Origin of the sequence: Gordonia sp. DT30 (assembly GCF_049844915.1) — a bacterium.
In the GTDB taxonomy this organism is placed as follows: domain Bacteria; phylum Actinomycetota; class Actinomycetes; order Mycobacteriales; family Mycobacteriaceae; genus Gordonia.
Map to the genome: position 1 here is coordinate 1 of NZ_JBNCLY010000018.1, position 56460 is coordinate 56460.

Annotated in this window: 53 protein-coding genes, 4 tRNA genes and 1 pseudogene (1 of these 58 only partly in view); 29 read left to right on the forward strand and 29 right to left on the reverse strand. The window is 67.3% G+C overall.

The genetic code is table 11. From position 1 onward, the window contains the following. Positions 1 to 47: 47 nt before the first annotated feature. The 5 genes from ACLQ3C_RS16025 to ACLQ3C_RS16045 all read right to left on the reverse strand — a co-directional run bounded on the left by ACLQ3C_RS16025 (position 48) and on the right by ACLQ3C_RS16045 (position 3682). Positions 48 to 923 carry a hypothetical protein gene (locus tag ACLQ3C_RS16025; protein WP_425706080.1) on the reverse strand — a complete coding sequence of 292 codons (876 nt, stop codon included), beginning with the start codon at positions 921 to 923 and terminating at the stop codon, positions 48 to 50. A gap of 551 nt (positions 924 to 1474) precedes the next feature. After that, positions 1475 to 1837 (reverse strand): hypothetical protein, encoded by a 363-nt coding sequence (locus tag ACLQ3C_RS16030; protein WP_425706081.1) that lies wholly within the window; start codon positions 1835 to 1837, stop codon positions 1475 to 1477. A gap of 88 nt (positions 1838 to 1925) precedes the next feature. Then, positions 1926 to 2588: an MspA family porin gene (locus ACLQ3C_RS16035; protein ID WP_425706082.1), complete on the reverse strand. Its 663-nt coding sequence runs from the start codon at positions 2586 to 2588 to the stop codon at positions 1926 to 1928. A gap of 260 nt (positions 2589 to 2848) precedes the next feature. Further along, positions 2849 to 2936 (reverse strand) — tRNA-Ser (locus ACLQ3C_RS16040). 104 nt (positions 2937 to 3040) lie between these two features. Next, positions 3041 to 3682 (reverse strand): trypsin-like serine protease, encoded by a 642-nt coding sequence (locus tag ACLQ3C_RS16045; protein WP_425706083.1) that lies wholly within the window; start codon positions 3680 to 3682, stop codon positions 3041 to 3043. A gap of 162 nt (positions 3683 to 3844) precedes the next feature. Here ACLQ3C_RS16045 and ACLQ3C_RS16050 point away from each other — a divergent pair, with 162 nt between their 5' ends. After that, positions 3845 to 4699 carry an NmrA/HSCARG family protein gene (locus ACLQ3C_RS16050; RefSeq protein ID WP_425706084.1) on the forward strand — a complete coding sequence of 285 codons (855 nt, stop codon included), beginning with the start codon at positions 3845 to 3847 and terminating at the stop codon, positions 4697 to 4699. 4 nt (positions 4700 to 4703) lie between these two features. On the opposite strand, the gene ACLQ3C_RS16055 is transcribed toward ACLQ3C_RS16050, so the two are convergent. Both ACLQ3C_RS16055 and ACLQ3C_RS16060 read right to left on the reverse strand, forming a co-directional pair. Continuing rightward, positions 4704 to 5780 carry a DNA polymerase domain-containing protein gene (locus ACLQ3C_RS16055; protein ID WP_425706085.1) on the reverse strand — a complete coding sequence of 359 codons (1077 nt, stop codon included), beginning with the start codon at positions 5778 to 5780 and terminating at the stop codon, positions 4704 to 4706. Between the two features lies 1 nt (position 5781). After that, entirely contained in the window at positions 5782 to 6834 is a 1053-nt protein-coding gene (locus ACLQ3C_RS16060) for an ATP-dependent DNA ligase (RefSeq protein ID WP_425706086.1), read from the reverse strand. Positions 6835 to 6869: 35 nt separating this feature from the next. Here ACLQ3C_RS16060 and gluQRS point away from each other — a divergent pair, with 35 nt between their 5' ends. Further along, positions 6870 to 7802 carry a tRNA glutamyl-Q(34) synthetase GluQRS gene (gluQRS, locus tag ACLQ3C_RS16065; protein WP_425706087.1) on the forward strand — a complete coding sequence of 311 codons (933 nt, stop codon included), beginning with the start codon at positions 6870 to 6872 and terminating at the stop codon, positions 7800 to 7802. Between the two features lie 30 nt (positions 7803 to 7832). Here gluQRS and tgt read toward each other — a convergent pair whose 3' ends face one another. Next, complete coding sequence (gene tgt, locus ACLQ3C_RS16070) at positions 7833 to 9125, reverse strand: tRNA guanosine(34) transglycosylase Tgt (protein ID WP_425706088.1); 1293 nt, start codon at positions 9123 to 9125, stop codon at positions 7833 to 7835. Positions 9126 to 9215: 90 nt separating this feature from the next. Here tgt and ACLQ3C_RS16075 point away from each other — a divergent pair, with 90 nt between their 5' ends. Further along, positions 9216 to 9695: a hypothetical protein gene (locus ACLQ3C_RS16075; RefSeq protein ID WP_425706089.1), complete on the forward strand. Its 480-nt coding sequence runs from the start codon at positions 9216 to 9218 to the stop codon at positions 9693 to 9695. A 69-nt stretch (positions 9696 to 9764) separates the two neighbouring features. Continuing rightward, positions 9765 to 10441, forward strand: a pseudogene (locus tag ACLQ3C_RS16080) (MerR family transcriptional regulator). Between the two features lie 34 nt (positions 10442 to 10475). Here the strand turns inward: ACLQ3C_RS16080 and ACLQ3C_RS16085 are convergent. Then, the gene (locus ACLQ3C_RS16085; RefSeq protein ID WP_425706090.1) at positions 10476 to 11792 is read right to left on the reverse strand and encodes a UDP-N-acetylmuramoyl-tripeptide--D-alanyl-D-alanine ligase; all 1317 of its coding nucleotides are present in this window, start codon (positions 11790 to 11792) and stop codon (positions 10476 to 10478) included. A 92-nt stretch (positions 11793 to 11884) separates the two neighbouring features. On the opposite strand from ACLQ3C_RS16085, the gene ACLQ3C_RS16090 reads away from it, so the two are divergent. The 15 genes from ACLQ3C_RS16090 to nuoN all read left to right on the forward strand — a co-directional run bounded on the left by ACLQ3C_RS16090 (position 11885) and on the right by nuoN (position 29555). After that, a complete protein-coding gene (locus ACLQ3C_RS16090) occupies positions 11885 to 12961 on the forward strand; it encodes a D-alanine--D-alanine ligase family protein (protein ID WP_425706091.1) in 1077 nt (358 codons plus the stop codon). A gap of 51 nt (positions 12962 to 13012) precedes the next feature. Then, entirely contained in the window at positions 13013 to 13447 is a 435-nt protein-coding gene (locus ACLQ3C_RS16095) for a hypothetical protein (protein ID WP_425706092.1), read from the forward strand. Positions 13448 to 13635: 188 nt separating this feature from the next. Then, on the forward strand, positions 13636 to 14019 hold the full coding sequence (locus ACLQ3C_RS16100; RefSeq protein WP_425706093.1) for an NADH-quinone oxidoreductase subunit A: 384 nt from the start codon (positions 13636 to 13638) through the stop codon (positions 14017 to 14019). Between the two features lie 135 nt (positions 14020 to 14154). Further along, complete coding sequence (locus tag ACLQ3C_RS16105; RefSeq protein ID WP_425706094.1) at positions 14155 to 14709, forward strand: NuoB/complex I 20 kDa subunit family protein; 555 nt, start codon at positions 14155 to 14157, stop codon at positions 14707 to 14709. Beyond that, a complete protein-coding gene (locus ACLQ3C_RS16110) occupies positions 14706 to 15437 on the forward strand; it encodes an NADH-quinone oxidoreductase subunit C (protein ID WP_425706095.1) in 732 nt (243 codons plus the stop codon). Before ACLQ3C_RS16105 ends, ACLQ3C_RS16110 begins: the two co-directional genes overlap by 4 nt. Further along, entirely contained in the window at positions 15434 to 16756 is a 1323-nt protein-coding gene (nuoD, locus tag ACLQ3C_RS16115) for an NADH dehydrogenase (quinone) subunit D (protein ID WP_425706096.1), read from the forward strand. The genes ACLQ3C_RS16110 and nuoD overlap by 4 nt, the downstream gene beginning before the upstream one ends. Then, positions 16753 to 18873, forward strand: coding sequence for an NADH-quinone oxidoreductase subunit NuoF (nuoF, locus tag ACLQ3C_RS16120; RefSeq protein WP_425706097.1), 2121 nt, complete (start codon positions 16753 to 16755; stop codon positions 18871 to 18873). The genes nuoD and nuoF overlap by 4 nt, the downstream gene beginning before the upstream one ends. After that, the gene (locus tag ACLQ3C_RS16125) at positions 18870 to 21272 is read left to right on the forward strand and encodes an NADH-quinone oxidoreductase subunit G (RefSeq protein WP_425706098.1); all 2403 of its coding nucleotides are present in this window, start codon (positions 18870 to 18872) and stop codon (positions 21270 to 21272) included. The genes nuoF and ACLQ3C_RS16125 overlap by 4 nt, the downstream gene beginning before the upstream one ends. Next, entirely contained in the window at positions 21269 to 22564 is a 1296-nt protein-coding gene (gene nuoH, locus ACLQ3C_RS16130; protein WP_425706099.1) for an NADH-quinone oxidoreductase subunit NuoH, read from the forward strand. The genes ACLQ3C_RS16125 and nuoH overlap by 4 nt, the downstream gene beginning before the upstream one ends. Beyond that, a complete protein-coding gene (nuoI, locus tag ACLQ3C_RS16135; protein ID WP_425706100.1) occupies positions 22557 to 23150 on the forward strand; it encodes an NADH-quinone oxidoreductase subunit NuoI in 594 nt (197 codons plus the stop codon). Before nuoH ends, nuoI begins: the two co-directional genes overlap by 8 nt. Positions 23151 to 23194: 44 nt before the next feature. Beyond that, entirely contained in the window at positions 23195 to 23974 is a 780-nt protein-coding gene (locus tag ACLQ3C_RS16140; protein WP_425706156.1) for an NADH-quinone oxidoreductase subunit J, read from the forward strand. Further along, positions 23971 to 24270, forward strand: a complete 300-nt coding sequence (nuoK, locus tag ACLQ3C_RS16145) for an NADH-quinone oxidoreductase subunit NuoK (protein ID WP_425706101.1) — start codon at positions 23971 to 23973, stop codon at positions 24268 to 24270. Before ACLQ3C_RS16140 ends, nuoK begins: the two co-directional genes overlap by 4 nt. Positions 24271 to 24280: 10 nt before the next feature. Then, complete coding sequence (gene nuoL, locus ACLQ3C_RS16150; RefSeq protein WP_425706102.1) at positions 24281 to 26203, forward strand: NADH-quinone oxidoreductase subunit L; 1923 nt, start codon at positions 24281 to 24283, stop codon at positions 26201 to 26203. Between the two features lie 5 nt (positions 26204 to 26208). After that, positions 26209 to 27819: an NADH-quinone oxidoreductase subunit M gene (locus ACLQ3C_RS16155; protein ID WP_425706103.1), complete on the forward strand. Its 1611-nt coding sequence runs from the start codon at positions 26209 to 26211 to the stop codon at positions 27817 to 27819. Positions 27820 to 27830: 11 nt separating this feature from the next. Then, entirely contained in the window at positions 27831 to 29555 is a 1725-nt protein-coding gene (gene nuoN / locus ACLQ3C_RS16160; protein WP_425706104.1) for an NADH-quinone oxidoreductase subunit NuoN, read from the forward strand. Position 29556: 1 nt separating this feature from the next. Here the strand turns inward: nuoN and ACLQ3C_RS16165 are convergent, their stop codons facing one another. Beyond that, the gene (locus ACLQ3C_RS16165) at positions 29557 to 30384 is read right to left on the reverse strand and encodes a DUF4234 domain-containing protein (protein ID WP_425706105.1); all 828 of its coding nucleotides are present in this window, start codon (positions 30382 to 30384) and stop codon (positions 29557 to 29559) included. A gap of 269 nt (positions 30385 to 30653) precedes the next feature. Here ACLQ3C_RS16165 and ACLQ3C_RS16170 point away from each other — a divergent pair, with 269 nt between their 5' ends. After that, positions 30654 to 31754 (forward strand): Fic family protein, encoded by a 1101-nt coding sequence (locus ACLQ3C_RS16170; RefSeq protein WP_425706106.1) that lies wholly within the window; start codon positions 30654 to 30656, stop codon positions 31752 to 31754. A gap of 100 nt (positions 31755 to 31854) precedes the next feature. On the opposite strand, the gene ACLQ3C_RS16175 is transcribed toward ACLQ3C_RS16170, so the two are convergent. From ACLQ3C_RS16175 to ACLQ3C_RS16195, 5 genes are all read right to left on the reverse strand, one after another. Further along, positions 31855 to 31945, reverse strand: a tRNA-Ser gene (locus ACLQ3C_RS16175). Between the two features lie 65 nt (positions 31946 to 32010). After that, positions 32011 to 32220: a CsbD family protein gene (locus ACLQ3C_RS16180; protein WP_425706107.1), complete on the reverse strand. Its 210-nt coding sequence runs from the start codon at positions 32218 to 32220 to the stop codon at positions 32011 to 32013. Between the two features lie 172 nt (positions 32221 to 32392). Beyond that, positions 32393 to 32659, reverse strand: a complete 267-nt coding sequence (locus ACLQ3C_RS16185) for a hypothetical protein (RefSeq protein WP_425706108.1) — start codon at positions 32657 to 32659, stop codon at positions 32393 to 32395. A gap of 124 nt (positions 32660 to 32783) precedes the next feature. Beyond that, positions 32784 to 33221 (reverse strand): nucleoside deaminase, encoded by a 438-nt coding sequence (locus tag ACLQ3C_RS16190; protein ID WP_425706157.1) that lies wholly within the window; start codon positions 33219 to 33221, stop codon positions 32784 to 32786. Positions 33222 to 33271: 50 nt separating this feature from the next. Further along, positions 33272 to 33814, reverse strand: a complete 543-nt coding sequence (locus ACLQ3C_RS16195; RefSeq protein ID WP_425706109.1) for a tRNA adenosine deaminase-associated protein — start codon at positions 33812 to 33814, stop codon at positions 33272 to 33274. Between the two features lie 91 nt (positions 33815 to 33905). Between ACLQ3C_RS16195 and ACLQ3C_RS16200 the strand changes: the two genes are divergently transcribed. After that, the gene (locus ACLQ3C_RS16200) at positions 33906 to 34859 is read left to right on the forward strand and encodes a prephenate dehydrogenase (protein ID WP_425706110.1); all 954 of its coding nucleotides are present in this window, start codon (positions 33906 to 33908) and stop codon (positions 34857 to 34859) included. Between the two features lie 6 nt (positions 34860 to 34865). Here ACLQ3C_RS16200 and ACLQ3C_RS16205 read toward each other — a convergent pair whose 3' ends face one another. The 3 genes from ACLQ3C_RS16205 to aqpZ form a co-directional block, all read right to left on the reverse strand. Then, complete coding sequence (locus ACLQ3C_RS16205) at positions 34866 to 35480, reverse strand: putative glycolipid-binding domain-containing protein (RefSeq protein WP_425706111.1); 615 nt, start codon at positions 35478 to 35480, stop codon at positions 34866 to 34868. A 61-nt stretch (positions 35481 to 35541) separates the two neighbouring features. Further along, entirely contained in the window at positions 35542 to 36345 is an 804-nt protein-coding gene (locus tag ACLQ3C_RS16210; protein ID WP_425706112.1) for a hypothetical protein, read from the reverse strand. Between the two features lie 148 nt (positions 36346 to 36493). Next, positions 36494 to 37276, reverse strand: a complete 783-nt coding sequence (gene aqpZ / locus ACLQ3C_RS16215) for an aquaporin Z (RefSeq protein WP_425706113.1) — start codon at positions 37274 to 37276, stop codon at positions 36494 to 36496. A gap of 317 nt (positions 37277 to 37593) precedes the next feature. Between aqpZ and ACLQ3C_RS16220 the strand changes: the two genes are divergently transcribed. Next, positions 37594 to 38526, forward strand: a complete 933-nt coding sequence (locus ACLQ3C_RS16220; RefSeq protein ID WP_425706114.1) for an SDR family oxidoreductase — start codon at positions 37594 to 37596, stop codon at positions 38524 to 38526. Positions 38527 to 38530: 4 nt separating this feature from the next. Here ACLQ3C_RS16220 and ACLQ3C_RS16225 read toward each other — a convergent pair whose 3' ends face one another. From ACLQ3C_RS16225 to ACLQ3C_RS16240, 4 genes are all read right to left on the reverse strand, one after another. After that, entirely contained in the window at positions 38531 to 39307 is a 777-nt protein-coding gene (locus ACLQ3C_RS16225) for a hypothetical protein (protein WP_425706115.1), read from the reverse strand. Between the two features lie 8 nt (positions 39308 to 39315). After that, on the reverse strand, positions 39316 to 39795 hold the full coding sequence (locus tag ACLQ3C_RS16230) for an NUDIX hydrolase (RefSeq protein WP_425706116.1): 480 nt from the start codon (positions 39793 to 39795) through the stop codon (positions 39316 to 39318). Between the two features lie 130 nt (positions 39796 to 39925). Next, a tRNA-Arg gene (locus tag ACLQ3C_RS16235) sits at positions 39926 to 39998 on the reverse strand. Between the two features lie 75 nt (positions 39999 to 40073). Further along, positions 40074 to 40162 (reverse strand) — tRNA-Ser (locus ACLQ3C_RS16240). A 153-nt stretch (positions 40163 to 40315) separates the two neighbouring features. Here ACLQ3C_RS16240 and hisC point away from each other — a divergent pair. Beyond that, a complete protein-coding gene (hisC, locus tag ACLQ3C_RS16245) occupies positions 40316 to 41395 on the forward strand; it encodes a histidinol-phosphate transaminase (RefSeq protein ID WP_425706117.1) in 1080 nt (359 codons plus the stop codon). Between the two features lie 15 nt (positions 41396 to 41410). On the opposite strand, the gene ACLQ3C_RS16250 is transcribed toward hisC, so the two are convergent. Next, the gene (locus ACLQ3C_RS16250; RefSeq protein WP_425706158.1) at positions 41411 to 42409 is read right to left on the reverse strand and encodes an alpha/beta hydrolase; all 999 of its coding nucleotides are present in this window, start codon (positions 42407 to 42409) and stop codon (positions 41411 to 41413) included. 229 nt (positions 42410 to 42638) lie between these two features. Between ACLQ3C_RS16250 and ACLQ3C_RS16255 the strand changes: the two genes are divergently transcribed. Then, positions 42639 to 43103 (forward strand): acyl-CoA thioesterase, encoded by a 465-nt coding sequence (locus ACLQ3C_RS16255; RefSeq protein ID WP_425706159.1) that lies wholly within the window; start codon positions 42639 to 42641, stop codon positions 43101 to 43103. 23 nt (positions 43104 to 43126) lie between these two features. On the opposite strand, the gene ACLQ3C_RS16260 is transcribed toward ACLQ3C_RS16255, so the two are convergent. Then, complete coding sequence (locus tag ACLQ3C_RS16260; RefSeq protein WP_425706118.1) at positions 43127 to 44386, reverse strand: hypothetical protein; 1260 nt, start codon at positions 44384 to 44386, stop codon at positions 43127 to 43129. Positions 44387 to 44473: 87 nt separating this feature from the next. Beyond that, positions 44474 to 45640, reverse strand: coding sequence for an acyltransferase family protein (locus ACLQ3C_RS16265; RefSeq protein WP_425706119.1), 1167 nt, complete (start codon positions 45638 to 45640; stop codon positions 44474 to 44476). Between the two features lie 58 nt (positions 45641 to 45698). Between ACLQ3C_RS16265 and ACLQ3C_RS16270 the strand changes: the two genes are divergently transcribed. Continuing rightward, the gene (locus tag ACLQ3C_RS16270) at positions 45699 to 46826 is read left to right on the forward strand and encodes a magnesium transporter CorA family protein (RefSeq protein ID WP_425706120.1); all 1128 of its coding nucleotides are present in this window, start codon (positions 45699 to 45701) and stop codon (positions 46824 to 46826) included. Between the two features lie 26 nt (positions 46827 to 46852). Here the strand turns inward: ACLQ3C_RS16270 and ACLQ3C_RS16275 are convergent, their stop codons facing one another. Both ACLQ3C_RS16275 and ACLQ3C_RS16280 read right to left on the reverse strand, forming a co-directional pair. Then, positions 46853 to 48175, reverse strand: a complete 1323-nt coding sequence (locus ACLQ3C_RS16275; protein ID WP_425706121.1) for an NAD(P)/FAD-dependent oxidoreductase — start codon at positions 48173 to 48175, stop codon at positions 46853 to 46855. A gap of 41 nt (positions 48176 to 48216) precedes the next feature. Continuing rightward, complete coding sequence (locus tag ACLQ3C_RS16280; protein ID WP_425706122.1) at positions 48217 to 48528, reverse strand: hypothetical protein; 312 nt, start codon at positions 48526 to 48528, stop codon at positions 48217 to 48219. 199 nt (positions 48529 to 48727) lie between these two features. On the opposite strand from ACLQ3C_RS16280, the gene ACLQ3C_RS16285 reads away from it, so the two are divergent. Continuing rightward, the gene (locus tag ACLQ3C_RS16285; RefSeq protein WP_425706123.1) at positions 48728 to 49396 is read left to right on the forward strand and encodes an NADPH-dependent F420 reductase; all 669 of its coding nucleotides are present in this window, start codon (positions 48728 to 48730) and stop codon (positions 49394 to 49396) included. Between the two features lie 315 nt (positions 49397 to 49711). On the opposite strand, the gene ACLQ3C_RS16290 is transcribed toward ACLQ3C_RS16285, so the two are convergent. Continuing rightward, positions 49712 to 50806 (reverse strand): alpha/beta hydrolase, encoded by a 1095-nt coding sequence (locus tag ACLQ3C_RS16290; RefSeq protein ID WP_425706160.1) that lies wholly within the window; start codon positions 50804 to 50806, stop codon positions 49712 to 49714. A gap of 164 nt (positions 50807 to 50970) precedes the next feature. Between ACLQ3C_RS16290 and ACLQ3C_RS16295 the strand changes: the two genes are divergently transcribed. Beyond that, positions 50971 to 51846, forward strand: a complete 876-nt coding sequence (locus ACLQ3C_RS16295; RefSeq protein ID WP_425706124.1) for a ribokinase — start codon at positions 50971 to 50973, stop codon at positions 51844 to 51846. Positions 51847 to 51870: 24 nt separating this feature from the next. Here the strand turns inward: ACLQ3C_RS16295 and ACLQ3C_RS16300 are convergent, their stop codons facing one another. Continuing rightward, the gene (locus ACLQ3C_RS16300; RefSeq protein WP_425706125.1) at positions 51871 to 52965 is read right to left on the reverse strand and encodes an NAD(P)/FAD-dependent oxidoreductase; all 1095 of its coding nucleotides are present in this window, start codon (positions 52963 to 52965) and stop codon (positions 51871 to 51873) included. A gap of 110 nt (positions 52966 to 53075) precedes the next feature. Between ACLQ3C_RS16300 and ACLQ3C_RS16305 the strand changes: the two genes are divergently transcribed. Together ACLQ3C_RS16305 and ACLQ3C_RS16310 are read left to right on the forward strand one after the other, a co-directional pair. Further along, complete coding sequence (locus ACLQ3C_RS16305; protein ID WP_425706126.1) at positions 53076 to 53645, forward strand: type 1 glutamine amidotransferase domain-containing protein; 570 nt, start codon at positions 53076 to 53078, stop codon at positions 53643 to 53645. A gap of 168 nt (positions 53646 to 53813) precedes the next feature. Next, a protein-coding gene (locus tag ACLQ3C_RS16310) for a DUF3376 domain-containing protein (RefSeq protein ID WP_425706127.1) crosses the window boundary here: on the forward strand, positions 53814 to 56460 show its 5' portion. 1076 nt of this gene lie beyond the right edge of the window; 2647 of the gene's 3723 nt are visible here — the first part of the coding sequence; it begins with the start codon at positions 53814 to 53816; its stop codon lies off the right edge, out of view.

Below are 56460 nucleotides of genomic sequence, written 5' to 3' on the forward strand. Positions count from 1 at the left end.
TGTGGACCAAGACCGCCGAAGAGATACTCGAATCCCTCGGCAGACTTCTAAAACGAATTAACGGCGCGGGACACTAGGGGGTTGTCACCCTGTCCTTGCCACGGCTTTGACCGATCAGGTGCGTCGTCACCGTTGCCGTCATGATTCTCCGTGAAGTACTGACTGATCCAGTCCTTCACCTTATCGACCTGGTCGGCGAGCCATCCAGGAAGCTTGTCGATCATCAGATCGGGCAGTTGGTCGGGGTGGGTACGTACCCACTCCCAGCCGTATTCGCTGATGATCGTGGCCATGATGGCGGAGAGCAGAAGAGCAAGAATCGCAGCTTCGGCAGCGTCATCGATGAGGAAGAAGACCGGGTCAGCTTCGATGCCGCTGTCGCCGCCAGGAGCTACGTAGTTCGGCATAGTGTACGACGGCTGTTTGTCCTGCGGATCGGGAGTCGGCTCGACATCCGGAGCTGGAGCAGTCTCGGGTGCGGGAGACTGCAGCGTGGACTGCGAGTTGCCGTTGTCTCCACCGTCGCCCACGCCACCACCACCGCTCCATGTCGAGCCGCCCCCGCCATCACCACCGTTGATGGTCGTGTTGCCACCGTTATCACCCGTACCGCTACTCGGTGACAGATCATGATGCTCGTGAGGCGCAACATCGTTTGCGCTCGGATCGTCGGGCCCGTGTTGCGGACGTATTGCTGCCGCCTGGGCATAACCGAAACGGCGCCCCCATTCTCCGCCCCGCGAAGCGGTCGATCCTCCCTTCATCGCCGACCGCACGCCGAGCCCAGCGCGCCGCACCCACGGATTCGCGGCAGCGAATGCCGCCGCACCCGCCACGACCCACGCCGCCAACGGAACTTCCGGGTGCTTCGCCCCCGGTGCCAACGCGCGCGGCGGGTCGCCGGCCTCAGGGGGCGCGATCACGACTCCTGGAACCGTTGTGACAGCCGGGGCAGCAGTGGAAGGCACCACCGGTAGCCGCCCACCGCCGGCGGGCGGAGCCGGTGTCGGCGCGGTCGGCCCATTCCTGGCGTCAGGCGATGTGGCGCCGCCGTTTCCGGTACCGCCACCTGCCGGTGTCCGTGGGGCGGCTTGGCCGGGCACGGTCACGATCGGGGTGCCGTCGCCCTCACCGGGCCCGGGCCCGATATTCGACCCGACCTGCGGCCCACCAGCACCCGCACCGCTGCCGCCAGGCGTGGGTGCCGGCGTATTCGTAGTCGGCTGAAACGTGTTCGTCGGCACCGAAATACACGGCCAATTCGAACCGTACTGGGCGCGCATCTGATCACACAACGCATCCGCGCGCGCCGGAACCGGATCACTCCCCAACGCCGCCACCGTCACCCCACCGCCGATCGCCAACACCGCGGCGACCATCAGCCCGGCACCGAGACGACGACGCGGAAGCCGATGACGGCCACGACGAACCTTCGACCTCACCGACTCTCCGGCGTGCTGTTGAGTGCAGGGGATCATTTGGCTTTGCCCCACATCAGGGCACCGAGGATCGCATCCGCGCCGGCCCAAAACCAGCGCCCGGCAACCGACATCACCACAAAGAACACCAGGAACACCGGAATCACACCCCACCGATCCGACCACGCACCGAGATTCGCCAGGTTCGCTGCGGCGAGCACCAGCAACACGCAGCCGAGCAGGAACAACACCACCGTGAGTACAGGAACGCCACGACCGGCAGCATCGTCGTCGGCGCCCGCTGGCGCACCGTCAGCGGGCGAACGGTCAGCGCCAGATGCGATGGGGCGTTCGGTGGCCGCCGCATCGGTGTCAAGGCGATGCGCACCACCGGGAACAGGCGAAGCAGGAGCACTCATAGCAGATCACAGCCCTTCGCGAGATCGTCACATTAGCGGAAGTCGAGAGATCAAAGTGCACGAGCCGCCCACGTGCGCGGCCGATCTGTCACAAGTAGTGGGGTTCGCCGTACACGTTGATCGTGTTGTCGTTCAACGCAGTCGACACACTCACCGTCACATAGGCGCGCAGCGCGACCGGGCCCAAACAGCCATCGACCTTCACATGCACCCCATCGACAGTGATACCGGCCGTGCCGGTCTGCAGCTTCTTCGACCCGAACGGAATATCGGCGATCGTGCCCGGCCGCAGCGTGGTCGAAACATTCGGGGTGACCGTCGCACCGATCACCACCGCCGGCGGATACGAAATATTCATCTGCGCCGACGGACCACCCGAGACCCCCACCGTCACACCCGAGGTCACATCCGTGTTGCAACCGATCTGGAATCCCGCCGCCACCGTGCCCGCCTGGACCGGCACCGAACCGGTTCCAGCGATCAGGCCCTCGCCCCTCAAGGAGAGGAAACCCTCACGCGTCCACGATGATTGGTTCAACGGTGGCACCGACCGCACCCGCTCCTGCGACTTGACCGCCGACACCACCCAACCATCACCCGTCCGCTTCGTCGTCTGCTTATCAGCAAACGAACCCGGCGCCGCACCAGCCACGCCGGAACCACACACCGCCGCGGTCACCGCAAGTGCCATGCCGGCGCCCACGAGCACTCGGCGTGATGCTGCTGCCCGCCACCGCACGCGCGAACTCATGCCCACTGCCATCCCATTCCCCTCACCATCCGACACCGCGCACCCGGAGATGCGCAATCGTGCATCTCGATATGCAGCAAGCAAAGCACTCAGCGAGAGGTCCGGCAACTTGAACACTCGGGCCACTATCAAGCAGCCGAGGAGCGGCGATGTCATCGCACGAACGCGCCGGACCGAAGGAATCAACACAGGCCAACGCCCCACCAACGAAACGAGCTCGGCACGCACTTGCGTACGCGCCGAGCTCGACTGACACCGTTTGGCGGAGGATGGGGGATTCGAACCCCCGAGGGCGTTAACCCAACCCGCGTTCCAGGCGAGCGCCATAGGCCACTAGGCGAATCCTCCAACGACGGTCGATCATAACCGGGCGCGGGCGTCCAACCCAAACCCGTGCTTCCGACCGCGTCCGCCGACGCCCTGCTTCACGTCGGCGGAATGCCCGACGTCGGTCAACGCAGCCCGGCGGGAAGCAGGGAGACCGGGGCGACGAGCGTGTCGTTGTCGGAGGCTCCCGCCGACAGGATGCCCACGACATTGCCGCCCGCGTCGCGGATGCCGGAACCGCTGTCGCCCTCACGGGAGAAGAGCACTGCGCGCACGCTGACCGTCGAGTTCTGCAGCAGGAACGGGGGCGCAAAGGAGTAGCCGTAGGCGGTCCGCATGGTCGGCTTCGGGTCGGCGATGGTGCCGGCACTGAAGCCACTGGTCACGCCCATTTTGGTGACGCGCTCACCCTTGGTGATGGCCGCACCCCAGGCGACGGTATCGAGTTGGGCACGCGTATGCGGGGCAAGCGAGATCACTGCGATGTCGAGTCCACGGGTGATCTGGTTGGCGGTGATCTTGCCGATGACGTCGCCCTGATCGGTGTACACCACCTGTCCGACGTGACCACAGTGCCCGGCCGTGAGGGCCTTCGACGGCGACACGACGGCACCGAGCGTGCACGACGTCGAGGTCACGATGGTCTCGTCGACGTTGATCGCCATCCCCGAACGGACCGTCGGGACAGCCGCCTGCGCCGTGGCCACCGGAGCGGCCACCAGACCCACCGCGCCGAGCACCAACGCCGCCAGCAGTTTGATACGCATGTCTTCTCGTCTTCCTGTAGTCCAAAGAGTGCAGGTAACCTAACACGCTCTTTGCGATCGTGAATCGTCAGGTGATCACGGCCACTCGGAAGTCGCCGGACAACCCGGAATCGTCGATGCCCGAAACGTAGACTCGGGTCGCCACCGTCGAAGGGAACCACGATGTCCACACCCGCGTCATCTGCGCCGATCGCGGTACTGGGCGCCACCGGCGGTCAGGGCGGCGCTGTCGTCGACGCGCTCCTCGACGTCGACCGGGCAGTGCGCGCGGTGGTGCGGGAACCCGACTCGCCGCGAGCGCAGGCACTGGCCGGACGCGGCGTAGAGCTCGCGGTCGCGGACCTGGTGAGTGGCGACGGACTCACCGAGGCGTTCGCCGGCACCGCCGGAGCGTTCGCGTTGACCACTCCCTTCGAGTCCGGCGTCGACGCCGAACTGGCCCAGGGCGACGCCATCATCGCCGCCGGGCGTGCGGCATCGTTGCCCTATCTGGTGTTCTCCTCGGTGGCGAGCGCCGACCAGGGCACCGGTATCCCCCACTTCGAGTCGAAATATCAGGTCGAGCAACGTCTCGCGGCCACCGACATCCCGCACACCGTGGTCGGCCCGACCTACTTCTACGACAACATCTTCGGGAACACCGACGCGCTCGACGCCGGAGCATTGTTGATCGCGATACCCACCGAGATGCCGTTGCAGCAACTCTCGCGGGCCGACCTCGGTTCCTTCGTCGCCACCCTGTTCGCCGATCCCGCGGCACACGTCGGCGCACGTATCGACATCGCGTCGGACTCGGTCACCCCGGGCCAGATGGCCGCCGTCCTCTCCTCGGTGCGAGGACGGACAGTGCAGGCCGAATCCTATGATCCCGAACGCATTTCGTCACCGGATATGCGTGCGATGTTCACCTATCTCGGTAGCACCGGCTACCGCGTCAACATTCCGCAACTGCACCAGCAGTTCCCGCAGGTGGGCTGGCAGTCCTTCGCGCAGTGGGCCGGACAGGCCTTCGGCTGAACGCTCAGTCGATCCGGTTGCCCTGCTCATCCCAGTGTGCGGCAACCTTTTTGCTGGGCTGCACGCGCGGCGGCTCACCCGGCATCTTCGGATAACTCGGCGGGTAGGGCAGGTCGCCGAGACCGTTCGCGTCGTCGCGCGCCACCATCTCCAGCAGCGGCTGCAGACCGTGCCGGTGATCGGCGATGTCGGCCATCGGATCACCCCGGCGGGCAACGAGATCCGGGACGGTGGCCATTGTGCAGTCGTCCGGGTCGGCGTCGGCGAGCTCCTGCCACGTGAGCGGCGTCGACACCCGTGCGTTCGCGCTGCGCCGCACCGAATACGGTGAGGCCATCGTCCGGTCGCGGGCGTTCTGGTTGAAGTCGATGAAGATGCGTTCTCCGCGGTCCTCTTTCCACCACGACGTGGTCACTGCGTCGGGATCGCGGCGCTCCATCTCGCGGGCGATCGCGATCACCGCTCGGCGCGTCGCGATGAAGTCCCACAACGGCTCGATGGGCACGAAGACATGGATTCCGCGTCCACCGGAGGTCTTGGGAAATCCCGTGTATCCCAGTTCGTCCAACAGCGGTGCGAGGATCTCGACGGCGACGCGGCGGACATCGTCGAAATCGGTGCCGGGCTGCGGGTCGAGGTCGATGCGCAGCTGGTCGGGATGATCGTTGTCCTCGTCGTGGGTGGGCCAGCTGTGAAAGGTGACGGTACCGAGATTGGCGCCCCACACGATGTCGGCGGGCACCGTGGGGCGCAGCGCATCCCCGGTGCGACCGGACGGGAAGGTGATTCGCGTGGACTTGACGTGTTCGGGCCGCTTCTTCGCGATGTGCTTCTGATAGATCTCGTCGCCCTCGATGCCGTCGGGAAACCGTTGCAGAAAGGTCGGCCGGTCGCGCAGCGCCGTCATGATCGGTCCGTCACCGCCGTCGTCGAGCAGCGCCATCGCCCGGTAATAGCCGACCAGATCGCGTTTGCGACCACCGTCGGCACCGAGTTCGGGGAAGTAGATCTTGTCCGGATTGCTCATCCGGACGGCGATGCCGCCGACGTCGAGTTCCTCGGCGGGCGAACGAGATGCCATGTCAGTCTTGTCCTTCCAGGACGTCGCGCAGATCGTAGGTCAACGGCACCTCGAGTTGTTCGTAGCCGCAGCTCTCCGGCTCCCGGTCCGGGCGCCACCGCAGGAATTTCACGGTGTGCCGGAATCGGCCGTTCTCCATCTGGTCGTAGGCCACCTCGGCGACGAGTTCGGGGCGGATCGGAATCCACTCCCCGGATTTCTCCGACCGCCACCGCGTCGGCTCACCGGCCGCGGGCCGCTCCGGATCGAGCCGCATCGGCTCGAACATCTCCTGCAGCTCGATACGCTTGGCGTCGGTGAAAGCTCCTGCGCCACCGACCATCCGGAGATCACCGTCGTAATACAGGCCGAGCAGCATCGATCCGAGGCCGGTACCGCTCTTGTGGACGCGGTACCCGATCACCACGCAATCGGCGGTCCGTTTGTGCTTGATCTTCACCATCTCGCGCTTGTTCTCGATGTAGCGCCCGGCAAGGCGTTTGGCGACGACCCCGTCGAGGCCGGCGCCCTCGAACTCCGCGAACCATTCCTCGGCGAGCGCGGCGTCGGTGGTGACCCGGCTGACGTGGAAGCGGCGGTCACGCCCGCCCGGGCCGATCGCTTCGACGAGCGTCTCACGACGGACACGCAACGGTTCGTCCTTGACCGCGACGGTTCCGAGCGCGAGGGCGTCGAAGCCGATGAAGATCGCCGGGGTGGTCTCGGCGAGCATCGTCACCCGCGAAGCCGCGGGGTGAATGCGTTGAGCGAGGGAGTCCCAGTCGAGGCGCTGGGTCCCGTCGATCGCCGACGGCACCCCGATCTCGCCGTCGAGCACCACCTTGGTGGGCAGCTCCTCGCGGGCGGCGGCCACGATCTCGGGAAAGTAGCGGGCGAGGTCCTTCCCGCCGCGGGACCCGATGAACACCTCCTCGCTGTCCCGAAAGATCAACGCGCGGAAACCGTCCCACTTCGGTTCGTAGGACCATTCCGGCTCGCCGGCCGGCTGGACGGGCACGGCGGTCACCGCCTTGGCCAGCATGGGCGCGACCGGAGGGTTCACGGGGAGATCCACGGCTCCATCGTCGCCCACTTGTAGCCTGTAGGGCAATGACCGACGATCCTGGCGTTTCCGGGGCCACTCCGGCGGGACGATTCGCGCCGTCCCCGTCCGGGCCCCTGCATGTGGGTAATCTGCGCACTGCGGTGCTGGCGTGGCTGTTCGCCCGCACCGGTGGACGCCGATTCCTGCTCCGCATGGAGGATCTGGACCGTACCGCCGTCGGCGCCGACGCCGGCCAGATGGCCGACCTGCACGCCCTGGGCCTCGACTGGGAGCCGCCGGTCCGCTACCAGACCGATCGGCTGCCCCGTTACCGGCAGATCATCGACGGACTGAACGACGCGGGCCGCACCTTCGAATGCTTCTGTACGCGAAGGGAAATCCTCGACGCGCCGAGCGCACCTCACACCCCGCCCGGGGCATACCCGGGCACCTGCCGCACCCTGACCGCACAACAGCGCGCCGAGAAGCGCGCCACCGGACGACCGCCGGCGATCCGGATCCTCGCCGACCGCACCGAATTCACCGTCCATGACGTGCTACACGGTTCCTACACCGGTGCCGTCGACGACTTCGTCATCCAACGCGGCGACGGCACCCCCGCCTACAACCTCGCGGTCGTCGTCGACGACGCCGAGCAGGGAATCGACCAGGTGTGCCGAGGCGACGACCTGCTGACGTCGGCTCCCCGGCAGGCCTACCTCGCCACGTTGCTGGGCCACACCCCGCCCACCTACGCGCACGTCCCCATGGTGCTCAATCCCGAGCATGTCCGGCTGAGCAAACGTGACGGCGCGATCACCCTCGCCGATCTCGCTGCTCTCGGCATCGGCCCCGGCACCGTCCTCGACCACATCGCGGTGTCGCTGCGGCTGGCCGCCCCGGGTGAGCACGTCGACATCGACACGCTTGCATCGAGATTCGACCCTGCCGAGCTGCCGCGCACGCCGTGGATCGTCTCCGACGACGAATGGCCTTGACACGCATGGACGGTCGCAGCCGGCCCACCGTCAGCGATTGCGGCCCGCGTAGTAGCGGCCGAGGAACTCGTCGCGGTAGGCCGGGTAGTCGCCGTTGTCGATCGCGTCCCGCGCACCGTCGACCATGTCGATGATGAAGGCGACGTTGTGCAGGGTGGCCAGGGTGGCGGCCAGCCCTTCTTTCGCCTTGAACAGGTGGTGCAGGTAGGCGCGCGTGTATTGCGATGTGTAGTTGGTGATCTCGGGGTCGATCGGCCCGAAGTCGCGGCGGAAGCGCGAATTGGTGATGTTCACCCGCCCGTCGCGCGTGTACACCGCGCCGTTGCGGGCCACGCGCGTGGGCGAGACACAATCGAAGGTGTCCACACCGTTCTCGATGGCGGTGAAGATGTCGTCGGGTTCGCTGATGCCGAGCAGATGTTTGGGCGTGTCCTCGGGCAGCTCGGAGTTGACCCAGCCGACGATCGTGCCGAGGTTGTCCTTCTCCAGTGCGCCACCGATCCCATAGCCGCCGAAGCCCTTTCCGCCCGACTCTCGGTCGATCCGGGACAGTTCGGTGAGGTCGCGCGCAGCCTTGCGTCGCAGATCCTCGTACTGGGCACCCTGGATGACGCCCCACAACGACTGCTGCGGGCGGTGGCCGCGGTCGAGCGAGAGCCGGTTGTGCTCGGCCAGGCAGCGAATCGCCCACAGCCGGGTCCGCTCCAGCGAATTCTCTTGGTAGCCACGGGTGTTCATCAACGTCGTGAGCTCGTCGAAGGCAAAGATGATGTCAGCCCCGAGTTGATGCTGGATGCGCATCGACACCTCGGGAGAGAAGCGGTGGAACGATCCGTCCAGATGCGACTTGAACGTCACCCCGTCGTCGTCGACATGCGAAAGCCGTTCGCGGCCTTCGGCGATCTTGTGGTCGTCTTGCTCTCCGGTCAGGTCCATCGAGATGACCTTCTTGAATCCGGCGCCGAGCGACATGACCTGGAATCCGCCGCTGTCGGTATAGGTCGGTCCCGGCCAGTTCATGAAGGCGCCGAGCCCACCCGCCTCGTCGATGATCTCCGCGCCCGGTTGCAAATAGAGGTGATAGGCGTTGGCCAGCACTGCCTGCGCGCCGAGGGCCGCCACCGACTCCGGCAACACGGTCTTGACCGTCGCCTTGGTCCCGACCGGAACGAATGCGGGCGTATGGATGTCGCCGTGGGGCGTCGTGATGACGCCGGTGCGGCCCAGCGCACCGGGCGACCGGGCGCCGGGCAACCGGGTGCCGATCCGGAAGGAAGGCCCCAGCTTCCGGGGGTCGGTGGGCGCGGTGTCGTGCGAGGTCACCGATGCATCTTCGCAGGACACCGCGATGGCGCCCAAACCGGACGAGCAGCCCCGGCCTGGACCATCCCCGGGTTCGCTACCGTGAAGACCATGTCACTTCGCTCTCGATCACCTCGCACTCGTCGCCGGATCACGTGGCAGTGGTTCGGCATCGTCGGGATGGCGGCGATCGCGACGGCTTCGCTCGCCGCCTGCGGTGACGAACAGCAGTCCGACGCCGGTGGCACATCCACCCCCGCCGCGTCCGCGCCCGCAACGAGCGTGCCCGTGGTCGCCGGACCGAGCCCGCACTCGGCCACCCACACCACCAGGACGAGCGCCGTATCCTCGGCTGCGGCGACGGCCACCACCTGCGGTAACGTCCCCGGCCCGGACGGCGCCCTGCGAGTACTCGTGCTCGCCGGAAACGTCGACTGCGCGACGGCCCAGAAGGTGGCGACCGAATACAGCCCGAAGATCGCGACGGGCCACGAGCAGCAGGTCTCGGGTTGGACGTGCGGCCCGTCGGAGGCCCGCGGAATCCTGGCCGCATGCCAGTCCGGCAACAAGGCCATCGGTTTGACCCCCTGACCTGAGATCCATCGCGCGTCCGGCATTCGTGCTTGACCCTCACGCGACGTCAGACCCGAAGGTGGCGAGGTGAGCGAAGGACATCCCGATTTTCGGTCCAGAGGCACCCGCGCGGCGTCATCGGGGCCCGGTGAGCTGACCGTCGGCGCAACGGCCCGGCTCGTCGGCGTGAGCGTGCGCACCCTGCACCACTACGACAGCATCGGGCTCGTGGTGCCGTCCGGCCGTACGCGCGCCGGCTACCGCGTCTACGACGACGCCGACGTCGAACGGCTGCACCAGGTCCTCACCTACCGGGAACTGGGATTTCCCCTCGAGCAGATAGCGATCCTGCTCGACGACCCGACGGCCGACGCGCTGGCCCACCTGCTCGGCGACGAGTACGCCGACGAGGCGCAGGAGCGCTGGGGCGACACCGACGCCTGGAAGCAGAGCCGGCAGCGCACCGCGGCATACACGAAGGCGGATTGGCAGCAGATCAAGGAGCAGACCGACGCCTTCGAGGCGGCGCTGGCCGCCGCGATGCGCCGGGGTGTCACCCCGGGTCGGCCGAGGCCAACGAGCTCGCGGAGCAGCATCGCGCCGGGATCGAGAAGTTCTACGACTGCGGCCACGAGATGCAGGTGTGCCTGGGCGACATGTACGTCGCCGATCCACGGTTCACCAAGCACTACGACGACATCGCGCCCGGACTCGCCGCCTACCTGCGCGACGTGATCCGGGCCAACGCCGCCCGGCAGACATAGCCTGCCGGCAGCACTCGGCCGCCCGGCCGGGCGGTCAGCGCAACGCGTCGGCGACCCGTTCGAGCGCCGCGACCCGGCTGCCCTTGACGAGCACGACGTCGCGCTCGCCGATATCGGCGAGGGCGTCGGCAGCGCCCTCGATGCCGACGACGTGGCGCGCCGTCGAGCCGTAGTCGGGCTCGTCCACGGCGATCACCTCGACGCCCAGCGCCTGCGCCTCGAGCGCGATCGCCTGATGCGCAGCGGCGGACTGATCACCCAGTTCGGCCATCGTGCCCAGCACGGCGACGCGCCGACGCGCGTCGAGGGCGACCAGCGACCGCAACGCCGCCGACATCGACGTCGGGTTGGCGTTGTAGGCGTCGTTGAGGATGGTGACGCCGGAGTCGGTGGTGATCAGTTCCATCCGCAGACCCGACAGCGCGGCACCCAGAAACCCCTCGGCCATCGCCTCGACGGGCACGCCCAGCCCACCGGCGGCCGCGGCCGCGGCGAGCGCGTTGGACACCTGGTGCTCCCCACGCGCGCCCAGCGTGATGTCGGTCGACCCCCACGGCGTGTGCAGCCGGAACGATGCACGCAGCGCGGCGTCGACCCGGATGTCGGTGGCCGACACGTCCGCCGACGGCGTCAGCCCGAAGCTCAGGACCTGCGCCGACGTGCGGTCGGCCATGGCGATGACGTGTTTGTGGTCGGCATTGAGGACGGCGATCCCGTCGGCCGGCAACGACTCGACGAGTTCGCCTTTCGCGCGGCCGACGGCCTCGATGTCACCGAACATCTCCAGATGGACGCCCTCGACCCGGGTGATGATGCCCACGGTCGGGTGCGCGATGGAACACAGGTGCGCGATGTGGCCGATGCCGCGCGCGCCCATCTCGAGGACGACGGCCTCGGTGTCATCGCTCGCATCGGCCAGGGTCAGCGGCAGGCCGAGTTCGTTGTTGAACGACTTCTGGCTGGCCGTGGTGACGAAGGTCGTCGCCAGTACACCGGCGAGGAGATCCTTGGTCGAGGTCTTGCCGACCGACCCGGTCACTCCGACGACCCGCTCGGGCAGCCGGCGACGGACCAGCCGGCCGACGTCCGCGAGCGCCGCGGCGGTGTCGTCGCAGGTGATGGCGGTGGCCGCGACCGCCGGACGCGGTTCCTCCGACGTCAGGTAGGCCGTGGCACCCTCGGTGACCGCGGCCGGGATGAAGTCGTGACCGTTGCGGGCGGCGACGATCGGCACGAACAACTGCCCGGCGGTGACCGCACGGGAATCGATGGTCGCCCCGTCGACGGTCACGTCGGTGCCGATCAACTGCCCGCCGACCGCGTCGGCGATCTCACTTGCCTGGATGTGCACGCCATAACGCTAGCCGCGATGTCCGGGACGTCCGCACCGGCGTCGGCGAACTCGGATGAGCGTTCGGGCACGCGCGCCGTATCGTGACACCCATGTCCTCTCCCCTGCTGCGTCTCGTCGTGCTCTACGGCGGCGCATCCGCCGAGCACGACGTCTCCCGGGTCACCGCCGCCCATGTGATCGCCGCCGCCGACCCGGCCAAGTACGAGGTCGTGCCGATCGGCATCGGCAAGAACGGGACGTGGGTCCGCAACGACAAGGTCATCGCCGCACTGGCCGACAAGACGGCGCTGCCCGGCGAACTCGACATCGCCGGTACGACCGTCGATCCGCTCGCCGAATTGCGCCACCACACCGCGAATGCCGTCACCGTCGTCCTGCCGCTGCTGCACGGCCCGCATGGTGAAGACGGCACCATCCAGGGCATGCTGGAACTGTTCGGCCTGCCCTACGTCGGATCCGGCGTGCTCGGCTCGTCGGTCTGCATGGACAAGGGCATGGCCAAGGTGGTGGCCGCGCAGGCCGGAATCCCGCAGTGCCGGTGGCTGGAATTCCGCGATGGGGTCGACGACCCGCAGACCGTCGCATTCCGCGCCATCGAAGAACTCGGGCTGCCGGTGTTCGTCAAACCGGCCAACATGGGCTCGTCGGTCGGTATCACCAAGGCCCACGACGCGGCCGAACTCGACGCCGCGATCAATCTGGCGTTGCGCTACGACGATGTGGTGGTCATCGAGGAGATGGTCGACGGCCGCGAGGTGGAAATCGCCGTTCTCGGCAACGCGCTGCCCGAGACATCGGTGCCCGGCGAGATCATGCCGGGCAGCGAATTCTATGACTACGAGGACAAATACATCACCGGCGCCGCGAAATTGGTGATCCCCGCGCCGCTGTCCGCGGATGCCGTCGCCGAGGTCCGCGAACTGGCCGCCCGCGTCTTCACCGCGATGCGGTGTGTCGGCATGGCGCGCATCGACTTCTTCTACGAGGAACTCGGCCGCGGCTGGCTCCTCAACGAGGTCAACACCATTCCCGGTTTCACGCCCGGTTCGATGTATCCGAAGCTGTGGGACGCCACCGGACTGCCCTATCCCGACCTCATCGACCGGCTGGTCTCCCTGGCGCTCGAATCGCATCGCCGGCGCGCCGGCTTCTCGACCGAGCACTGACACGCCCGCGGACGGCGGGAAGACCAGCCACGTTGACGTAGCATCGACGACGTGACCGGCCTCGATGACGTTTCGCCACAACCACCTTCGGTGTTGCGGGTGTTGGTCTATTCCGATGACGCCGACACCCGCAGGCAGGTCATCGGGGCGCTCGGTACCCGTCTCGACCCGGGACTACCCGAGTTGAGCTTCCTCGAGGTCGCGACCGGCCCGATGGTCTTCACCCAACTCGACGCCGGCAACGTCGACGTCGCGATCCTCGACGGAGAGGCGGCCCCGGAGGGCGGCCTGGGCATCGCCAAGCAGATGAGTGACGAATACGATCCGCGACCGCCCACGCTGGTGCTGATCGCCCGCTCCGACGACCGCTGGCTCGCCGACTGGTCACGTGCCGACGCCACCGCCGCGCTGCCGGTCGATCCGATCGAGTTACCCGCCGCGCTCGGCGACATGCTGCGTGGCAGATCGCCGCAACAACCCGACTGAGAACCGCACGCATCGTGCGGCACCGCGCACCATGAGTCGGCACGGCCGTGCGAGAACTCGGCCAAATCCCTGCACCCAAATCCCTCGACACAGCGCCATCCGCTTGTAAGGTTGTGGTGTATCTCACACCAGACGCTGCGGCAGGTGAGCCACCGACCGGGCAAGCGCACGGAGGGACCGAACCGGCGATGAACGCATACATTCCGATCCTCGTTCTCGGCGTGATCGCGCTCGGCTTCGCGGTGTTCTCGGTGTTCATCGCCTCGGCGGTCGGCCCGCGCCGGGCCAACCGCGCCAAACTGGACGCCTACGAATGCGGGATCGAGCCGATCGGCGGAGGCATCTCTCGCACCGGCGTCAGAGAAACTGTGGTGCAAAGAATTCCGGTCAAGTACTACCTGACCGCCATGCTGTTCATCATCTTCGACATCGAGATCGTGTTCCTGTACCCATGGGCGGTCACCTTCGACGCGCTCGGCTGGTTCGGGCTGGCCGCGATGGCGCTGTTCATCGTGAACGTGTCGGTGGCCTACGCCTACGAATGGCGCCGCGGCGGACTGGGCTGGGGCTGACGTGGCGCCCAGCATGCGAATGCGCGGAATGCGCGAGACAGAAATCGACCACACACAGGCCGATCCCAAGGGAACAGCCGGATAGCAAATACGGCACCACGGTGCCGATGACCCGTCCGGCGCGAGGAGGTGACCATGGGCCTCGAAGAGAAGCTGCCCAGCGGATTTCTGCTGAGCACGGTGGAAGACCTCGCCGGGTTCATGCGCAAGGGTTCGTTGTGGCCGGCGACGTTCGGGCTGGCCTGCTGTGCGATCGAGATGATGGCGAGCACGGCCGGTCGCTACGACCTGGCCCGCTTCGGGATGGAGGCCTTCCGTGCGTCGCCTCGACAGGCCGACCTGATGATCGTCGCCGGACGGGTCAGCCAGAAGATGGCGCCGGTCCTGCGTCAGATCTATGACCAGATGCCCGAGCCCAAATGGGTTCTGGCAATGGGAGTTTGCGCCAGCTCCGGCGGCATGTTCAACAACTACGCCGTCGTGCAGGGCGTCGATCATGTGGTGCCCGTCGACATCTACCTGCCCGGTTGCCCACCGCGGCCCGAGATGCTGCTCAACGCCATTCTCGCGTTGCACCAGAAGATCGGCGAGATGCCGCTGGGAGTGAACCGCGAGGAGGCGATCTGGGCTGCCGAACAGGCTGCCCTGCAAGCGACTCCGACCTTCGAGTTGAAGGGGCTGCTGCGATGACCGACAGCCCGGGACCCCTTGACCCCGAACCCCATGACGACGCGATGACCACCGGCGATCGGGGCACCGACGAGGTGATCGGCGTGCGCCACGGCCTGTTCGGCGTGCACGGCAGTGGCGACACCTCCGGATACGGCGGACTCGTGCAAACCGTCACGCGGCAGGCTGCCCGGCGTCCGTACGGCGGATACTTCGACCTCATCGTCGATGAATTGGCTGCGGCACTGGCTGCCGACGCCGGACCGACCTTCGCAGAGGCCGTCGAGAAGGTCGAGATCCACGCCGGCGAGCTGACGCTCTACGTGGTGGCGCGTCACCTGCCCGCGGTAGCCCGGACGCTTCGCAATCATGCGCTGCTGCGCTTCGAATTGTGCTTGGGTGTCAACGGAGTTCACTACCCCGATGATGCCGGACGCGAACTGCATGCGGTATATCCGCTGACGTCGATCACCCACAATCGGCGGCTGCGGCTGGAGGTCGCGGTGCCCGACCGCGATCCGCACATCCCCAGCCTGTGCGAGATCTATCCCACCAACGACTGGCACGAACGCGAGACCTACGACTTCTTCGGCATCGTCTTCGACGGCCACCGCGCACTCACCCGCATCACGATGCCCGACGACTGGGTCGGCCATCCGCAGCGCAAGGACTATCCGCTGGGTGGTGTTCCGGTGGAGTACAAGGGGACTCGTGTGGCACCGCCCGAGCGCCGGAGGCGGTACTCATGACCGAACTCGACCATCGATCCGAGCACACGTACACGATCTCCGGTCAGGACTGGGACGAGATCGTCTCCGCGGTGTCTGCGCGCGCCGCCGCGAACACCGGCGAGGAGCGGATCGTGGTCAACATGGGCCCGCAGCATCCGTCCACGCACGGCGTGTTGCGGCTGATCCTGGAGATCGAGGGCGAGACCGTCACCGAGGCACGCTGCGGAATCGGCTACCTGCACACCGGGATCGAGAAGAACCTGGAGTTTCGCAACTGGATTCAGGGCGTCACCTTTGTCACTCGGATGGACTATCTGTCACCGTTCTTCAACGAAGCCGCCTATTGCCTCGCGGTGGAGAAGCTGCTGGGTATCACCGACGCGATCCCCGAACGTGCATCGGTGATCCGGGTGATGTTGATGGAATTGAACCGCATCGCCTCACATCTGGTGGCGCTGGCCACCGGCGGGATGGAACTCGGTGCGGTGACGGCGATGTTCTCCGGCTTCGGGATTCGTGAACAGATCCTCGACCTGTTCGAACTCATCACGGGGCTGCGGATGAATCATGCATTCATCCGGCCCGGCGGGGTGGCCGCCGACCTTCCGGACGGCGCGGCCGAGACGATCGCCAAGACGGTGGCGAGCCTACCGTCGAAGCTCGCTGCACTCTCGGATCTGTTGACCGACAACTACATCTGGAAGGCCCGCACCTGTGACGTCGGATATCTCGATCTGACGGGCTGTATGGCACTCGGCATCACCGGGCCGATCCTGCGCGCGACAGGTCTGCCGCACGACATCCGCAAGACCGAGCCGTATTGCGGCTATCAGGACTACGAGTTCGACGTCATCACCGAGGACTCGTGTGACGCCTACGGCCGGTATGTCATTCGTGTGCGAGAGATGACCGAATCGGTACGGATCGTCGAGCAGTGCCTGGCCCGTCTGCGCCCCGGCCCGGTCATGGTGACCGATGCCCACATCGCCTGGCCGGCCGACCTCACCGTCGGTTCCGACGGCCTCGGCAACTCACCGGAGCACATCGCCGAGATCATGGGTTCGTCGATGGAATCGCTGATCCGCCACTTCAAACTCGTCACCGAAGGGATGCGGGTGCCACCGGGCCAATGCTACGTGGCCGTCGAATCGCCGCGCGGCGAACTCGGCGTCCACATGGTCTCCGACGGCGGAACCCAGCCTTACCGAGTACATTTCCGCGATCCGTCGTTCACGAATCTGCAGGCGGTGACCGCGATGTGCGAGGGCGGCATGGTCGCCGATGTGATCACCGCGGTGGCCAGCATCGACCCGGTGATGGGGGGCGTCGACCGATGAGTGAACCGGTATACCTCGAGCTGGGCGCTGCTGGTGCGCCGCCACCGGCCGGACCGGTCTCGGCCTGTGCGTCGCGTCCGCACGGGCCGATCGAATTCGACGGTCCGGCCGAGTATCGGCCGGAGACCGCCGAACGCCTGCGTGCCGAGTCGATACCGATCGTGGCCCGCTACCCACAGCCACGATCGGCCCTGTTGCCGCTGCTGCACCTGATGCAGTCCGAAGACGGGCATCTCACCCAGGCCGGAATCGCCTTGTGCGCAGACATTCTCGGATTGAGCACCGCGCAGGTGGCCGCAGTGGCCACGTTCTATTCGATGTTCCGACGCACCCCGACCGGCGAATACTTCATCGGCGTGTGCACCAACACCCTGTGCGGTGTGCTCGGTGGCGACCGCATCCTAGAGCGCCTCTGTGCGCATCTCGGCATCGCACCCGGCGAGACGACTGCCGATCAGCGCATCACCGTCGAACACATCGAATGCAATGCGGCCTGTGATCTCGCGCCGGTGGTGATGGTCAACTGGGAGTTCTTCGATCAGCAGACCCCGGAGTCGGCAGTCGAACTCGTCGAGGATCTGCGCGCCGGGGTCGCGGTCGTCCCCGGTCGCGGCGACCGCGCGGTCGCCGGCTTCCGCGACACCGCCCGCACCCTCGCCGGCGTGGTCGCCGATTGCTCGCCCGGCCGGGCACGCCGGACGACCGACGCGCAGCCCGCGGCCGACGGGCCGGCCGAACACGAACCCGCACAGACGCCCGTGCTCTCGCGCCACTGGTCCGAGCCGGAGTCCTGGACACTCGAGAACTACCTGCGCCACAACGGTTACCGCGGACTGCGGAGTGCGCTGGACATGGCGCCCGACGCCGTGATCGAGGCCGTCAAGGCGTCTGGCCTACGCGGCCGCGGCGGGGCGGGTTTCCCGGTCGGCCTCAAGTGGTCGTTCATCCCGCAGCAAGATCCCGACCATCCCGACCCGGCCGCGCCATCGCACTATCTGGTGGTCAATGCCGACGAGTCGGAGCCCGGCACCTGCAAGGACATGCCGCTGATACTCGCCTCCCCGCACACGTTGGTGGAGGGCGCGATCATCGCCGCATACGCCATCCGGGCCCGCCACGCGTTCATCTATCTGCGTGGCGAGGTGGTGGGCGTGCTGCGCCGACTGCGCCGAGCGGTCGACGACGCCTACGCCGCCGGATATCTGGGACGCAACATCCTGGGTTCGGGTTTCGACCTGGATCTGGTCGTCCACGCCGGTGCCGGCGCCTACATCTGCGGTGAGGAGACCGCGCTGCTCGACTCGCTGGAAGGGCGTCGCGGCCAACCTCGTCTGCGTCCCCCGTTTCCGGCGGTGGCCGGGTTGTACGCGAGCCCGACAGTGGTCAACAACGTGGAATCCATCGCGAGCGTCCCATCCATCCTGCGCAACGGGGTCGACTGGTTCCGGTCGATGGGCACCGAGAAGTCCCCCGGTTTCACGCTCTACTCCCTGTCGGGTCATGTGAACCATCCCGGCCAGTACGAGGCGCCACTCGGAATCACGCTGCGGCAGTTGCTCGAACGTGCCGGTGGGGTCCGTGACGGGCACCGACTGAAGTTCTGGACGCCCGGCGGTTCCTCGACGCCGATGCTGACCGCCGATCACCTCGACGTACCGCTCGACTACGAGGGGGTGGCTGCGGCCGGATCGATGTTGGGCACCAAGGCCTTACAGATCTTCGACGAGACCACCTGCGTGGTGCGGGCGGTGTTGCGGTGGACCGAGTTCTACGCCCACGAATCCTGCGGCAAGTGCACGCCCTGCCGCGAGGGCACCTATTGGCTGGTGCACCAATTGCGTGCCATCGAATCCGGCGAGCTCGGCGCCGACGAGATCACCGGCGCCCTCGATGTGCTGGCCGATGTCACCAATGGTGTTGTGGGAAAGTCGTTCTGCGCACTGGGTGATGGCGCGGGCAGCACCATCGTGTCCGGGCTCGAGTACTTTCGCGACGAGTTCGTCGCACACGCCCGCGGTCCGGATGGCCACCCAGCAGGCGGCTGCCCGTTCGACCGATCCGCGTCGACGGTCTTCGCCGATGTGCGCACCCCGTACGTTCCGGGGGTGACCCGATGACCGCAATATCCGGCGATCGGCCGGCTTCCGGCACGGCCGCACTCGTCACCGCCACCATCGACGGCATCGAGATCCACGTCCCTCCGGGTACTTTGGTCATCCGCGCCGCCGAGCGCGCCGGCATCTCGATCCCGCGGTTCTGCGATCACCCGTTGCTGGCCCCCGTGGGTGCGTGCCGTCAGTGTCTGGTGGAGGTCGAGGGCCAGCGCAAACCGCTCGCCTCGTGCACCACCGTGGTCACCGAAGGGATGGAGGTCCGCACCCAGTTCGGCTCCGAAGTGGCTGCCAAAGCCCAACGCGGCGTGATGGAATTGCTGCTCATCAACCATCCGCTCGACTGCCCGATCTGCGACAAGGGCGGTGAGTGTCCACTGCAGAACCAGGCGATGACCGCCGGCCGCGCCGTCTCCCGGTTCACCGGCCCCAAACGTAGGTTCACCAAGCCGATCCCACTCTCGTCGGCCGTCCTCCTCGATCGTGAACGCTGCGTACTCTGCGCCCGGTGTACCCGATTCGCCGACCAGATCGCCGGCGATCCGCTCATCGAACTCGCCGAACGTGGTGCGCTGCAACAGGTCGGCACGGCCACCGATGCACCGTTCGACTCGTACTTCTCCGGCAACACCGTGCAGATCTGCCCGGTCGGCGCGCTCACCGGCACCGCCTACCGCTTCCGGGCCCGGCCCTTCGACCTCGTGTCCACCCCGAGCACGTGCGAACACTGCGCCAGTGGATGCGCGCAGCGCACCGATCACCGGCGCGGAAAGGTGTTGCGGCGCCTCGCCGCCGACGATCCGCAGGTCAACGACGAGTGGAACTGCGACAAAGGGCGCTGGGCGTTCGCCTACGCCGCTCAGCCCGACCGACTCGCCACCCCCCTCGTCCGCGACCGGCACGGCAACCTGCGCGAGGCATCCTGGGTGGAGGCGTTGCGCACCGCCGCCGAGGTTCTCCGCGCCGCTCGCGGCCGGGCCGGGGTCCTCACCGGCGGCCGGATCACCGCCGAGGACGCATACACCTACGCCCGCTTCGCCCGAACCGTACTGGCTACCAACGACATCGACTTCCGGGCGCGGCCGCACACCGCCGAGGAGACCGGCTTCTTGGCCGAGGTCGTCGCGGCTCGGCCCGACGACCTCACCTACCGCATGCTCGCCGCGGCACCGTCCGTGGTGCTCGCCGGGTTCGAACCGGAAGAGGAATCCCCCATCGTCTTCCTGCGGCTGCGTCGCGCGGTGCGCACCACCGGCCAACAGGTCCACGCCATCGCACCGTGGCGCAGCCCGGGCGTCGAAAAGCTCGACGGCACCCTGATTCCCACGGCACCGGGTGCCGAGACCGCGGTCCTCGACACCGACGCCACCGCCGCGCTGCTGTCCGAGCCCGGATCGGTGCTGCTGGTCGGGGAGCGTCTCGCACAGTCCCCCGGGGCGTTGTCGGCAGCGGTGCGCCTCGGGCGGCGCACCGGCGCCCGGCTCGCGTGGATTCCGCGACGGGCCGGCGATCGCGGCGCACTCGAGGCCGGCGCCCTACCCATCCTCCTGCCGGGCGGGCGTCCGGTGGCCGATGCGGCCGCTCGCGCACAGGTCGCCGCCCTGTGGGGAGTCGACGATCTCCCATCGACTACAGGCCGCGACACCACCGGAATCCTCACCGCGGCACGACATGGTGCCCTCGACGCGCTCGTGATCGGCGGCGTCGACCCCGCCGACCTACCGGACCCAGAGAAGGCACTCGATGCCGTCGAGGCGGCCGGATTCGTGGTGAGTCTGGAGATCCGCATCTCGGCGGTCACCGACCGCGCCGACGTGGTGCTGCCGGTCGCGGCAGCACCGGAGAAGTCCGGGATGTTCGTCGACTGGGAGGGACGGGCACGACCGTTCCCCACCGCGCTGCGCGACACCGGTCGCCTGCCCGACCATCGGGTGCTCGACGCGCTGGCCCGCAGCGTCGGCGTCGACCTGGAATGCGGTGAGATCGATGCTATCCGCGCCCAATGGGATCGCCTCGGTCCGTGGACCGGGCCACGCCCGCACACCGAAGTCCCGGCACCGCAACCCGCCTCACCACCCGGCGCCGGGCAGGCGATCCTCTCGACGTGGCATCTGCTCCTCGACGACGGCCGCCTCCAGGACGGTGAACCGTTCCTCGCCGGCACCGCACATCCGGCGCCGGCGCGGATGTCGCAGACAACCGCGGCCCGTGTCGGCGCCCGTCACGGTGAGGACATCGAGGTCGCCACCGGCCGCGGGCACCTCACGCTGCCGCTGCACATCACCGACATGGTCGACGACACCGTGTGGGTACCGACGAATTCGCCCGGCTCCGCGGTGTATTCGCAACTGCGTGCCCAGGCCGGTGACATCGTCGCCGTCCGTCCGGCGGGAGGTGCGTCGTGAACATGGCGGCCACCGACCATCCCGCTCTCACCGATTTCGGCCACGACCCGTGGTGGCTGGTGGTCATCAAGGCCGTTGCGGTCTTCGCCTTCCTCATCGTCAACCCGCTAGTCGCGATCCTGGCCGAACGGAAGATCATGGCCCGCATGCAAACCCGCCTCGGGCCGAACCGGGTGGGCCCACACGGGATGCTGCAGAGCCTCGCCGACGGCGTCAAACTCGCCCTGAAAGAAGGCATCACACCGTTCGGTGTCGACAAGGTGCTCTACCTGCTCGCCCCGATCATCGCGGTGGTGCCGGCGATCATGGCGTTCGCGGTGATTCCGTTCGGCCCGACGGTGTCGGTGTTCGGTCATCACACCCCATTGCAGTTGACCGATCTCCCGGTGGCCGTGCTGTTCATCCTGGCGATGGCCTCGATCGGTGTCTACGGGATCGTTCTGGCCGGCTGGTCGTCGGGCTCGACCTACCCGCTGCTCGGCGGCCTGCGGTCGACCGCGCAGGTCATCTCCTACGAGATCGCCATGGGCCTGACCTTCGCCGCGGTGTTCCTCGAGGCCGGCACCATGTCGACCTCGGGAATCGTTGCCGGCCAGCACAACTACTGGTACGGGCTGATCATGTTGCCGTCGTTCGTCATCTACGCGGTGTCGATGGTGGGGGAGACGAACCGTGCGCCGTTCGATCTGCCCGAGGCCGAGGGCGAGCTGGTCGGCGGATTCCACACCGAGTACTCGTCGCTGAAGTTCGCGATGTTCATGCTCGCCGAATACATCAACATGGTGACCGTGTCGGCGCTGGCCACCACCTTGTTCCTCGGCGGCTGGCAGGCGCCGTGGCCGCTGAGTCTGTGGGCCGGGGCGAATTCCGGCTGGTGGCCGATCCTCTGGTTCACCATCAAGGTCTGGGTGTTCATGTTCGTGTTCATCTGGCTGCGCACCAGCCTGCCGCGCCTGCGCTACGACCAGTTCATGAACCTGGGATGGAAGGTGCTCATCCCGGTGTCGCTCGCCTGGGTGATGGTGGTGGCGCTGATCCGGGCGGCCGTCGGGACCGGACACGGTGACCTGATCCGCCCGATCGTGACGGCGGCGGTCGGTCTGGTGGTGACGCTGCTGCTGTTCTGGCTGATCCGCCGCGTCGTCCGCCCGCCCATCCCGCAGCCACCTGCGATATCTCCGAAGTCGGTGTCGGACTCGGCTTTCGACCCGATGGCCGGTGGTTTCCCGGTTCCGCCGCTCCCCGGCGCCACCGCTGCGGTACGCAACCCGAAGGAGACGACCGATGCCTGATTTCTTCAAGCCGCTCGCCGGAATGGGTGTGACATTCTCGTCGATGTTCGCCCCGACCGTGACCGAGCAATACCCGGAGGAGAAGACGCCCACCGCGCCGCGCTATCACGGTCGCCACCAACTCAATCGGCACCCCGACGGGCTGGAGAAGTGCGTGGGCTGTGAACTGTGTGCGTGGGCGTGCCCGGCCGACGCGATCTTCGTCGAAGGCGCCGACAACACCGATGAACAGCGGTATTCACCGGGCGAACGCTACGGTCGCGTGTACCAGATCAACTACCTGCGGTGCATCGGCTGTGGCCTGTGTATCGAGGCGTGCCCCACCCGCGCCCTCACGATGACCAACGACTACGAGATGACCGACGACAACCGGGCCGACCTGATCTACGAGAAGCAGCAGCTCCTCGCACCACTGCCGCCCGGGACCGATCCGACTCCGCATGACATCACCGCCCAGGTGACCGACGACACCGCGCCGCGTGAGGTCGACTACTACCTCGGCCGGGTCGGTGCCGACGGTACGGTTGCCCCCGACGGCACGGATCCCGATGGCACGGTTGCCCGTGACAAGGGGCTTCGGCCGTGACCGGCACGGTCCTCGCGTGGCAGGCGGCACAGGCCGGCACCGGTCTGTCCAGCACCGCGCTGGCCGACGCCGGACGCACCTCCACCGGTGAGGCCGTGCAGTTCTGGATTCTGGCGGTCGTCGCGGTGGCCGGTGCCCTCGGCGTCGTCGTCGCCACCAAGGCCGTCTACTCGGCAATGTTCCTGGCCACCACCATGATCGTGCTCGCGGTGTTCTACGTCGCACAGGGAGCGTTGTTCCTCGGGGTCGTACAGGTCGTCGTCTACACCGGCGCGGTGATGATGCTCTTCCTGTTCGTGCTGATGCTGATCGGCGTCGATTCCGCCGACTCGCTGGTGGAAACCATTCGCGGGCAACGTATCGCCGCGGTGTGCGTGGGCCTCGGCTTCGGCGCGTTGCTGTGCGGGGGCATCGGCGCCGCAACGGTTGCGGTCACCACCTCCCCCGCCCCCACCACGGCAGCTCCGCCCGGCAACAGCAACGGGGCGGTGCAGGCGATCGCCCAATTGATCTTCGTTCGCTACCTGTGGGCGTTCGAACTGACCGGGGCACTGTTGATCACCGCGACCCTGGGCGCCATGGTCCTCGCCCACCGAGAGCGCTTCGGCCCGCGCCGCACCCAGCGTGAACGCTCGATCGAGCGCTTCCGCACGGGCATCGACGTCTCGCCGCTGCCGAGCCCTGGTGTGTTCGCGCGCCACAACGCCGTCGACATCCCGGCGCTCTTGCCCGACGGGAGCCCGGCCGAATTGTCGGTCAACGCCATGCTGCGGGCACGTCACCCACAGACCGGCGACGACGGAACGGAGGTCTCGCAGCGATGAACCCCGAGAACTACCTGTATCTCGCGGCGATCCTGTTCGCCATCGGAGCCGCCGGAGTATTGCTGCGCCGCAGTGCGATTGTCGTGTTCATGTGCATCGAACTGATGCTCAACGCCGCCAATCTGAGTTTCGTGACCTTCGCCCGGATGCAGCACAGCGTCGACGGACAGGTCATCGCCTTCTTCACGATGGTGGTCGCGGCAGCCGAGGTCGTCATCGGGCTGGCGATCATCATGATGATCTTCCGATCCCGACGGAGCGCGTCGGTCGACGACGCGGCCCTGCTGCGCAGATGAGGAGGATGGCGTGAGTACGCAGACCTCGGCGGACATCGTCTGGCTGGTGCCGGTGCTGCCGCTGCTCGGCGCCGTGGTGCTGCTCCTGGCAGGTCGGCGTGCCGACCGCGCGGGACACATCCTTGCATGCGTACTGGCCGCGGGATCGTTCTGTGTGGCAGTCGTTCTCGCCGTCGGGATGGCCGGGCGGACCACTGCCGACCGCCCCGTCCATCAGGTGCTGTTCACCTGGCTGCAGGTGGGACCGGCCACACCCGGTGGCAGCGGCGGGCTGTCGGTCGACATGGGGATCCACCTCGACCAGCTGTCGATGTGCTTTGTGCTGCTGGTCACCGGTGTCGGCACCCTGATCCACATCTATTCCATCGGGTACATGGCCGACGATCCCGACCGGCGCCGATTCTTCGCCTACCTCAACCTGTTTCTCGCCGCCATGCTGGTGCTGGTTCTCGCCGACAACTATCTCGGGCTCTATCTCGGTTGGGAGGGAGTCGGTCTCGCGTCTTACCTGTTGATCGGATTCTGGCAGCAACGGCCCGCGGCCGCCACCGCCGCCAAGAAGGCCTTCGTGGTCAATCGTGTCGGTGACGTCGGCCTGGCCATCGCGCTGATGGTCATGTTCGCATCCTTCGGATCGGTGTCCTTCGCAACGGTGTTCGCCGGCGCGGGGGACGCCGGCCGAACCACGGTGACCGCCTTGGGTTTCCTGCTGTTGCTCGCCGCATGCGGCAAATCGGCCCAGGTGCCACTGCAGTCGTGGCTCGGCGACGCCATGGAGGGTCCGACACCGGTGTCCGCGCTGATCCACGCCGCGACCATGGTCACCGCGGGGGTCTACCTCATCACCCGATCCCATGCGATCTTCGATCTGGCCCCCGATGCGCGTCTGGCCGTGGCCGTCGTCGGGGCGGTCACGCTGTTGTTCGGCGCCATCATCGGCTGCGCCAAGGACGACATCAAGAAGGCGCTCGCGGCGTCGACGATGAGCCAGATCGGGTACATGGTGCTCGCGGCGGGACTCGGCCCGGCCGGCTACGCCTTCGCCATTCTGCATCTGCTCACCCATGGCTTCTTCAAGGCCGGCCTGTTCCTCGGGGCCGGTTCGGTGATGCATGCGATGAACGACGGGACCGACATGCGGCGCTTCGGTGGGCTGCGCACCGTCCTGCCGATCACGTTCGCCACCTTCGGGATCGGCTATCTGGCGCTCATCGGTGTGCCACCGTTCTCCGGCTTCTTCTCCAAGGACCCGATCATCGAGGCCGCCTTCGGCTCCGGCGGTGTCCGCGGCGTTCTCCTCGGCGGCGCGGCCCTGCTGGGAGCGGGGATCACCGCGTTCTACATGACCCGCATCATGCTGATGACGTTTTTCGGTGAGCGCAGATGGGATTCCGACGTGCACCCGCACGAGGCCCCGAAGATCATGCTGGGACCGATGATCCTCATCGCGATCGGCTCGGCCGTCTCGGGAGCGCTGCTGGTCGCCGGCGACGTCCTGGTGACGTGGCTCGAGCCCGTGGTCGGCGAGCAGCACACCCGATTGCCCTTCCCCACCTGGGTGTTGACGGTGATCATCCTGGTGGTTGTGGCCGTCGGCGTGGCGATCGCCTGGGCCGGCTATGCGCGCGCGCCCATTCCGATCACGGCGCCGGGCAAGGTCGGCACGTTGACCACGGCCGCGCGCCGTGACCTCTACGGCGACACCGTCAACGAGCGACTCCTCATGCGCCCCGGCCGGACGCTCGCCCGCGGGCTCGACGTCCTCGAATCGGAGGGCATCGACGGTGCCGGTGTCGGGGTGGGCGCTCTGGTGACCGCATCGAGTGAGCGGATCCGTCTGTGGCAGAACGGTTACGTCCGCTCGTATGCGTTGTCGATGCTGGCCGGCGCCGCCGTGGTGATCGTTGCGGTCCTGCTCATGAGGGGATGGTAGAGGCGATGGGCTGGTTGACGATCCTCTGGCTGGTCCCGGCGGTGGTGGCCGTCGGTGTGGTGGCGGTGCCGGCCTCGAGGCCCGAGATCGCCAAGTGGGCCGCGCTGCTCGGCACGCTGGCCACCCTGGCGGTCGCCATCGGGCTGGCGATCGGATTCGACCCCGACGGCGCGCGCTACCAGTTCGTGTCGGACGTCGCGTGGATTCCGTCGTTCGGCGCCCGTTACGAACTCGGCCTCGACGGCGTCGGTCTGATTTTGATCCTGTTGACCGCGGTCCTCCTGCCGATACTCGTCCTCGCCGGGTGGCGTGACGCCGATCATGCAGGTTCCCTGGATCATTCGGCGGGACGCCGCCAAAAGGGGCCGCACACCTACGTCGCATTGATGCTGGCACTCGAGGCGATGGTCCTGATAAGCTTCGTCGCCACCGATGTGCTGCTGTTCTACATCGTCTTCGAGGCGATGCTGATCCCGATGTACTTTCTGATCGGCGGATTCGGCAGCGGTGGCCATCAGGCAGCCGCGGCCGTGAAGTTCCTGCTGTACAACCTGTTCGGCGGCCTGCTCATGCTGGCAGCGGTCATCGGACTCTACGTGGTGACCGCGCGCTCGGACCTGGGCGCCGACGGCCGCGGAACCTTCAGCCTGCCGGCAATCACCGACGCCGGCGCCGGCGGACACCTCGCCGCGGGCACCGGTGTCGAAGCATTGCTGTTCGGCGGCTTCATGATCGCCTTCGCCATCAAGGCGCCACTGTGGCCGTTCCACTCGTGGTTGCCGGATTCGGCGGTGGCGGCCACTCCCGCGTCGGCGGTGCTCATGATGGCCGTCGTCGACAAGGTCGGGACGTTCGCGATGCTGCGGTTCTGTCTGCAGCTGTTTCCCGACGCGTCGAAAACCTTTGCACCGCTGATCATCGCGCTGTCGGTGGTCGGCATCGTCTACGGTGCGATCCTGGCCATCGCGCAGACCGACATGATGCGCCTCATCGCATACACGTCGATCTCGCACTTCGGTTTCATCATCCTCGGCGTGTTCGCGATGACCACCCAGTCGCAGAGCGGCGCCACGCTGTACATGGTCAATCACGGCATCTCTACGGCTGCGTTGTTCCTGATCGCCGGCTTCCTCGTGTCGCGGCGGGGTAGCCGTCTCATCGCGGACTACGGCGGCGTCGCCAAGGTCGCGCCCGTCCTCGCCGGCACCTTCCTGGTGGCCGGTCTCGCGACCCTGTCGCTACCCGGCCTCGCACCGTTCATCAGTGAATTCCTGGTTCTCATCGGTACTTTCACCCGATACCCGGCCGCGGCGATCGCCGCCTCGAGTGCACTGGTGCTCTCGGCGATCTACGTCCTGTGGCTCTACCAGCGCATGATGGGCGGTCCCCCCAAACCTGTCGAAGGTCCGGGCGCCGCCCGCAAGACCATGCCCGATCTTCATCGACGGGAACGTCTCGTCGTCGCCCCACTGCTGGCCCTGCTACTGGTGTTCGGGTTCTTCCCGCAGCCCCTGCTGAATCTGATCACTCCCACGATCGCGCACACGATGTCGTCGGTGGGCCGAGACAATCCGGCGCCCACGGTGTCGATCCCGAATCCCGGAGGCCCCAGGTGATCACCACTGCGATGTCTGCCATCAGCCCACCCGACGTCGAATACTCGCTTCTTGCACCGATGTTGATCGTCTTCGGTGCCGGCGTGGTCGGGGTGGTGGTGGAGGCGTGCGCGCCGCGTGCCGGACGGTGGCGCGTCCAATTGGTGCTGTCGCTCACGGGATTGGCGGCCGCGCTGGCGGCGGTCATCATGCTCGCCGTCAACATCACCGACAACGGCGGCCGGGGCCGCACAGCCGTCTCGGGGTCGGTGGTCCTCGATCGGCCGGCACTGTTCCTGCAAGGGCTCTTGTTGGTCATTTCGATTCTCGCCGTGGCGTTCATGGCCGAACGTGGTCTCGAGCGCGTCGTCGCACCGTCGACCCGCCGGGCGCCGCACCGGACCGCCGGACCGGTCGGGGGGCGGCGGATCAGCGACGGTCCCGGTGCGGCCGCACAGGCCACCCTCGCGGGCGCGCCCGCCGACATGTTCACGCCCTCGGGCGCGAGCACCCCGAATTCCGATGACGAGTTCGTCGCGACCCGGGCGGGTGCGGTGAGCACCGAGGTCTTCCCGCTGACCTTGCTCGCGATCGGCGGCATGATGCTGTTCGTCGCCTGCGGTGACCTGCTCACCATGTTCATCGCGCTCGAGGTGTTCTCGCTGCCGCTGTATCTGCTGTGCGCGCTCGCGCGGCGCCGCCGGTTGCTCTCGCAGGAGGCGTCGCTCAAATACTTTCTGCTCGGCGCGTTCTCGTCGGCGTTCTTCTTGTTCGGCGCGGCGTTCGTCTACGGCGGCACCGGGTCGCTGGATCTGCGCGCGATCGGCTCGGCCGTCGACCGGGCGGCGGCCGGCTCCACCGGCGACGTCGTACTGCCGTTGATGGGACTGGGGTTGCTGGCGGTCGGCCTACTGTTCAAGATCGGTGCGGTGCCGTTCCATTCGTGGGTGCCCGATGTGTATCAGGGGGCACCCACGCCGGTCACCGCCTTCATGGCGGCCGCCACCAAGATCGCCGCATTCGGTGCGCTGCTGCGCGTGTTCTCCGTGAGCTTCGGAGCGCTCGCCGACGAGTGGAAGCCGGTGCTGTGGGCGGTGGCGATCGCGACGATGCTCGTCGGTGCGGTGATGGCCGTGACGCAGACCGATGTCAAACGGCTGCTTGCCTATTCGTCGATCACCCACACGGGGTTCATTCTGCTCGGACTGATCGCCTTCGATGCGGCCGGGGTGAGTGCGGCCTTGTTCTACCTTGCCGCATATGCGTTCTCGACGTTCGGTGCCTTCGCGACGGTGGCCGTGGTGCGCGAGCCGGCCGCATTCGCCGGGTCACGCGGCGGGGTGTCGGGTCCGCACCTGTCGGGCCGCGAGGCGACCGGACTGGATCAGTGGGCGGGATTGGGTCGCCGCTATCCGCTTGTCGGAGCGATGTTCTCGATGTTCTTGCTGGCATTCGCCGGAATCCCGCTGACGAGCGGGTTCATCGCAAAATTCGCGGTGTTCGCGGCGGTTGCGGGCAGCGGCGGGACCGTCCTGGTGGTCATCGGCGTGCTCAGCAGCGCCATCGCCGCCTACTTCTACATCCGCATCATCGTCACGATGTTCTTCGCCGACGTCCCCGTCGACGCGCCACATGTGGTGCGGCCCAGCGCGTTGACGACCATACCGATCGCCTTGTGCGCGCTGGTCACCCTTGTGCTCGGATTCTTCCCGCAGCCTCTGCTCGACCTCGTCGGGGCCGCAGGCTCGTTTCTCTGAGTCAGACGAACAGCGGCACGGTCGTCCCGTGTTCGACACCGTAGGCGTCGACGATCTTGTTCAGTTCGCCCTGCATGTAGAAGGTGTGCAAGCCGAACACGAATCCGAGTAGCCAGCACAGCGTCGGGTTACAGGTTTCCGGGAGGCCGGCGCTGCGTTGCGCCTCGCGAATGCGCTTGCCGGTGTTGTGGAAGCTGATGATGGGCGCGACGACCGTCCAGCTGAGCAACAGGACGACGAGCAGCGGGCCGACGGCCGAGATCTCCTTGCGCCGGTCGAATGCGGCGAGTTCCTTGTGGATCTTGTAGTACCACACCAGCGAGTAGATCCCGAGGGTGATCAGCGGCAGTCCCAGCCACACGGCCAGCGGATTGCGCTTCTTCATCTGCTGGCCGTCGGCGACAGGTCGCCGGCCACCCGGCACGGGCGCTTGATCGGACGGAAACGACTGTCCGGGAACGGGTCCCGATCCGAGCGGGGGCGGTGTGAACTGTTGGGGTGCCGGCTGGGCGGCGGGTGGACCCGGTGGGATGTGGGCGACGGGAGGCACCGCCGCAGCCGCACGTTCTCCCTGAGCCGGCGGATGACCCTGCGGCCCTCGCGCCGCCGGCGGTGTCGGTGCCGCGCCGGTCGGGATCGTCGGCCGGGTGTGCACCCGTGTCGGGGCGGACGACGGGGTCGGCGGTGCCGGCTGGAACTGTCCCGGGCCGCCATCAGGTCCGGAGGCGCGGCCCGGCGCGGGCGGCGGCTGCGTCGGATGGTGCGTCGTGGGAGCCTGCGAGGGCAGCGGCCGGCCCTGGTCGCCGTCGGGGTTCTGCGGTGTGGTCATGTGGCCAATGTTCGGCCATGTGCTGTCGGCGGTCCAGCGCATTCACCCATTCGACGGACCCAGGCAACATCCGCCGATCGCTGCACAGGAAGAGAGAGGTGTGGCGGAAACGCCGTCAGCTCTGTCTCTCGAGGTTGCGCTGTCGCTGGGCGGCTCAACCCCAATCGACGGGTGGACACCCGTCAAGTTTCTTCGCACATACTCCGGACGTGTAAAAAATCCGAGAAAAATTTCACACGAAACGCGAGATTGTCAGTAGCCTCGGCGACATGACCTGGGAACCCGACAAGCCATACAACTCATTGCCGCCACCGCCTGACGCGGACATGCTCGAGAGCAGGGCTGTCCTCAAGGCTGCGATCGGCGCAAGCACCGCTCTCGCCAAACTGGACCAGGCCGCAGTTTCGATGCGCAACCCCACGGTCCTGATCAATTCGATACCAGTCCTGGAGGCACAGGCCAGTTCTGAGATCGAGAACATCGTGACCACGACCGATGAGCTGTTTCGCCATATTGACGACGATGCCGCGGCCGCCGACCCGGCCACGCGGGAAACTCTGCGCTACCGCACCGCGCTGCGAGCGGGGTTCGCGCTGACCCAAGAGCGTGGTCTCACTGCCTCAACCGCGTCTGCGGTGTGCAGCACAATCAAGGCTCGCGAGATGAGGTTCCGCGCCATTCCGGGAACGAGGATCGCGAACCCCGGGACCGGCGAAGTCATCTACAGTCCCCCGGAAGGCCGTGACCTGATCGCGGACAAGCTCACCGAGTGGGAGCGATTCGTCCACAACGACGTCGACAGCCTGAATCCCCTCGTGCGCATGGCCGCAGCCCACTACCAGTTCGAAGCGATCCATCCGTACTCAGACGGCAACGGCCGGACCGGAAGAATCCTGAACGTGTTGATGCTGGTCGAGGCGGGACTACTGCGGATGCCCGTCCTGTATCTGTCGCGCTACCTCATCGACACGAAGAACGAGTACTACCGACTTCTTCTTGCGGTGACGTCCGAGCAGGCTTGGGAAGAGTGGCTGCTGTATATCTTGGCGGGCATCGAGAGCACCTCACTCACGACACTGCACAAGATCGACGCCATCCATGAGCTACAAGACAGCTTCGGGCAACGCTCCCGCGCAGTGTCCAGGGGTGCAGCGCACTCCGAGTTCCAGTCACTCCTGTTCGAGCAGCCCTACTGTCGGATCAACACCGTAGTCGAGCGATGCGACGTGTCCCGACCGACCGCCACCAGTTGGCTCAGCGCGCTGGTCGACGCCGGTCTCCTCCAAGACGTCAAAATTGGGCGTGAACGCCTTTTCATCAACCGCCGGTTCCTAGAGCTCTTGGCTCGCGCGGAGCCTCCGCAGACGTAGAAAAGACTCGCGACATCCGCGGAACGCGACAAGAAGCAGGTGAAAAGGCCTCGGTGAAAACGGAAACACCCTCCCACCTGCATAGATGGAAGGGTGTTTCTGGCGGTGGCGGAGGGATTTGAACCCTCGGTACGGGGTTACCGCACACAGCATTTCGAGTGCTGCACCTTCGGCCGCTCGGACACGCCACCGCCGAAGACTGTACCGCAGCGCCCCGACCAGCCTTAAATCGGCTGGTCAGGGGCTACGGGCGGGGTCAGTTGCCGCTGAGCTTGTTCTTGATGTCGTCGACCTTGCCCTTGACGGCGTCGGCCGCATCGGAGATCTTCTGCTTGCCCTCGGCCTGGGACTGGTCGCCCTTGCCTTCGTTCTTGAGGTCGTCGTCGTTGGTCAGGCTGCCTGCGGCTTCCTTACCACGACCCTTGAGGTCCTCGGTCTTGTTCTTGGCGTCATCGGACAGTGCCATGTGGGCCTCCTCTGCCGGGTGCACGCACCGCGCGCACATTCAAGGCGATCGGATGATGCGACAGGCCTCGTCTCGACCCGCCGGATGGTGCGGGTTCGGCGCCACGGGGCGACGCCGACCTTCCGCGTGGGGTTGCCCCCGTCGTCCACCGTACCGATCGTTCAGGGCCTTGTCAGTGCTTCCACTTGCCCTTCAGCTCGTCGAATTTTCCCTTGGCGGTACCGAGTGCGCCCTGGACCTTCTCATTGTCGGCGAGTTCGGTCAGCTTCTCCTTTGCCGTACCGATGGCCTCGTTGACCTTGGGGTTCTCGGCGATCTCGCCGATCTTGCCCTTCGCGGTACCGAGTGCCTCGTTGACCTTCGGGTTCTCGGCGAATTCGCCGATCTTGCCCTTCGCCGTACCGATGACCTCGTTGACCTTGTCACTTGCGTCGGACATGACGTCCTCCTGATGTCGGGGTGATAGTCGGATCCGTCCGAATCCCTTGTGCTCAATCTGCCACATACCAGCACCGGACGAGAGGTATCGAACGCGCATGCGCACAAAGGGTGCGCGCGCGGTATCAGCCGTCGCGCCGCACGGTGAAGAAGTCGACCATCAGCTCGCGGCATTGCGCCTCGAGGACCCCGCCACGCACCTGCGGCCGATGAGTCAGCCGCGGATCTCGAACGACATCCCAAAGTGAGCCGACCGCACCGGTTTTCGGCTCCCACGCCCCGAAGAGCAACGTCTCCGCCCGGGCCAGGCCGATCGCGCCCGCACACATGGTGCACGGTTCGACGGTGACCGCGATGGTGCAGCCGCCCAGCCGCCAACCGTCCCCGAAGGCTGCTGCCGCGGCCCGCAGCGCGAGGATCTCCGCATGTGCGGTGGGATCGGCATCGGCTTCACGCCGGTTCGCGGCGCGCGCGAGCTCGATGCCGGCCGGGTCGAAGACGACGGCCCCGATCGGCACGTCGTCATCACCGGAGAGCCTGGCGGCATCGAGTGCGGCGCGCATCATCGACTCCCACGCCTGGATCTGCGTGGCGCCGGCAGGAGTCGGGTCGGTCAATGTCCCAGTGCGTCGAGCACGCTGGAGAGCTCGTCGGCGAACCCGAGGCGGGCCGCGATCATCCCGATCTGCTCGTCGGCATAGAGGTCGGTGTCGCCGACGATGACGCCCATGACGGGTTCCGGTAGACCCAGATCCGACAGGATTGCCAGATCGCCCTCTTCCCACGGGTCGACGTCGTCGAGCTCATCGGGATCGATGTCGGGCACGTCGATGTCGAGGGCGTCGAGGACGTCGGCGGCGACGTCGTAGTCGATGCTCGCGGTGGCATCGGAGATGAGCATCCGCGCGCCGCCCGGGGCGGGCCGGATCACGATGAAGAACTCCTCGTCGATGTCGAGCAGTCCGAAGACCGCTCCCGCCGACCGCAGGTCACGCAGCTGACGTTCGGCCGCCTCGAGATCGGTGAGTGCGGCCGATTTGAGAGCGGTGACCTTCCACGCCGCGTCCTCGCGCACCACCGCGACCGCGAAACCCTCGACACCGTCGACGGCGTCCTTGCTGTTGGAACCCGATACTCCCGCGCCGGCACCTGCCATGCAGGTCACGGTAGCCCGTTCGGGCCGAACTGCCCAAGTCCGGCCGACGTCGTGATCCCGGACGCCGAGACGATGTGGAAATCTGGGACCTGTGACGGACACACACAAGACGCCGGTCTGCATTCTCGGCCTTGGCCTCATCGGCGGGTCGATGCTGCGGGCCCTGGACGCATCGGGGCGTCGAACCTTCGGATACAACCGGTCGGCCGCGACCGTCGAGGCGGCCGTCGAGGCCGGCCATGACGCGTCCACCGACATCACCGCAACGTTGCGCCGCGCGTCGGACACCGGCGCGATGATCGTCCTCGCCACCCCGGTGACCACGATCGAACCGATCGTGTCGGCAATCGCCGAGCATGCGCCGGATTGCCTACTCACCGATGTCATCAGCGTGAAAGTGCCTGTCGCCGAGACCATCCGGCGGCTGTTCCCCGACGCGCGGTACGTCGGCGGACATCCGATGGCCGGCACCAGCCGGTCGGGGTGGGAAGCCACCGACCCGCAGCTGTTCACCGGCGCGATGTGGATGGTGACCACCGAGGACACCACCGACGCCGACGACTGGCGGCAGGTGGCCGAGCTGGCACTCACCCTCGGGGCCGCGGTGGTTCCGGCCGCCCCCGACGCCCATGACCGCGCAGTGGCCGCGATCTCGCATGTGCCGCACCTGACCGCGGCCGCGACCGCCGCGGTCGGCGCCGCGGAGAGCGACCTGGCCCTCCGGCTGGCTGCGGGCAGTTTCCGCGACGGCACCCGCGTCGCCGGCACCGCACCGGAGCTGCAACGAGCGATGATCGAGGCCAACAGCATCGCGGTACTCAACGCCCTCAGCGAGATCATCGACCGGCTGACCGCGGCCCGCGACGAGCTACGGGATCACGGCACGGTCGCGGTGCTCATCGACGATGGGTACCGCGCCCGGCTCGCCTACGAGGCGATGGCCGACGCCTCACGCGAGACGATCACCGGGACCGCGCCCGGTGAGCCCGGCTGGCAGCAGGAGATGCGACGGCAGGCCCATCACGGCGCCGTGTGGCTTGGGTGAACTCGGTCAGACGCGCGTGGCCAGACCCGGGTAGTCGATGACGAAACCGCTGTCGTCGACGGCCAGGGTCGTCTTCGCCACCGGCGAGGACACCCCGATGCCGTCCGGACCGGGCGTGTACTGCAGCGTTGCCGGTTCGACGGTGCCGGTCGGCAGATAGATGTAGACCACCGGCACCTCGACCGGATCGGCGGCGTCGGCGAGGTGCAGCCTGCGGATCGGCAGGGCGTTGAACATGGGTGACAGCGCGAGATCGACGTCCTCGGCGCCGCCGAAATCACCTTGTACGGTCTCGCCGCCGGCCTGGACCAGCCAATTGCCCTCCACGTCGCGGGAGATACCCAGCTGGGTTTCGCCGCCCACCTGGACGAGGTGGATCGACAGCCGCTTGGTGACGCCGACATCATTGGTGATCAGCTCATAGGATGCGGAGAATGCGTCGTGGTCGGCGGTGGCTGCGGCGATGATGCGGCCGTAGGCCTTCACCCGCGCGCCTTGCACGTTGAGGCGGACCTGCTCGAGACGTTCGGTGCCGACGCCGCGCCACGTGATCACGGTCTTGAACTCGGTCGCGGCATCGGTATCGGCCGCGTGCCGAGGGGCTGCTTGGGGAGAACTCACACGTCTACGGTAGCTACCCGGATGCGACGACACACGTCGAGTACTGGAACCCGGCGGCGGATCAGGCGATGCACGTCGCGGTGCGCCGGGTCGAGGTCGCGTCGACGCTGTCGTCGGCCACCGGCCGCCCGGCCACGGTGATCGTGCATTTGGCCGCGGAACCGTCCCCGGCGACGACCAGAAGGCGCAGCGGGTTGCGGCCCGCGGTGAAGGTCACCGTCCAGTTCGGGCGCGGCGCGAAATCGGTCCGTACCCCGACGTCGTCGACGTAGAGGATGGTGCCGGTTCCGTCGATGTCGACCGTATAGGTGACCTGCGCGCCCGGCGGGGCCGTCGACCCGCCCGGCGGTTGCTGCGGGCCGGTTCCCGGTAGTGACGGCTGGGTGGGCAGGACCGGAATCGAGTAGGTGTCGGTGGGCTGCGCCGTCGGCAGCGTCACCGTCGGTGTCTCCTCACGAAATGACCGGACGCCGAAGATGATCAGGCCCACGATCACCAGTCCCACGATGGTGAACGCGCCGATCGTGGCACCGGGCCCGGGTTCCACACCGCGACGACGCCGGCGTCGGCCCGCGGGCGGTCCGTCGCCGGGCCCACCGGAGCCGGGCCCTGCTCCGACCTGCCCGGGTCCCGGTTGCCCAGGTCCCGGTTGCCCAAATCCCGGCTGACCGGGCAACGGTCCGGTCACCGCAGATCCAGGGCCGGCGCGTCGAGTCGTCGCCGTCAGGTCGGCGGGCGCGTAGCGGGGGAGTCCACCTTCGGAGTAGCCCAATGGGGGATAGTCGCCCGGCAACAACGGCGTGCGGTAGTCGTCACCGGGTGGACCGCCACCAGCATCGGGCCGATGCCCGGTCGGCTGTCCCATGTCGCCACTCCCGATCCATGCCGGGCGGCCGGTCTGGCGCACCCGTGTCCAACACGTGCACTCTCGACCTTACGGACCGTCCACCGAGCGCTCGTCGGACTGTCGGTACCGGCGTCGGGGCGGCGAGAACCGGCCGGTGGAGACCAGATCAGGCGACGGGAGCCTCCTCCGGTTCCGGCGACGACGACCCGTACTTGAACTTCCCGTCCTCGAAGAACAGCGGATAGACCAGGCCGCCGATGAGGCCGCCGACCAACGGCGCCACCCAGAACGCCCAGAGTTGGGCGGGAGCGCCGTCGCCGTTGAAGAACGCGACCGCCGTCGAGCGCGCGGGGTTGACCGACGTGTTCGAGATCGGGATGGAGATGAGATGGATGAGAGTCAGACTCAAGCCGATCGCCAACGGCCCGAAGCCCTTTGGTGAGCGGCCGTCGGTGGCGCCGAGCACGACGATGAGGAAGAACGCGGTGAGCAGGATCTCGGTGATGAGCACCGCGGCCAGTGTGTAGTGACTCGGGCTGTGCTCGCCGTATCCGTTGGCGGCCATGTTGCCGGTGCGATGCCAGCCCGGTTTGCCCTGCCCTATCCCCCAGATCGCGAGGCCGGCGAGCAGACCGCCGGCGACCTGGGCGATCCAGTAGCCCGGCAGGTCTTTCCATTCGAGGCGACCGCTCACCGCGGCACCCAGACTGATCGCCGGATTGAAGTGCGCCCCGGAGATGTGCGCCAGGGCGTAGGCCATGGTGACGACGGTCAGACCGAACGCCAGCGCAACGCCGAGATAGCCGACGCCGATCTGGACGAGCGTCCCCTTGTCATCGCCTTCGGCAACCTGCTTGGCAGCGAAGACCGCGGTACCGCAGCCGCCGAGAACGAGCCAGAACGTGCCGAAGAACTCGGCCACGTATTTCGTGAACGGAGCAGGAATCATGACAACCTTTCAGAGTCTCGTCAGCACACAAGTAACCTGAGCACCTCTTGCCCCAGTAGTTGACACCTGTTTCGCCGGGTTTCGTAACCCGGCTCACTAAACGGTGACCGGGTCGAGACGCGATGGTGATGCAACCCCGCCGTCGGCCGTGGCGAACTCCGGCCGAAAAGTTGGTGTCCGACACTCTTCCGCAGCCGCGGACAGGTCATCCACGGACCGCCAGGCCGTGGTTGAACCGCGCGGCATCGGGAACAGTTGGGGTCACGCGGCGTCCGGCACCCGGACACCCACCCAGGACACCCGACCAGGGAGACGACATGGCACCCACCACCTACGAAGTACCTCTCGGCGATCTCACCGGCACACGTGCCGTCGTCACCGGCGCGAGTGACGGCATCGGCCTGCGGATCGCCACGGCACTGGCCGGTGCGGGTGCCGAAGTGATTGCCCCGGTGCGCAATTCACGCAAAGGACAGGCCGCCGCCGATCAGATCCGGGCCCTGCATCCCGAGGCAAAGGTCCAGTTGCGTGAGCTGGACCTGTCATCGCTGGCCGCGGTCGCCGACCTCGGCGCACAACTGCGCGCGGAGGGAGCCCCGATCCACCTGTTGATCAACAACGCCGGCCTGATGACGCCGCCCGAACGGGGCGTGACCACCGACGGCTTCGAGGTGCAGTTCGGCACCAATCACCTCGGCCACTTCGCGCTGACCGGCGCGCTCCTGCCGCTGCTGCGGGCCGGCCGGGCCCACGTGGTCACCCAGACCAGCATCGCCGCCCGCCGCGGCACGATCAACTTCGACGACCTGAACTGGGAACGCTCCTACGACGCGATGCGCGCCTACCGGCAGTCGAAGATCGCGTGTGGACTCTTCGGTCTGGAACTCGACCGGCGCAGCCGCGCTGCCGGGTGGGCAATCACCGCCACCATCTCCCACCCCGGCGTCGCACCGTCGAATCTGCTGGCCGCCCGGCCGGAGGTGGGCCGCGCGGCCGACACCGCCCAGGTCCGGGTGATCCGGCGGTTGTCGAAGCTCGGAATCCTCGTCGGCACCGTCGACAGCGCCGGGCTGCCCGCCCTGATGGCGGCGACCTCGGGCACCGGCGGCGAATTCTATGGGCCGCAGTGGCCTGGCAGCGCAGGAGGACCTCCCGGACGCCAGAAGCTCTGGAAACCGTTGCGTGACAACGACACTGCGGCGCGGCTGTGGTCGGTCTCGGCGGAGCTGACCGGAGTCGGCTACCTGTGAGAACTCAGGGCCGGTAGGCGAGCTCCTGGTTCGAGCGCAGAACCACCCGCTCCCCCATGGGCGTCCGTTCGATGAGCGGGATGTCGGCGCGGCCGGACTGGTTCAGTGCCCAGTGCAGTCGGTCGAGGTCGAAGGAGCGCTGCGTCACCACGACGCGGTAGGGGAGGTCGGTGAGCAGTTCACCCTTGCGGGTCTTCAGGCTGCTCGTCCCCGTCGGCCCGTTCGACCGGACGCCGATCTCGATGGTGCCCGGCTTGGATCCGGCGGTGAAGACCACCGCGCCGACACTCGTCCACGGCACCCGCGTCTGACGGACCATCAGCGTGAAGGCATTGCCCGTGAACCGGTTGCTGACGGTGAGGTACCTCGTCGGCACCGCGATGAGACCGACGATCAGCAGCCACCGGTTGACCGACTCCAACGGTGACCCGTCGCCGCCGATGGTTTCGAGCACGAACGCGACCACGGCCCACACCGCCAGGAACGCCGCGACGGCGCCGACGAGGACCAGCGGCCCGAACGGAATACCGATTCGGTAGCGAACGCCCGACATGATGTGCCGCGACCAAACCGTGGCACCCGCGCAGATCACCCCGGCGATGAGCAGCGCGATCCAAGCGGGTCGTGCAGTGATGTCGTCGACGAGATATCCGAGGGCGACCGCCGCGGCCAACCCCGCGATCAGCGTGAAGAACAACACGAACTTGCCGCGTTGCATCGCCTTCCCTGCGGTCTGCACCGCGTAGTCGTGGGTTACCGGGGTCAGCGAGTAGCCGGGCATGGACGACATCATGACCGGTCGGCGCGGTGTCGCCCAAGCCGGGGCGATGAGTGTCCTTCGCCTGAAGGACCCCGGGGCAACATCGGAAACACCTCCTGCACCAGTAGCGGCGCGAGGTCGGCAGGCAACGGCGAACCGTCGAGCGGCTGCCAGCGCAGTTCGGCGATCTCCGCTGCCGCGACGATGCCGCTCGTGGCCCGATCAATGGCGCCGGGCCACACGAAGACCGCCGCTTCGACGTCGAATCCGTCCTCGTTTGCGGCTGCGGAGCGGTGCACACCGTAATCCTGCAGCGCCGCACCGTCGAGGTGTAGCCGTAGTTCCTCGGCGCACTCGCGAACGGCCGTCTGCAGCGGCGTCTCCCCCGGCTCGGGTTTGCCGCCAGGAAACATGAAGCGGTCGGTGTCCCGTTTACGGACGGTCAGGACTGCTCCGGTGGCGTCGCGCAGCACGACCGCGCTGACACGGATCACGAACGGAACAGTCATTCGGCGGAGTCTACCGAGATGCGATGTCTACCGGGGTGCGGTGCACCGGTCGGGTTGGGTGCGGCGGCGCGAGCGGCGGAAACGAAGAAACGCAGGCCGGATAACATATCCAGAACTGCGTTCTCACCTGTGCGCCCGAAGGGATTCGAACCCCTAACCTTCTGATCCGTAGTCAGATGCTCTATCCGTTGAGCTACGGGCGCGTGCATGTTCAGTTGTCGTGCTGTTCAGTAGTCATGCTCTTCAGTTGTCACCGCGGTCGGCGCGACTGCGGTCGGCGGAGGCGAGAGGATTTGAACCTCCGGTCCCGTTTTAGCGAGACAACTCATTAGCAGTGAGTCCCATTCGGCCGCTCTGGCACGCCTCCTAGCGGAGTCCTTTCGAACTGCCGAAGCGAAAGATTACACACCGGCCGCCCACGGAAGCAAACCGCGCGGTCACCGTCCCGCAGCGGTTGTCGGATGAGTCGCCGAGCGGACCATCCGACAACCTCTGCGCGGCCGGGACCTACAGTTGACGGGTGAGCTTCCGCATCCGCCCAGACCTCGACGACCTGCCCGTCTACGTGCCCGGCAAGACGTTTCCGGACGCGATCAAACTCGCCAGCAACGAGGTCACCCACCCGCCGCTCCCGTCGGTTCTCAAGGCGATCACGGCGGCGGCGGCCGGGGTGAACCGTTACCCCGACAACGGGATGGTCGAGTTGACCGACACCTTGGCCAAGGAGCTCGGCGTCGGTCGCGAGGAGATCCAGGTCGGGTGCGGGTCGGTGATCCTGTGCCAGAACCTGATCCTGGTGACCTGCCGCCCCGGCGACGAGGTGGTCTTCGGGTGGCGCTCCTTCGAGACGTACCCACTGGCGACCCGACTCGTCGGTGCGACAGCGGTGCAGGTGCCCCTGACCGGTGACGACGTCTACGACCTGGCGGCGATGGCCGATGCCGTCACCGACCGGACCCGGCTGATCTTCGTCTGCAATCCCAACAACCCGACCGGGACCGTGGTCACGGCGGCCGATCTGCGTGAGTTCCTGAACGCCGTTCCCGACGACGTCGTCGTCGCCCTCGACGAGGCCTACATCGAATACGCACGCTTCGACGACGAGCACGCCTACGACGCGCTCGAACTGCGCCGGGAGTTCCCGAATCTGGTGACGCTGCGGACGTTTTCGAAGGCATACGGCCTGGCCGGTCTGCGCGTCGGCTATGCGATCGCCGATCCGGAGATCATCACCGCGCTCGGCAAGGCCCATGTGCCGTTCTCGGTCAACAGCGTCGCCCAGGCGGCGGCCCTTGCATGTCTGGCGGCCCGCGACGAGTTGCTCGCGCGCACCGACGCGGTGGTGGCCGAACGGCGCCGCGTCACCGAACATCTCCGTGCCGCCGGTTACCGGGTCCCCGACTCACAGGCCAACTTCGTGTGGCTCGACCTCGCCGAGCGGTCCCTGGAATTCGCGCAGGCCGGCGTCGACGCCGGAGTCGTCGTGCGCCCGTTCGCCGACGACGGGGTACGGGTGACCGTCACCCACGCCGACGAGAACGATCGCTTCCTGGCCTTCGCGCGTGAATGGCAGCAGGCGCGGGAGCCCCACACGAACTGAACCGACGGCGGCCGATCACGAATACAGGTGCCGGGAAACCGTCTTCCACGCAGCGGGCAGATCCCGCTCCCAGTAGGCCCAGGTGTGCGTGCCGATCAACCGGAACCCGTCGGTGTAGGCGATGTCGTGAGCCCGCATCTGCACCGCGAACTCCAACGAGCAGCGGTAGGCGCCTGCCTCCAGCGCCGACGACGACGCGGTGACCGCGGCCGGTGGTCCCTCGTCGGGTTGGATCTTGCGCGTCAGATCGAGCGGCCCGATCGCGCCCGACCCGGCGGAGATGAAGATGTCCTTGCCGCGCAATGCGTCGAGATGGAAACCGGGATCGTGCGATTGCCAGCCCGCGGACCCGAACGGACCCCACATGTTGGTGGCGTCGCCGCCGTCCCGACCGACCGTGGTGCGCACATACGCCTCGTTGGCCGGGCCGGAGACCGGCGGGCAGCCACTCAGTGACGCCAGCCCCGAATAGAGTTCCGGATGCCGGATGGTCAGCGCGAACGCCGCCTGCCCACCCATCGACAGTCCGACGACCGCGTTGCGGCCGTTGCCGTGGAAGGTCGAGTCGATCAGCGGGGGCAGTTCCTTGGTGAGGAAGGTTTCCCACGTCGGCTTGCCGAGCTTGGGATCGGCGCGCTGCCAGTCGGTGTAGAAGCTGCCTGCGCCGCCGACCGGGAGGACGACGTTGACGTTCTTGTCGGCGAAGAACCGGCCCGCATGCCCTTTGGTGATCCAATCGCTGACGTCACCCTCGGCTCCGGCACCGTCGAGCAAGTAGATGGTCGGGCGGGGACCGCTCGACCCGGCAGGTGTCAACACATTCAACTTGATCCGCTGCTTCATCGACGGTGAGTCGACCCAGATGTCGGTGCGCAACTCGCCCAAGGGCTTCTTCGTCACGATGCGCGCCTCGACGCGGGGAGCGGCATCGGCAACCGCAGGGGCGAGAACACCCGCTGCGAGAGCGCCGACACCGAATACGGTCGCGATCGTTGCGGCCACACGTCTTACCATCATCTTCTGTCCCATCCCCCGTCACTGCACACCAGAAACAACATCACCGCTCAGAAACAACATCACCGCTCAGAAACAACATCACCGCTCGTCGGACCGCGTCGGCACTCCCCAATGCACAACAACAGTCTGCTGGTGGAAGACTACTCGCGGGTAACAAGACAGTGAAGAGCACGACTCCATTTCACAGACAGCATTCAGGAGCGGACGACACGTGGGTGCCTCGAACATCGGCCGGAGTACAGCAGACACCGCAGCTCAAAGCGGTCTCGGCGCGGGCGAATTCGCCTTTGCCGCCGACGTACCGGTGCGCTGGTCCGACATGGATGCCTTCGGTCACATCAACCATGCGCGCATGGTGACGCTGATGGAGGAAGCCCGCATCGCATGGCTGCTGTCGGCCGGCGAGGAATACGCCCCGCTGATCAAGAGTGCGATGATCGTCCACGTCGAGATCCGCTACCAGAGTCAACTCCGCCACGACGACTCGCCGGTGCATATCGGCATGTGGATCAAGGGTTTTCGTTCCGTCGACTTCACGATCGGATACGAGATCCGCGGCGCGGATGCTGCCGCGACGAGCAAACCCGCATGTGTGGCGAGCACCCAGATGGCCGTCGTCGACATCGAGGCGCACTCCCTACGCCGGCTGACCGGCACGGAGAAAGAGCATTTGCGGGCCTGGTCCCGTTGACCGAAACGCGGTGCGGCGATCGGTCACGACGGCTCGTACCTGGCCGGCAATTCCCGGGGTACCGCCGGCGACAGACGCGAAATGTTGCCTTGTAAGACATCTCGATAGATTCGCAGCTGCTCTTCCCCGCTGCGAACCTGCTCGGACAGCCGTTTCGCGTTGTCCATCGAGATCTCCCGATCACCCGAGCGCGCCACCAGTGCATCGATCCGATCGTCGATCGTCATGGCCTTGTTGTATTCGGCGAGGATGCGCAGTTCGGTCGCGGCCGACTCGACCACGTGCGCCACCTCCGACAGCGCCTGCACCCGATCGATCAGTTCCGACCACACCGGACGCAGCGTCGTCTCGCGCCGGTCGAGCTGCTCGGCGAAGGCCCGGTCGAAACCGCCGTTGCGTTTTGCCCGGTCCAGGTCGACGCGCACCGCGCGCAGCGCGATGACGTCGGTGGCGATCTCGGCGAGCTCGGAGTGCAGGTTCACCTGGGTGCGCTGGACGGCGAAGTGATCCGAACGCCACGCCGGATTCATCATGATCCGGTCGTAGTAGTGACCGGCGATGAACAGCAGTGCCTCGTATCCGTCGACGAAATTCGCCGACCCGGGCACCGCCGGGACCTGGGAATCGTGCGGGGTCGACGCCGAGATCTGACCGGCCCACTGCTCGACCTGCCGACTCCCCGACTTCGCCGCGACCTGACCGACGACGCCGGCAATACGTTCCACCGCAACGGTTCCGGCTCGGCGGACCGCTCGCATCGTGCCGACATTGGGCGTCGGGGTGCACAGCAACCCGGCGAACAGCCGCTCGCGCTCGTCCATCTCGAGGTAGACGTTCTCACGTCGTTCGCGGCGGATGGCGCGAGTGCTGCCGGCGAAGACACCTTTGCCGGTGACGATGGTCTTGTGCGCATCCTCACGACGGCGCACGAGCCCGTTCACCCGGTTGCGCATCATCGCGGCGAGGACGCCGGGCACCATCGGTCCCGACTGCTGTGCCTCGAGTTGAACGATCGCGCGCTGCAACCGGCGCATGTCCCCGAATCCGCCCGGCACCCTCGGCAGGGGCAGACCGGCCGAGACGCGACGGATGATGATGGCCCGTCCCGCCGGTGTCAGAAAGCCCGCGGCGACCAGAAGCGCGGCGACATCGGAGAGTTCCGGGCGTTCGCCCGGCACCGCCGAGCGATCGCACCACTGCCGGATCTCACCGCTGCCCGGTGCGCTGAAACGTGCGGCATCACCCCGGGATTCGCCGCCCCGGACTCTGTCATCGTCGATCATCTTCTCGCCTCTTCTGCCGCCCTGCCGTCATGCACCGATCGAGCACATACCCGTCGGGCACATATCCGTCGGGGTGCCGCATCCATGCTACCTGCGGGAACCGACCGTCCCGGGTGCCCGCGCACGCCACAGCGGCGAGGTCACGCGGTGTAGCGCCCACGCCAAGACGACGCTGACGGCTGCGGTCAGGACGAACGCGATGACGACGTTGCCGGTGAAGACGCGGTAACCGAGAACCGCCATCACCACCTCCAGAACGACGACGTGCACGCAAAACAGTTCATAGGAGATCTCGCCGACGAAGACCATCGGCCGGCTGCCGCACAGCCGCGCCCACCACGAGCTCTGGTCGGCGCCGGTCAGCGGGCCGACCACACCGACCGCGATCACCAGATACAGCACGTGTTTGACGATCGTCGCCGACGCGGTGGTCGGGGTGATCGTCGGTTCCCCGGCGAGCGCGCCACCGGCGACGACGAACGCCACCACCGCCGTGAGCACCCAGGTCGTGGCGTTCCAGCGCCGGATCACCGGGGCGCAGGCGGCGAGCAGCATTCCGCCGACGAACCATCCGAAGAAGGCGGGCGCCCAGAGCCGGGCCGTCGGATCGACCCCGGCGCTGCCCGCGACGATCACCGACCAGACGGGGCTGATCAGCAGCAACGGGACCAGTGCCGCAATGATCAGGTCGGGTCGCCAGCCGCCGGCGCGACCACCGAATCTGGCCACCCCGACGACCACGATCCAGGCGATCAGCGGCAGCACCAGGTAGAACACCGCCTCGGCGGCCAGGCTCCACATCTGGGTCAGCCCCGAGTGCAGGTGTCCCAGCCCGTACACCTGCGTCAGCGTCATGTTGCGCCAGAACCCCGACCACCCGGTCCCGGTCGGCGACACCTCTCCGGCCGGCGGGGCGATCGCGTAGAGCAGGTACACGCCGATGACGGTGATCCAGTAGACAGGCAGAACGCGGCGCGCACGGTGCCAGAAGTACCGGCCGATCGGCAGCGTCGTCGAGCCTTCCCCGGCATCTGCCGTTCGCCCTGACCCACGCTGCGCTGCGCGCACCCACGGTGAGAACAGCAGAAACCCGGAGAGCACAAAGAAGATGGCGACCCCGACCTCGAACCTCGCGAAGAGCCGGCCACCGTAGTCGTCGGTGTAGCGGCCGGTCCAGAATGCGGCGTGGGTCAGGCACACCGAGAGCGCGGCCACCGCGCGCACACCGGTGAGCGAGGGGACTCGGGACGCCATGGACCGATCCTGCCAGTCGCGCTGCCGTCGGAGTCCGGACAGGTGGCACGATGAAGCCATGGCGGGCACACCCTGGTCCGGGCACGGCGAGGTCGTCCGCGGGCAGATCTGGAAAGACGGGCACAAGGTCGACGGCTTCTCGCTCGAGAGCATCTCCGACCATCTCGACAGTCCCGACACCTTGATCTGGGCCGACCTCGACTGCCCGGCGCACGAGGATCTGGCCGCACTCGCCGAGGAACTCGATCTCGACAGCTTCGCCATCGAGGACACCATCGGCGCGGCCGAACGCGTGAAGACCGTCAACTACCGCGACTACAACTTCATGACGGTCTACGCGATCACCCCCACGAAGACCGGGGCCGGCTCCGACGCGGATGCCGGCGGGACACTGCCCGCCGGAGCCCGGGATTCCGGCCCGGACTCCGACACCGCCCCTCACGACAACGAACGCCTCGATCAGCACTCGCCGTTTTCCCACAAAGCCAAATCGTTTGTGCTCCATCGAATTTCGATTTTCGTCAAGAAGAACGCGCTGATCACGGTCCGCTTGACACCGGGATTCGACATCGACCAGGTGGTCGACCGGTGGGCGGAGATCGGCGGCGAGCAATACGGGATCGGCGCGTTGCTGCACGGTCTGCTCGACGTGGTGGTCGATGGTCACTTCGACGCGGTGCAGCGCCTCGACACCGACATCGAGGATCTCGAGGAGCTGCTGTTCGACGAGTCGGTCAGCGGACGAACGTTGCAGCGCAAGGCCTATGACCTCCGCAAGGATCTGGTGCTGCTGCGGCGGGTCGTCGTCCCGATGCGTGAGGTGATCGCCGGGATCCAACGGCGCCGCTACGAGAACGAGGCCCCGCCCGAGCTCGACCCGCACTTCTCCGACCTCTACGACCACGCGCTGCGCGCCGCCGAATGGACCGAATCGTTGCGGGACATGCTGACCACGGTGTTCGAGACCAACTTGTCGCTGGCCGACGCGCGCCTCAACACCGTGATGAAAAAGCTCACCGGTTGGGCCGCGATCATCGCCGTGCCCACCGCCATCACCGGCTTCTACGGACAGAACCTGCAGTTCCCGTTCTTCCAGACCACGGTCGGCTTCGCCATCAGCAGCACGGTGATCGTGGTCGCCATCGTCGCCCTGTACGTGATGTTCCGACGTCGCGACTGGCTCTGAGGCCACGGCCCGCCTGAGGAGTCCGGTCAGTACGACTGGCGCGCGGTCTGCGGATCCCCGTAGGTGATCGCACGCTCTCGGCGGGTGTCGGTCAGAAGCGTTGCCGCCCAGGTCACCAGCGTGCCGGTCCGGTTGCGGACCCCGGCGAGGAAAGCGATGTGGATGGCGCCCCACGCGAACCAGCCCAACCGTCCCGACAGTCGCAGCGGCCCGGTCTCGAGGATGGCGTTCTTTCGGGAGATGTATGCGGCACTGCCGAAATCGCGGTAGCGGAAGGCGGGTCGTTCGGTGCTGCCCTCGATCAACCCGGCGATCACCTCACCGGCATGACGGCCACCTTGCATCGCGACCTCCGCGACCCCCGGCAACTTCTTGTACGAGCTGATGTCACCGACGACGAAGATCTCGGGATGTCCGGGAACCGACAGGTCGTCGCCGACCGGGATGGTGCCGCCGCGATCCTGTTTCACGTCGAGTGCCTTGGCGAGCGCTCCCGCGAACGGAACGGCCTCCACACCGGTGGTCCACAACGTGGTCCGCGCCGGGAACCTGCGCACATGACCGGACTTCTTGTCCGTGATCTCGACGGTGTCTTCGGAGACGTCGGTGACGTGCACCCCGAAATACGTCTCGACCCCGAGGCGGTGCAGCGTCCGCAGTGCCTTCTTCGACAGCGACGGACTGAACGACGGCAGTACGCGGTCGTCACCTTGGAACAGCATCACCCGCGCCTCGTCGGGATCGATGCTGCGGAACTCCCGCTCGAGCGCATGATGCGCCAATTCGCGGATCTGACCGGCCAATTCGACGCCAGTGGGGCCGCCTCCGGCCACCGCGAAGCTCAACCACGGGCGCCGTTGCTCGGCGTCGGGCAGGGTTTCGGCCATCTCGAATGCGGCCATCACCTTGCGCCGGATCGCCAGCGCATCGTCGAGGGTCTTCATCCCGACGGTGTGCTCGGTCAGGTTCTCGTTGCCGTGATAGGAGGTGCGCATCCCGACCGCGACGACGAGGTAGTCGTAGTCGATCTCCGTCACCGTCGAGTCCAGGCGGGTGACCGTCACCTTCCGGGCCGTCGGGTCGATGTCGGTGGCCTCGGCGCAGCACACGTCGGCGTTGTCCTGGCGGCGCAGCAGATGCCGGATCGGGCTGCTGATCGAGCCTTCCGACAACAGGCCGGTGGCGCACTGGTACAGCAGCGGCTGGAACAGATGACTCGTCCCGCGGTCGATGACCGTCACCTTCGCGTCCGCGTGCCGCAGACGACGCGCCGCATGCATGCCGCCGAAGCCGGCACCGATGATGACCACGTGCGGCCGGTTATCCCGGCCGGTTTCGGACGCATCCATGACGCCGATTGTGGCAGAAACGACAGCGCGGCGAGCGCGCGTCAGCGTGTCGGCGGTGTCGCCGACGTCGCAGCCAGGGTCACCGCGCCGGTCACGGCGGTCACCGCGACCACCGATGGCCATCCGCCCATCTTCTTGGCCAGCGGGTGCGAGATCCCGAACGCGGCGAGATAGGTGCCGAGGAGTCCGGCGGCCACGGCGGGACCGCGGGAAGCAGCCCATTGCCGGGTCGAGTACACGCCGGCGGCGGTGAGGACCGCGCCCCCGAGTTCGCGCCGACCCGAGACGCGAAAGCTGCCATAGCCCCCGATCAGACCGACGACGACAGCGGGCACAGTGCGATCAATGGGCATGGGCGTCAGCCTAATACCGCGTGCGACACCCGCCGGACGCGCATATCCGATGCGGTTGCCCATTGCGGGCGCGGATGACTCGGGCGGCGGGCGAGATGATGAGGCCGGAATAGGCCTCGCCATGCGCGGCGTTGACGGGCACCGAACACCCAACAACGCAACCGCGGCCACGGTGTGACCACGGCACAGGAGGCATCGGATGCGAATCGGAATCATCGGAGCAGGTCACATCGGCGGGACGCTGACTCGTCGGCTTCGCGAACTCGGGCATGACGTGGCGGTGTCCAATTCACGTTCTCCGGAAACTCTCGCCGGTCTGGCGGCCGAGACCGGCGCGACTGCGGTGTGGGCCAAGGACGCCGCGCGTGACGCCGACCTGGTCATCGTGAGCATTCCGCAGAAGAACGTTCCGGACCTCGGCGACGGAATCGTCGATGGCCGCGCTCCGGGCGCACCAGTGATCGAGACGAACAACTACTATCCGCAGCAGCGTGACGGCGAGATCGCGGCCATCGAGGACGGCCTGCCCGAAAGTGCCTGGGTTGCCGAACTGATCGGGGCCCCGGTCTACAAGGTGTTCAACGGCATCTATTGGAAGCATCTCCTCGAGAGCGGAACTCCCGCCGGCTCTCCCGGCCGGATCGCACTTCCGATCGCCGGCGCCGACGGTCCCGGCCGCGAACGGGTGCACGCGATCGTTGATGAGCTCGGATTCGACCCCGTCGACGCCGGTTCGATCGACGAATCGTGGCGGCAACAGCCAGGAACCCCGGTGTACGGCAAAGACTTCGATGCCGATGCCACCCGCGCTGCACTTGCCCAGGCGACACCAGAACGCACGTCCGAGTGGTCTGCGCGAACGGTCTGACGTTCATCCAGACGACCATCTCCGCACGTCCCGGCCAGATCTCCGACATCTGGCCGGATTCGGTGCTCAACGCGAAACACGCACCGGCCGGGCGGCCGACGAATGACGGCGAGCCCATGGACATCAACGTCGTCGCCGACGCGCCCACCGAAGCCGCCTTGATACACCCGGCATTCGACGCCTGCCGCGCAGCGTTGCGCCATGCCGGTGTGAACGTGACCGTTCAGCCGCACGCCATTGGTGCACCAGTGGGTGGAGTCCTTCGTGCGCGGTTGACGCCCCGGTTGACGTCCGACGCCGTGGGCGTCCGGCCGATCAGCCGTCGAGGGAGTCGAGGAACTCGTCGACCCGCGGCCACGTCTCGTGCGCCGCGACGTCGCCGGCGATCAGACCGAGGTGACTGGTCTCGACGGTGGTGAAGTGCACGTGCGGCGAGTCGGCGAACAGCTCGACCCCGTGCCGCGCGGCCTGCCAACTCGTGATCGCGTCGCGGTGACTGCCGAAGAGCTGGATCGGCACGCCGATCGCGGTCAGATCGACGCTGCGTCCGTCGAAGTCCACCACGCCCGTGGCGAGCTCGCCGCGGTAGACGAAGTTCTCCCACATCTGCCGCGACACCTCGCCGGCGTAGCCCGGCATGCTGTTCTGGAATCGGTCGATGACCTGCATTCGCGCGAGCGCCTCGGTGTCGTGCGCGTTGCGCATGATGTAGCCCGGCTTCTTCAGTTCACGCTGCCACGCGGTGCCCCGGTACGCGATGCGGACCAGCGGCGCGGGGATACCGCCGAGGGCACGGATCGCGGCGGTGACCGGTGTGCCGCCCAGTGGCTTCATCACCTTCTTGACCAGCGGATACAGCGGGAGGGCGTCGTAGTCGAGGGGTGTGCCGATCGCGGTGATCGACCGGATCGGCAGGTCGGGATGGGCGGCAGCGGTCAACAGGGCGATGGTTCCGCCGAGACTCCACGCGACCACGTCGACCGGTGCGTCGCCGACCCCTTCCGTGCTCTCGCCATGGTGGGCGTCGCCGTAGAAATCCCCGACGACCCGGCCTATCGCCTGCGGGACGATGTCGTCGAAGTAGTCGCCGAAACCCATGTCCTTGTCGGCGCGGGTGACCTCACCGAAGTCCACCACATACGGCACCCGGCCGGACGCGAGGAGGCCGGCGACCACCGACTGGCCGGGACCGAGGTCGTAGCAGCGCGCCGACACCGCCAGCGGCGGAACCAGGAGCACCGGCGGCCGGCCGGCGGCGCGCGCCGTCGCGAGGTCCTCATCGGTCCCGTAGCGGCGCAATTCGCGGTGCGGGCCGGAGTGGATCACAGTGTGCGGCGTCTGGGCATCCGGGCTCACCTGATGCCCGCGTGCCAGGCGCAGCACCAGCCGGGCGCCGTCGACCCGTGACACCGATTCCGTTCGTGGCCGGACAGAAGTGTTCGACATGAGCCGCAAATCTACGCGAGGCCGCCGCGGCGAATATAACTGGCAGCTATGGCGACGGCCGAGACGATAATCGTCTCGGCCGTCGCCATAGCCGCATTCCATATTCGGTTGCGGGCATAATCACCCCGGTGACCTCATCGCATCGTGCGGAACGGGTTGCCGTCGTCGGCACCCTCAACCTCGATCAGGTGGTGCGTGTCGATCGCCTCCCGGCAGATGGTGAGACCGTGCTGGGCGTGGGCCAGTCCGAGCGGTCGGGCGGCAAGGGCGCCAATCAGGCCGCGGCGGCCGCGGCGGTAGCACCCACCGCGCTGATCGGGGCGGTCGGCGAGGATTCGGCCGGCACCGCGATGCTCGATGATCAGCGCGCCGCGGGAGTGAACGTCGAAGGCGTCCGCCAGGTTCCGGGGCTCAGCGGCCGCGCGGTCATCGAGGTCGACGCCGAGGGCACCAACCGCATCGTCGTGCTGTCCGGTGCGAATGCGGAGCTGACCGCCGAGCACGTGATCTCGTCTCTCGATGCGCTCTGTCCTGCTGTGGTGGTGACCCAACTGGAGTCGCCGATCGCGGTGACCCGGGCGACCGCGCAGTGGTGCCGTGCGCACGACACACGCCTGGTACTCAACCCCAGTCCGATTGCACCGCTGGATGACTCGATCCTCGCGGTCGCCGACCCGCTGGTGGTCAACGAGGTCGAGGCCGCGTACTACGGCGGCGGGTCCGACGATCCCGCCGCCGGAACACCTGACTCCTCGGCGGCGGACCTCGGCACCCGATGCCGGTCCGTCGTCGTGACCCTGGGCGGTGCCGGCGTTCTCGTCTCGGATGACGCGAGCGTGACGCGAATCGACGTCCGGCGCGTCCACGCCACCGACACCACCGGTGCCGGAGATGTCTTCGCCGGCACCTTGGCGGCCCACCTCGCCACCGGCGTCGACCTGCGTGCCGCGGCCCAGTACGCAGCCACCGCCGCAACCGATTTCGTCACCACACATCGTGGATAGTTTCGAGACGTTACGCCGCAGTCGTCAGCCGTCGCGACCCAGGCGGTCGGCGGGCCGGAACGGTTCCGGAACAGCCCCGGCCGCAACGCAATCCGCGAGGGTCTCGCCCAGTACCGGCGCATGCTTGAACAGGTTGTGGCCGGCCAGCAGGTAGGAGTTCCCGGACTGCCAGATCGCGACCCCATCCTCGCCCCAGGGCAATTGGGTGACCCAGCAGTGGACGATCCCGATCGGGTCCTGCGCGAGACCCGGCAGTGCCCGGGACACATAGGCGTCGGCATTGGTGGCAGAGGCGGCCAGCGCATCGACGTCGTCGATCGCACCGTCGTCGTGCGCGCTCACCGAATCCGACAGACCCAGCCCGAATGCGGACCGATCCGGATAGGCAGCCGCGTAAACGCCTGCGGTGCCGAAGAATCCGCTGCTGTCCTGCAGGGTGGGCAGCCGCTCGGGAGCCTCGCGCAGTGCGTACGACACACGCACGTGCGCTCCGAGTTCTACTGGAATGGCCACCGACAGCGCGCGGGCGAGGGCGGCGGTTCCGCGTCCGGCGCACACCACCAGCGCTCCGTGCGTGGATACCGTTGTCGGCGTGCGTACCTCGACGCCACCAGCGTGATCGCGCACCGTGATGACCTGTTCGTCGACCAACCGGTCCCCGACCACGCCGGCGAGTTGTTCGATCGCCGTGCGGGTGGCGATCGATCCGCCGCTTGGATCGAAGACCGCCCCACCGTCGTAGGGCGCGAGAATCGGTAGCAGCGAACGCAATTCGTCACCGTCGACGAGCCGTGCCCCGATCTCGGGGTGATCTTCCAGGTGGGCGAGGCGCCGGACCGCGCTCGGTCCGAGCGCCAGCCCACCGTCCTCGCTGACCAGGCGCACACCCCACGCGTCCTCCCACTCCCGCCATTGCCGGCGTGCCCGCACGGCCAGGCCCACCAGGCGCGGATCGTCGTGTGCGTGCCGGAAGATCCGCGACTGCCCGGCGGACTGCCCCAGGCCGGGCCGCCCCGACTCGTACACGGTGACCGATGCGCCACGGGCCAGCAGTGCGTGCGCGGCGGACAGTCCGACGATGCCCGCACCGATGATCGCCACATCCGAGATGTTGGTCATGGTCCCAACCGTACAAGCGGGGCCGGCTACGGCCGGCCGGTTTGCCGACGTGGCCGGCGGGGTACCCGACGGTCCGGGGGGCGAGCACCGACCTGAAAGGAATATCAACCATGGCTGACGAACTCAACGGAATCACCGTCGCTTTTCTCGTTGCGCCCGAGGGAATCGAGCAGGTGGAGCTCACCGAACCGTGGCGCGCCGTCGAGGAGGTGGGCGGCACCCCGCGGCTCGTGTCCACGCAGAGCGGCAAGGTGCAGGCCTACAATCATCTCGACAAAGCCGACACCTTCGACGTCGACGCCACCACCGACACCGTGACTCCCGATGACTTCGATGCGCTGGTGTTGCCCGGCGGGGTGGCCAACCCGGACTATCTGCGGACCGTCGAATCCGCGGTCGACTTCGCCAAGGGCTTCTTCGACGCGGGCAAGCCGGTGGCCGTGATCTGTCACGGGCCGTGGACTCTCGTCGAGGCCGACGTCGTCCGCGGGCGCACGATCACGTCGTGGCCGAGCCTGAAGACCGACCTCACCAACGCCGGGGCCAAGTGGGTCGATCAGGAGGTCATCGTGTGCCGCGGGGGCCCCAACGTCCTCGTCAGCAGCCGCAAGCCCGACGATCTGGCGGCGTTCAACTCCGCGCTCGTCACCGAGTTCGGTCGCACGACCGCCAACGCCTGACACTCCCCATCCCGACGCCTGGCCCCGGATTCCGGGGCCAGGCGTTCGCTTGTATATCGATTCGCAGACGTCCGGGCGCCATCGGGTGACCGATACGTCCGAACTGCGCTTCAATGAGCACGCAGCGTCGTCGCATGTGGCGACGACCACGGCCGGAAGACGGCGACGATGGCCCCCGATGTCAGCGGCAACCAAGCACCCAAACGCACGCTGCGCGTCGCCCTGGCGATGCGCGGCGGGGTCAGCATGGCTGTATGGATCGGCGGGGTGATCGCGGAGCTCGACCTGCTGCGCCGTGCAGCAGATCTCGGCGCCACCGACCCCGGCAACGCCGACCCCGGCGACAGCGATTCTCGACGGGCCGCGATCTACCGGGAGCTGCTCGCCGGGACCGAGTACAGCGACGTCGAGTTCGACATCCTGGCCGGCGCGAGCGCGGGCGGACTCAACGCGGTTCTGTTCGCTCTGGCGCAGAGCTACGGCGTGGTCACCGACTCGATCGTGCGCACCACCTGGGAGCGCGACGGCGGTCTCTGGGATCTGCTGCGCACCCCCGATCCCGACCACGAATCCGATGACCATCAGCGGTCCGGGTTCAGCGCTGTCGACTCCGTGCTCTCCGGGGACGGACGGTTCCTCACATTGGCCCGCAACGCCGTCGACGAGATCGCCGCGAGCGACCGGACCTCCCCGGGCAGCCCGCCCCAGTCGTTGAGCGTCGAGCTGGCGGCCACGCTCCTGCCCGATCCGGACAAGCAGGTCACCACCGCACAGGGCGGCTTCTCCTTCAGCCGTCGTCCGGGTGGTCTGCGGTCGGCCTACACCACCATCCCCGGGCGCGGCGACCACGACGGCCCCGGAAGGACCGCCCGCGCCCGGATGGCGCTCGCGATCCGGTCGACGTCCTCGTTTCCCGGTGCCTTCGAGCCGTCGACGGTGTACTCGTGCGCCGACCCAGCATCACCGTCAACGGACACGCATCCCGACATGCACCGGGTGTTCCCATTCGCGCGCGGCACCGAAACCACCTGCGGTGACCCGTTTCTCGTCATCGACGGCGGGGTCTTCGACAACATCCCCATCGACCGCGCGATCCGCGCCATCCAGCGCGCCCCCGCCTCCCAACCGACCGAACGCGTCTTGGTCTACCTCGACCCGCAACCACCGGCACAACCGGACCCCATTCCCCGGCAACCGAGCGACGAGCGCGCCAAAGCGCGGAAACTGACCAAGCAGACCGCGCAGCTCACGCGGTGGACCAACGTCATCCGGACCGGCATGGCGATGAAGCGCCGCGAGGAATCCGCCGAGGACGAGATCGCCATCATCCGCGCGCACAACGAGAGCGTCCTCGAACTCCGCGGGCGCGCCGACGCGCTGGCCGCATGGTTGAGCAGTGCCGCCGCCCTCCCCTGCGTCGGCATCGACCGGTACATCCAGTGCCGAACCGGCAGCGACGCAGAGCATTTCGGCCAGGTCCTGACCGCCCCGCACACCATGCTCTTCAATCCGCCGTTCGGCGCGCAGCCACACACACCGGTCGAGCCGCTCGTCAGTATCGGCATCAAGGCCGCCATCGATCAGGCGTACCGGGCTATCACCCCCCGGCCACCCGGGTCGGCGCCGGTCGCCGACGGGTCGCCGGAGATGCTCGCGCAGGCAGCCATGACGTGTGGCGATGCGACCGCCGCACTCGACGCGACGCAGTTCCTCATCTCGTGGACCCGAACCCTCGAAGCCGCGGGCGTCACCACCCTCGGCGAGGTCAAGCGCTGCCTATATCGCTGCGGCGCAGTACTTCTGCAGGCCCGGCACCTGACCGTCGACACCGGACTCGCCGCGGCCGCCGGGCGGCCCGAGGATTCGGCCGCCGGGCGGCCCGAGGACTGGGCCACCGCTCTCGTCGACGGCACTGCCGCGCAGTGGCAGTTGCGGATCACCGATTGCGTGAATCAGTCGCTGGCAGTGGGTAATTCGCTCGACGACGCACAATTCTACGAGACTCTCTCACCGGGCCGGGCAACCGCGTCCGCGGTCGGTGAGACAGCCGGCGACGGGGTCGGAGCAGAAACCGGGGACCGCACCATCGGACTGTTGCCCGCGATCTGGACCCATCTCGACGAGCACCTCACATGCCTCGTCGCCGCCCGGCAGACACCGGGCTCCTGCCCCGAGGGGGATCAGCAGGCCTGGAACCAGTCACTCTACTTCGGTCTGCACCAGCATCTTTCGCAGTCCGCCTCTCATTCTGCCTACGACATCGTGCGCCTTGTCACGGCCTCCGGCGTTCCCGGTAGCCAGTCGAACATCCGCTTCTACCAGATCACCGGCGACGAATCGCCCGCCATCGGCGACGGCTACACCGCCGAACTCCGCGACACGGCCATCGCCACACAGCTGCAGGACTGGCTCACGCACGACACAGCCATCGACCTGATCGACCCGGACCAGTTGTCGGCGTGGATGTCTCGTGTCGAGCGGCTCGGCCGTGCCGAGGACAAGCTCTGCGGAACACCGCTGGCGCGTTTCGGCGGCTTCCTGGACTGGCGTTGGCGGGCCAGCGACTGGCGCTGGGGGCGGATGGATGCCGCGTCGGGAATCGTGAAGTTGCTCAGCGATCGGGAATCCCGAGCCGATGCCGCCGACGTACCCGCCGAGCAGATCGCGGAGAAGATCCGCGGACTTCAACAGCTCATCGCCGACGAGGACGCCGACGCACACGCCGTCCCCGTTCACGGCCTCGGCGCGCTCACCGCACTCGGCCCGTCGTACCGGGTGGGCTTGGTGTCGCGGACGTCGAGCCTGGTCGTACGGG

Excerpts from the sequence above, each read along its gene's own strand:
- ACLQ3C_RS16030 (WP_425706081.1), bottom strand. The coding sequence starts at position 1,837 with ATGAGTGCTCCTGCTTCGCCTGTTCCCGGTGGTGCGCATCGCCTTGAC.
- gluQRS (WP_425706087.1), top strand. The coding sequence starts at position 6,870 with ATGACCGACGATCCTGGCGTTTCCGGGGCCACTCCGGCGGGACGATTC.
- ACLQ3C_RS16165 (WP_425706105.1), bottom strand. The coding sequence starts at position 30,384 with ATGACCACACCGCAGAACCCCGACGGCGACCAGGGCCGGCCGCTGCCC.
- ACLQ3C_RS16155 (WP_425706103.1), top strand. The coding sequence starts at position 26,209 with ATGGGCTGGTTGACGATCCTCTGGCTGGTCCCGGCGGTGGTGGCCGTC.
- ACLQ3C_RS16055 (WP_425706085.1), bottom strand. The coding sequence starts at position 5,780 with ATGGCATCTCGTTCGCCCGCCGAGGAACTCGACGTCGGCGGCATCGCC.
- ACLQ3C_RS16100 (WP_425706093.1), top strand. The coding sequence starts at position 13,636 with ATGAACGCATACATTCCGATCCTCGTTCTCGGCGTGATCGCGCTCGGC.
- ACLQ3C_RS16190 (WP_425706157.1), bottom strand. The coding sequence starts at position 33,221 with ATGCGCGCCGCACTCGATGCCGCCAGGCTCTCCGGTGATGACGACGTG.
- ACLQ3C_RS16125 (WP_425706098.1), top strand. The coding sequence starts at position 18,870 with ATGACCGCAATATCCGGCGATCGGCCGGCTTCCGGCACGGCCGCACTC.
- nuoD (WP_425706096.1), top strand. The coding sequence starts at position 15,434 with ATGACCGAACTCGACCATCGATCCGAGCACACGTACACGATCTCCGGT.
- nuoK (WP_425706101.1), top strand. The coding sequence starts at position 23,971 with ATGAACCCCGAGAACTACCTGTATCTCGCGGCGATCCTGTTCGCCATC.
- ACLQ3C_RS16250 (WP_425706158.1), bottom strand. The coding sequence starts at position 42,409 with ATGGTAAGACGTGTGGCCGCAACGATCGCGACCGTATTCGGTGTCGGC.
- ACLQ3C_RS16300 (WP_425706125.1), bottom strand. The coding sequence starts at position 52,965 with ATGACCAACATCTCGGATGTGGCGATCATCGGTGCGGGCATCGTCGGA.
- ACLQ3C_RS16210 (WP_425706112.1), bottom strand. The coding sequence starts at position 36,345 with ATGGGACAGCCGACCGGGCATCGGCCCGATGCTGGTGGCGGTCCACCC.
- ACLQ3C_RS16230 (WP_425706116.1), bottom strand. The coding sequence starts at position 39,795 with ATGACTGTTCCGTTCGTGATCCGTGTCAGCGCGGTCGTGCTGCGCGAC.
- ACLQ3C_RS16195 (WP_425706109.1), bottom strand. The coding sequence starts at position 33,814 with ATGGCAGGTGCCGGCGCGGGAGTATCGGGTTCCAACAGCAAGGACGCC.
- nuoF (WP_425706097.1), top strand. The coding sequence starts at position 16,753 with ATGAGTGAACCGGTATACCTCGAGCTGGGCGCTGCTGGTGCGCCGCCA.
- ACLQ3C_RS16105 (WP_425706094.1), top strand. The coding sequence starts at position 14,155 with ATGGGCCTCGAAGAGAAGCTGCCCAGCGGATTTCTGCTGAGCACGGTG.
- ACLQ3C_RS16170 (WP_425706106.1), top strand. The coding sequence starts at position 30,654 with ATGACCTGGGAACCCGACAAGCCATACAACTCATTGCCGCCACCGCCT.
- ACLQ3C_RS16260 (WP_425706118.1), bottom strand. The coding sequence starts at position 44,386 with ATGATCGACGATGACAGAGTCCGGGGCGGCGAATCCCGGGGTGATGCC.
- ACLQ3C_RS16110 (WP_425706095.1), top strand. The coding sequence starts at position 14,706 with ATGACCGACAGCCCGGGACCCCTTGACCCCGAACCCCATGACGACGCG.
- ACLQ3C_RS16050 (WP_425706084.1), top strand. The coding sequence starts at position 3,845 with ATGTCCACACCCGCGTCATCTGCGCCGATCGCGGTACTGGGCGCCACC.
- nuoN (WP_425706104.1), top strand. The coding sequence starts at position 27,831 with ATGTCTGCCATCAGCCCACCCGACGTCGAATACTCGCTTCTTGCACCG.
- ACLQ3C_RS16265 (WP_425706119.1), bottom strand. The coding sequence starts at position 45,640 with ATGGCGTCCCGAGTCCCCTCGCTCACCGGTGTGCGCGCGGTGGCCGCG.
- ACLQ3C_RS16220 (WP_425706114.1), top strand. The coding sequence starts at position 37,594 with ATGGCACCCACCACCTACGAAGTACCTCTCGGCGATCTCACCGGCACA.
- ACLQ3C_RS16075 (WP_425706089.1), top strand. The coding sequence starts at position 9,216 with ATGTCACTTCGCTCTCGATCACCTCGCACTCGTCGCCGGATCACGTGG.
- ACLQ3C_RS16280 (WP_425706122.1), bottom strand. The coding sequence starts at position 48,528 with ATGCCCATTGATCGCACTGTGCCCGCTGTCGTCGTCGGTCTGATCGGG.
- ACLQ3C_RS16180 (WP_425706107.1), bottom strand. The coding sequence starts at position 32,220 with ATGGCACTGTCCGATGACGCCAAGAACAAGACCGAGGACCTCAAGGGT.
- ACLQ3C_RS16035 (WP_425706082.1), bottom strand. The coding sequence starts at position 2,588 with ATGAGTTCGCGCGTGCGGTGGCGGGCAGCAGCATCACGCCGAGTGCTC.
- nuoI (WP_425706100.1), top strand. The coding sequence starts at position 22,557 with ATGCCTGATTTCTTCAAGCCGCTCGCCGGAATGGGTGTGACATTCTCG.
- ACLQ3C_RS16090 (WP_425706091.1), top strand. The coding sequence starts at position 11,885 with ATGTCCTCTCCCCTGCTGCGTCTCGTCGTGCTCTACGGCGGCGCATCC.
- ACLQ3C_RS16045 (WP_425706083.1), bottom strand. The coding sequence starts at position 3,682 with ATGCGTATCAAACTGCTGGCGGCGTTGGTGCTCGGCGCGGTGGGTCTG.
- ACLQ3C_RS16305 (WP_425706126.1), top strand. The coding sequence starts at position 53,076 with ATGGCTGACGAACTCAACGGAATCACCGTCGCTTTTCTCGTTGCGCCC.
- ACLQ3C_RS16270 (WP_425706120.1), top strand. The coding sequence starts at position 45,699 with ATGGCGGGCACACCCTGGTCCGGGCACGGCGAGGTCGTCCGCGGGCAG.
- ACLQ3C_RS16225 (WP_425706115.1), bottom strand. The coding sequence starts at position 39,307 with ATGCCCGGCTACTCGCTGACCCCGGTAACCCACGACTACGCGGTGCAG.
- ACLQ3C_RS16275 (WP_425706121.1), bottom strand. The coding sequence starts at position 48,175 with ATGGATGCGTCCGAAACCGGCCGGGATAACCGGCCGCACGTGGTCATC.
- ACLQ3C_RS16285 (WP_425706123.1), top strand. The coding sequence starts at position 48,728 with ATGCGAATCGGAATCATCGGAGCAGGTCACATCGGCGGGACGCTGACT.
- aqpZ (WP_425706113.1), bottom strand. The coding sequence starts at position 37,276 with ATGATTCCTGCTCCGTTCACGAAATACGTGGCCGAGTTCTTCGGCACG.
- ACLQ3C_RS16185 (WP_425706108.1), bottom strand. The coding sequence starts at position 32,659 with ATGTCCGACGCAAGTGACAAGGTCAACGAGGTCATCGGTACGGCGAAG.